Source organism: Corynebacterium sp. HMSC077D03, assembly GCF_001808545.1.
Classification (GTDB): Bacteria; Actinomycetota; Actinomycetes; order Mycobacteriales; family Mycobacteriaceae; genus Corynebacterium; species Corynebacterium simulans.
Window position 1 is genome coordinate 60,438 of record NZ_KV793692.1, and the last position, 46,291, is coordinate 106,728.

45 protein-coding genes and 2 tRNA genes (1 of these 47 running past the window's edge) are annotated in these 46,291 nt (G+C 60.4%); 21 read left to right on the plus strand and 26 right to left on the minus strand.

The genetic code is table 11. The features are described 5' to 3' along the window. Positions 1–1,211, plus strand: the 3' portion of a protein-coding gene (locus tag HMPREF2888_RS07865; RefSeq protein ID WP_070518614.1) for an AMP-binding protein. The gene continues 439 nt to the left of window position 1, outside the view; 1,211 of the gene's 1,650 nt are visible here — the last part of the coding sequence; the start codon falls outside the window, past its left edge; the stop codon is at positions 1,209–1,211. Between the two features lie 141 nt (positions 1,212–1,352). On the opposite strand, the gene nagE is transcribed toward HMPREF2888_RS07865, so the two are convergent. From nagE to HMPREF2888_RS07880, 3 genes are read right to left on the minus strand one after another with little or no spacing between them, the layout of a single operon-like run. Further along, on the minus strand, positions 1,353–3,488 hold the full coding sequence (gene nagE, locus HMPREF2888_RS07870) for an N-acetylglucosamine-specific PTS transporter subunit IIBC (protein ID WP_061920248.1): 2,136 nt from the start codon (positions 3,486–3,488) through the stop codon (positions 1,353–1,355). Positions 3,489–3,541: 53 nt separating this feature from the next. Continuing rightward, a complete protein-coding gene (gene nagB, locus HMPREF2888_RS07875) occupies positions 3,542–4,306 on the minus strand; it encodes a glucosamine-6-phosphate deaminase (protein ID WP_070518615.1) in 765 nt (254 codons plus the stop codon). 33 nt (positions 4,307–4,339) lie between these two features. Continuing rightward, positions 4,340–5,506: an N-acetylglucosamine-6-phosphate deacetylase gene (locus tag HMPREF2888_RS07880; RefSeq protein WP_070518616.1), complete on the minus strand. Its 1,167-nt coding sequence runs from the start codon at positions 5,504–5,506 to the stop codon at positions 4,340–4,342. Positions 5,507–5,702: 196 nt separating this feature from the next. On the opposite strand from HMPREF2888_RS07880, the gene HMPREF2888_RS07885 reads away from it, so the two are divergent. The 5 genes from HMPREF2888_RS07885 (at position 5,703) to HMPREF2888_RS07905 (ending at position 9,861) form a co-directional block, all read left to right on the plus strand. Further along, positions 5,703–6,602, plus strand: a complete 900-nt coding sequence (locus HMPREF2888_RS07885) for an ABC transporter ATP-binding protein (protein ID WP_070518617.1) — start codon at positions 5,703–5,705, stop codon at positions 6,600–6,602. Between the two features lie 159 nt (positions 6,603–6,761). Beyond that, positions 6,762–7,496: an ABC transporter permease gene (locus HMPREF2888_RS07890; RefSeq protein ID WP_168163258.1), complete on the plus strand. Its 735-nt coding sequence runs from the start codon at positions 6,762–6,764 to the stop codon at positions 7,494–7,496. Positions 7,497–7,577: 81 nt separating this feature from the next. After that, positions 7,578–8,699 (plus strand): sensor histidine kinase, encoded by a 1,122-nt coding sequence (locus tag HMPREF2888_RS07895; protein WP_168163259.1) that lies wholly within the window; start codon positions 7,578–7,580, stop codon positions 8,697–8,699. Beyond that, positions 8,696–9,313, plus strand: a complete 618-nt coding sequence (locus HMPREF2888_RS07900; protein WP_062042532.1) for a response regulator transcription factor — start codon at positions 8,696–8,698, stop codon at positions 9,311–9,313. The genes HMPREF2888_RS07895 and HMPREF2888_RS07900 overlap by 4 nt, the downstream gene beginning before the upstream one ends. A 92-nt stretch (positions 9,314–9,405) precedes the next feature. Next, complete coding sequence (locus HMPREF2888_RS07905) at positions 9,406–9,861, plus strand: DUF4442 domain-containing protein (protein ID WP_070518620.1); 456 nt, start codon at positions 9,406–9,408, stop codon at positions 9,859–9,861. 50 nt (positions 9,862–9,911) lie between these two features. Here the strand turns inward: HMPREF2888_RS07905 and HMPREF2888_RS12535 are convergent, their stop codons facing one another. The 3 genes from HMPREF2888_RS12535 to HMPREF2888_RS07915 all read right to left on the minus strand — a co-directional run bounded on the left by HMPREF2888_RS12535 (position 9,912) and on the right by HMPREF2888_RS07915 (position 11,637). Then, positions 9,912–10,067 (minus strand): DUF1963 domain-containing protein, encoded by a 156-nt coding sequence (locus HMPREF2888_RS12535; RefSeq protein WP_246815053.1) that lies wholly within the window; start codon positions 10,065–10,067, stop codon positions 9,912–9,914. Between the two features lie 144 nt (positions 10,068–10,211). Further along, positions 10,212–10,287 (minus strand) — tRNA-Thr (locus HMPREF2888_RS07910). A gap of 102 nt (positions 10,288–10,389) precedes the next feature. Then, positions 10,390–11,637, minus strand: a complete 1,248-nt coding sequence (locus tag HMPREF2888_RS07915; RefSeq protein ID WP_083296627.1) for a DNA polymerase III subunit delta' — start codon at positions 11,635–11,637, stop codon at positions 10,390–10,392. Between HMPREF2888_RS07915 and HMPREF2888_RS07920 the strand changes: the two genes are divergently transcribed. Both HMPREF2888_RS07920 and HMPREF2888_RS07925 read left to right on the plus strand, forming a co-directional pair. After that, on the plus strand, positions 11,636–13,168 hold the full coding sequence (locus tag HMPREF2888_RS07920) for an adenylate/guanylate cyclase domain-containing protein (protein WP_070518621.1): 1,533 nt from the start codon (positions 11,636–11,638) through the stop codon (positions 13,166–13,168). The genes HMPREF2888_RS07915 and HMPREF2888_RS07920 overlap by 2 nt on opposite strands. A 60-nt stretch (positions 13,169–13,228) precedes the next feature. After that, the gene (locus tag HMPREF2888_RS07925) at positions 13,229–14,497 is read left to right on the plus strand and encodes a DUF418 domain-containing protein (RefSeq protein ID WP_246815054.1); all 1,269 of its coding nucleotides are present in this window, start codon (positions 13,229–13,231) and stop codon (positions 14,495–14,497) included. On the opposite strand, the gene HMPREF2888_RS07930 is transcribed toward HMPREF2888_RS07925, so the two are convergent. Together HMPREF2888_RS07930 and topA are read right to left on the minus strand one after the other, a co-directional pair. Continuing rightward, on the minus strand, positions 14,445–15,104 hold the full coding sequence (locus HMPREF2888_RS07930; protein WP_070518623.1) for a hypothetical protein: 660 nt from the start codon (positions 15,102–15,104) through the stop codon (positions 14,445–14,447). The two genes, HMPREF2888_RS07925 and HMPREF2888_RS07930, sit on opposite strands and share 53 nt — an antisense overlap. Before the next feature lie 2 nt (positions 15,105–15,106). Then, the gene (topA, locus tag HMPREF2888_RS07935) at positions 15,107–18,055 is read right to left on the minus strand and encodes a type I DNA topoisomerase (RefSeq protein ID WP_070518625.1); all 2,949 of its coding nucleotides are present in this window, start codon (positions 18,053–18,055) and stop codon (positions 15,107–15,109) included. 280 nt (positions 18,056–18,335) lie between these two features. Here topA and HMPREF2888_RS07940 point away from each other — a divergent pair, with 280 nt between their 5' ends. Further along, positions 18,336–18,965 (plus strand): DedA family protein, encoded by a 630-nt coding sequence (locus HMPREF2888_RS07940; protein WP_062044397.1) that lies wholly within the window; start codon positions 18,336–18,338, stop codon positions 18,963–18,965. 49 nt (positions 18,966–19,014) lie between these two features. Here HMPREF2888_RS07940 and HMPREF2888_RS07945 read toward each other — a convergent pair whose 3' ends face one another. After that, positions 19,015–19,218, minus strand: coding sequence for a cold-shock protein (locus tag HMPREF2888_RS07945; RefSeq protein WP_061920226.1), 204 nt, complete (start codon positions 19,216–19,218; stop codon positions 19,015–19,017). Positions 19,219–19,404: 186 nt separating this feature from the next. Here HMPREF2888_RS07945 and HMPREF2888_RS07950 point away from each other — a divergent pair, with 186 nt between their 5' ends. Next, positions 19,405–21,768: a DEAD/DEAH box helicase gene (locus HMPREF2888_RS07950; protein ID WP_070456056.1), complete on the plus strand. Its 2,364-nt coding sequence runs from the start codon at positions 19,405–19,407 to the stop codon at positions 21,766–21,768. Here the strand turns inward: HMPREF2888_RS07950 and HMPREF2888_RS07955 are convergent. Genes HMPREF2888_RS07955 through ssd form a run of 7 tightly spaced genes read right to left on the minus strand, consistent with a single transcriptional unit; the run spans position 21,765 to position 26,160 of the window. Continuing rightward, positions 21,765–22,085 (minus strand): Rv3654c family TadE-like protein, encoded by a 321-nt coding sequence (locus tag HMPREF2888_RS07955; protein ID WP_062036140.1) that lies wholly within the window; start codon positions 22,083–22,085, stop codon positions 21,765–21,767. The two genes, HMPREF2888_RS07950 and HMPREF2888_RS07955, sit on opposite strands and share 4 nt — an antisense overlap. Beyond that, positions 22,085–22,429: a hypothetical protein gene (locus HMPREF2888_RS07960; RefSeq protein ID WP_061920220.1), complete on the minus strand. Its 345-nt coding sequence runs from the start codon at positions 22,427–22,429 to the stop codon at positions 22,085–22,087. Before HMPREF2888_RS07960 ends, HMPREF2888_RS07955 begins: the two co-directional genes overlap by 1 nt. Positions 22,430–22,432: 3 nt before the next feature. Continuing rightward, positions 22,433–22,624, minus strand: coding sequence for a DUF4244 domain-containing protein (locus HMPREF2888_RS07965; protein ID WP_061920217.1), 192 nt, complete (start codon positions 22,622–22,624; stop codon positions 22,433–22,435). 53 nt (positions 22,625–22,677) lie between these two features. Next, positions 22,678–23,208 carry a type II secretion system F family protein gene (locus HMPREF2888_RS07970; protein ID WP_062042560.1) on the minus strand — a complete coding sequence of 177 codons (531 nt, stop codon included), beginning with the start codon at positions 23,206–23,208 and terminating at the stop codon, positions 22,678–22,680. Further along, on the minus strand, positions 23,202–23,978 hold the full coding sequence (locus tag HMPREF2888_RS07975) for a type II secretion protein F (RefSeq protein ID WP_070518626.1): 777 nt from the start codon (positions 23,976–23,978) through the stop codon (positions 23,202–23,204). The genes HMPREF2888_RS07970 and HMPREF2888_RS07975 overlap by 7 nt, the downstream gene beginning before the upstream one ends. Further along, on the minus strand, positions 23,975–25,120 hold the full coding sequence (locus HMPREF2888_RS07980; protein WP_070497020.1) for a TadA family conjugal transfer-associated ATPase: 1,146 nt from the start codon (positions 25,118–25,120) through the stop codon (positions 23,975–23,977). The genes HMPREF2888_RS07975 and HMPREF2888_RS07980 overlap by 4 nt, the downstream gene beginning before the upstream one ends. A gap of 14 nt (positions 25,121–25,134) precedes the next feature. Continuing rightward, entirely contained in the window at positions 25,135–26,160 is a 1,026-nt protein-coding gene (ssd, locus tag HMPREF2888_RS07985; RefSeq protein WP_070518628.1) for a septum site-determining protein Ssd, read from the minus strand. Positions 26,161–26,564: 404 nt separating this feature from the next. Between ssd and HMPREF2888_RS07990 the strand changes: the two genes are divergently transcribed. After that, positions 26,565–27,431 carry an HAD family hydrolase gene (locus HMPREF2888_RS07990; protein WP_083296628.1) on the plus strand — a complete coding sequence of 289 codons (867 nt, stop codon included), beginning with the start codon at positions 26,565–26,567 and terminating at the stop codon, positions 27,429–27,431. A gap of 9 nt (positions 27,432–27,440) precedes the next feature. Here the strand turns inward: HMPREF2888_RS07990 and HMPREF2888_RS07995 are convergent, their stop codons facing one another. Further along, complete coding sequence (locus tag HMPREF2888_RS07995) at positions 27,441–28,178, minus strand: hypothetical protein (RefSeq protein WP_061920207.1); 738 nt, start codon at positions 28,176–28,178, stop codon at positions 27,441–27,443. Between the two features lie 109 nt (positions 28,179–28,287). Here HMPREF2888_RS07995 and HMPREF2888_RS08000 point away from each other — a divergent pair, with 109 nt between their 5' ends. From HMPREF2888_RS08000 to HMPREF2888_RS08025, 6 genes are all read left to right on the plus strand, one after another. Further along, positions 28,288–28,782, plus strand: coding sequence for a phage holin family protein (locus HMPREF2888_RS08000; RefSeq protein WP_061920205.1), 495 nt, complete (start codon positions 28,288–28,290; stop codon positions 28,780–28,782). A 158-nt stretch (positions 28,783–28,940) separates the two neighbouring features. Beyond that, positions 28,941–29,876 carry an alpha/beta fold hydrolase gene (locus HMPREF2888_RS08005; RefSeq protein WP_062042566.1) on the plus strand — a complete coding sequence of 312 codons (936 nt, stop codon included), beginning with the start codon at positions 28,941–28,943 and terminating at the stop codon, positions 29,874–29,876. Between the two features lie 235 nt (positions 29,877–30,111). After that, on the plus strand, positions 30,112–31,698 hold the full coding sequence (locus HMPREF2888_RS08010) for a peptide ABC transporter substrate-binding protein (RefSeq protein WP_062042569.1): 1,587 nt from the start codon (positions 30,112–30,114) through the stop codon (positions 31,696–31,698). A gap of 335 nt (positions 31,699–32,033) precedes the next feature. Continuing rightward, a complete protein-coding gene (locus HMPREF2888_RS08015; protein WP_070432341.1) occupies positions 32,034–32,960 on the plus strand; it encodes an ABC transporter permease in 927 nt (308 codons plus the stop codon). Further along, on the plus strand, positions 32,953–33,912 hold the full coding sequence (locus tag HMPREF2888_RS08020) for an ABC transporter permease (RefSeq protein ID WP_061920197.1): 960 nt from the start codon (positions 32,953–32,955) through the stop codon (positions 33,910–33,912). Before HMPREF2888_RS08015 ends, HMPREF2888_RS08020 begins: the two co-directional genes overlap by 8 nt. Beyond that, positions 33,912–35,609, plus strand: a complete 1,698-nt coding sequence (locus HMPREF2888_RS08025; protein WP_062036154.1) for a dipeptide ABC transporter ATP-binding protein — start codon at positions 33,912–33,914, stop codon at positions 35,607–35,609. Before HMPREF2888_RS08020 ends, HMPREF2888_RS08025 begins: the two co-directional genes overlap by 1 nt. On the opposite strand, the gene HMPREF2888_RS08030 is transcribed toward HMPREF2888_RS08025, so the two are convergent. From HMPREF2888_RS08030 to nth, 4 genes are read right to left on the minus strand one after another with little or no spacing between them, the layout of a single operon-like run. Next, positions 35,606–36,802, minus strand: a complete 1,197-nt coding sequence (locus HMPREF2888_RS08030) for a MarP family serine protease (RefSeq protein ID WP_201040623.1) — start codon at positions 36,800–36,802, stop codon at positions 35,606–35,608. The genes HMPREF2888_RS08025 and HMPREF2888_RS08030 overlap by 4 nt on opposite strands. A gap of 58 nt (positions 36,803–36,860) precedes the next feature. After that, positions 36,861–37,568, minus strand: a complete 708-nt coding sequence (locus HMPREF2888_RS08035) for an NUDIX hydrolase (RefSeq protein WP_061920192.1) — start codon at positions 37,566–37,568, stop codon at positions 36,861–36,863. Then, the gene (locus tag HMPREF2888_RS08040) at positions 37,565–38,191 is read right to left on the minus strand and encodes a TlpA family protein disulfide reductase (RefSeq protein WP_061920190.1); all 627 of its coding nucleotides are present in this window, start codon (positions 38,189–38,191) and stop codon (positions 37,565–37,567) included. Before HMPREF2888_RS08040 ends, HMPREF2888_RS08035 begins: the two co-directional genes overlap by 4 nt. A gap of 19 nt (positions 38,192–38,210) precedes the next feature. Beyond that, positions 38,211–38,864, minus strand: a complete 654-nt coding sequence (nth, locus tag HMPREF2888_RS08045) for an endonuclease III (protein WP_061920188.1) — start codon at positions 38,862–38,864, stop codon at positions 38,211–38,213. 339 nt (positions 38,865–39,203) lie between these two features. Here nth and glxR point away from each other — a divergent pair, with 339 nt between their 5' ends. After that, positions 39,204–39,887 carry a CRP-like cAMP-activated global transcriptional regulator GlxR gene (gene glxR, locus HMPREF2888_RS08050; protein ID WP_061920186.1) on the plus strand — a complete coding sequence of 228 codons (684 nt, stop codon included), beginning with the start codon at positions 39,204–39,206 and terminating at the stop codon, positions 39,885–39,887. Between the two features lie 101 nt (positions 39,888–39,988). Here the strand turns inward: glxR and HMPREF2888_RS08055 are convergent, their stop codons facing one another. From HMPREF2888_RS08055 to HMPREF2888_RS08065, 4 genes are read right to left on the minus strand one after another with little or no spacing between them, the layout of a single operon-like run. Next, positions 39,989–40,801, minus strand: a complete 813-nt coding sequence (locus HMPREF2888_RS08055; RefSeq protein WP_061920184.1) for an MBL fold metallo-hydrolase — start codon at positions 40,799–40,801, stop codon at positions 39,989–39,991. A 19-nt stretch (positions 40,802–40,820) separates the two neighbouring features. Beyond that, positions 40,821–41,279: a RidA family protein gene (locus tag HMPREF2888_RS08060; protein WP_070432342.1), complete on the minus strand. Its 459-nt coding sequence runs from the start codon at positions 41,277–41,279 to the stop codon at positions 40,821–40,823. Further along, positions 41,279–41,437 carry a Sp36 family protein gene (locus tag HMPREF2888_RS12760; RefSeq protein ID WP_086892235.1) on the minus strand — a complete coding sequence of 53 codons (159 nt, stop codon included), beginning with the start codon at positions 41,435–41,437 and terminating at the stop codon, positions 41,279–41,281. The genes HMPREF2888_RS08060 and HMPREF2888_RS12760 overlap by 1 nt, the downstream gene beginning before the upstream one ends. Positions 41,438–41,496: 59 nt before the next feature. Then, positions 41,497–41,820, minus strand: a complete 324-nt coding sequence (locus tag HMPREF2888_RS08065; protein ID WP_061920180.1) for a WhiB family transcriptional regulator — start codon at positions 41,818–41,820, stop codon at positions 41,497–41,499. A 223-nt stretch (positions 41,821–42,043) separates the two neighbouring features. On the opposite strand from HMPREF2888_RS08065, the gene HMPREF2888_RS08070 reads away from it, so the two are divergent. Further along, positions 42,044–44,491, plus strand: coding sequence for a transglycosylase domain-containing protein (locus tag HMPREF2888_RS08070; RefSeq protein ID WP_070432343.1), 2,448 nt, complete (start codon positions 42,044–42,046; stop codon positions 44,489–44,491). A gap of 110 nt (positions 44,492–44,601) precedes the next feature. On the opposite strand, the gene HMPREF2888_RS08075 is transcribed toward HMPREF2888_RS08070, so the two are convergent. Next, positions 44,602–45,066: a GatB/YqeY domain-containing protein gene (locus HMPREF2888_RS08075; protein ID WP_061920175.1), complete on the minus strand. Its 465-nt coding sequence runs from the start codon at positions 45,064–45,066 to the stop codon at positions 44,602–44,604. A gap of 51 nt (positions 45,067–45,117) precedes the next feature. Here HMPREF2888_RS08075 and HMPREF2888_RS08080 point away from each other — a divergent pair, with 51 nt between their 5' ends. Together HMPREF2888_RS08080 and HMPREF2888_RS08085 are read left to right on the plus strand one after the other, a co-directional pair. Continuing rightward, a complete protein-coding gene (locus HMPREF2888_RS08080) occupies positions 45,118–45,990 on the plus strand; it encodes a metallophosphoesterase (protein ID WP_275437124.1) in 873 nt (290 codons plus the stop codon). Between the two features lie 102 nt (positions 45,991–46,092). Next, positions 46,093–46,169: transfer RNA gene (locus HMPREF2888_RS08085), tRNA-Pro, on the plus strand. Positions 46,170–46,291 lie beyond the last annotated feature (122 nt).

Sequence of the window (46,291 nt, forward strand, 5' to 3'; positions counted from 1 at the left end):
ACGTGCTCATCATCGACGACGAATTCATCGACCGCCTCGATCCCGCCTATCACGAGAGGATCGCCGTTATTATCGGGCATGACTCGGGCGCGGAACATTTCGGGCTGCCGACGCTAGACGGCATCGTCAAGCACGCCGAAGCAGTGCGCGACATCCGCTTGCCAAAGTATCCGAAGCACGGGCACATCGTGCTGATGTCTTCTGGCACCACCGGCATCCCCAAGGGCATCATGCGCCCGGAGCCGACGCTGCCGGTCGTGCTGGCATCCATCGTGGAAAACATCCCCTGGCGTGCCAACCAGAAGGTGCAGATGACCGCATCCATCTTCCACACGTGGGGCTGGGCCTGCCTCAATATCGCGCTGGGACTGCGCAATACCATCGTGACCCGTCGCGTCTTCGACCCGGCGGCCGCGCTCGATGACATCCAGCGCTACCAGCTCGATGGTCTGCTTTCCTCCCCCGTCTTCTTCCGCCAGATGGTTGAGGTTGACCCGGATTCGGCGTATGACACCTCTTCGCTGAAGTTCATTGCCTCCGCCGGGCATGCGCTGACCCCGGAGATCGTGAAGGAAACCCACGAGCGCTTCGGCCCGATTCTCTGCAACGTCTATGGCTCCACGGAGCTGGCGCTGGCGTCGACGGCCAGCATGGAAGAGGTGGCTAAAGACCCGACCATCGGCGGCAAGATTGCCTCCGGCACTAAGCTGCGCATCCTCGATGAGGAGGGCAATGAGGTTCCGCGCGGCGAGGTCGGCGAGATCTACCTGACCAATTCCACCGCGCTCATTGGCTATACCAATCCGAAGATCCCACTCCACAAGGTCGATGGCCTCATTTCCATCGGAGACTTGGGCTATATCGACCCCGAGGGCTACCTGCATGTGGTGGGCCGCGCCGATGACATGATCATCGTCGGCGGCGAGAACGTGCACCCGCAGTCGGTGACGGAGGTGCTCGAGGCCATGCCGGGCATCGCGGAGGTGCATGCCGGTGGCGTGGAGGATGAAACCACCTTCCAGCGCATCGCCGTGTGGGCGGTGACCACGCGGGACGCCCTAGGCAACGCCGTGACTGCCGACGCCATCCGCGCCTGGGTCCGCGAGAATCTGGCGGACCACTCCGTGCCGCGCGATGTCCACTTCCTGGACAAACTCCCGCGCAATGCCACGGGCAAGGTGGTGCCGCGCCTGCTGCACGGCACCGACTAACCCACGCCTATTCCTCTCAAGACGTAGAACCCTCCGAGCCAAAACTGCCCGAGTTGCCAAAACCTTCGCTCCTAACCGCAGGGAACAACGTTGTTTTTGGCAACTCGGGCAGTTTTTGTGTCTGGGATTTAATCCAGCCGGCTAGCTGCTGCGCTTGACGGTTGCTGCGACTTCGCCTGGCAGGGCATGGCCCTCGCGAGCGATGTCGACTCCGGCGACCTGCTTGGCCGTCGGGCACACCACCGGGGTGATGAGGTTGACGCCGCGCTCGCGCAGCTTGCTTGCCTCCACCGCGATGATCGGCGTGCCGGCAGTGACGGTATCGCCCTTCTTAGCCAGGGCGGTGAAACCTTCGCCCTTGAGCTCCACGGTGTCGATGCCGATGTGAATGAGCAGGTCCAGCCCATCCGCGGTCTTCATGCCGAAGGCGTGGCGCGTCTTAAAGATCATGGTGATGGTGCCGTCTACCGGGGCGCAGACGTCGAAGGCATCGACGGCATCAGGCATCACCGCGAAGCCTTCGCCCACCATGCCCTGCGCAAAGGACGCATCCGGGACCTGGGAGAGCTCGACAACGTCTCCGGCGAACGGGGCGCGCACGTCGACGCCAGCGGCATCACCGCTCCCGCTCTGAGCGGCAGCGGCGCTGGCCGGCGCGCTGGCTCCAGCACCTGCCGCGCTCGCTGCACCAGTCGTGGCCAGGGCCGGGGAGCCGTGGCGCAGCTGGTGGCTGACCTCGTCATACATGAATTGCACGGCCGGGCCCACGATGACCTGGACGCTCTTCTCGGAGGGGTGGATGACGCCGGAGACGGCGGCGCGTTTGATCACGGAGTCGTCGACAAGCGCCTGCTCCTTCACGCCGACGCGCAGGCGCGTGGTGCAGTAATCCAATGAGTCAATGTTGTCCTTGCCGCCGAGACCCTCGATGATGCGGGCGGCATCACGAGCAGTCTTCTCATCGCCGGTGGCGGAATCCTCCATGGAATCTGCTACCGCATCGTCCTCGCCGCGGCCCGGGGTCTTGAGGTTGAGCCAGCCGATGAGGAAGTAGAAGATGACGAAGTACAGGGCGAAGAAGCCCACACCCATGACCAGCAGCATGTACCACTTATTAGCCAGCGGGTTCTGCGAGGAGAGCAACATGTCCACGAAACCGGCAGAGAAGCCAAAGCCGGCGGTCCAATCCATGGCGGAAGCGATGAAGACGGACAGGCCCATCAGCAGCGCGTGCACCACGTAGAGCAGCGGGGCGACGAACATGAAGGAGAACTCCAGCGGCTCAGTCACGCCGGTGAAGAAGGAGGCCAAAGCACCTGCGGCCATCAGGGAACCGACGACCTTGCGCTTGTTCTTATCCGCGCGCAGGTACATGGCGAGTGCCGCGCCCGGCAAGCCGAACATCATGACTGGGAAGAAGCCCGCCTGATAACGGCCGACGACGCCCTCGACCGTGCACTGGCCGTTGGCCCAAATGCCCGGGCAATCGGCGGCGGAGGTAGCAGTAGCGGCTGCCTCGATGGTCTTCTGACCAGCCTGGAAGTTGCCGATGTCATTGATACCGATGACATCGAACCAGAAGACGGAGTTCAGCGCGTGGTGCAGGCCGGTCGGGATGAGCAGGCGGTTAGCCACGCCATAAATACCGGCGCCCGCCGCGCCCAATCCTTGGATGGAGGTACCGAAGTTAAAGAGCGCGTTGTAGATGAACGGCCACACGAAGTAGAGGATGCCGGAAATCACTATGGCGATGACGGCGGTAAGAATCGGCACGAGGCGCCGTCCTGAGAAGAAAGCCAAAAAATCCGGCAGCTTGGTGCCGTGGAAGCGGTTATATACCCAGGCCGCCATGACGCCGGCGAGGATGCCGAAGAGGACGTTGCCGCCGCCCACGGCGTTCCAGCCTTCCGCGGCCCATTCCAGGGCCTCATCGCCGGTCAGCGCGGTGGGGTCTTCGATGCCGCGGTAGCCGGCCACGGCCTCCGGGCCCAGCAGCTTCATGAAGGTGGCGAAGGCCAGGAAACCAGAGAGCGCCGCGGCGCCGTTGGAATCCTTGGCCAGGCCGAAAGCAATGGCGATGGCGAAGATCCAGCCCAGGTTGGACAGCACCGCGTCGCCGGAGCTGATCAGCAGCTGGGCGGCGAGGTTATCCGGGCCAGCCGCGCTGGAGATCCAGTAGCCAACGCCACTGAGGATCGCCGCGACGGGCAGCACCGCCACAGCGCCCATGAGGGCTTTTCCGAGCCGCTGCAGCGGCCCCATGACATCTATTTTCATGTCTGAATCGTCCTTTCGAGTAGAAGAGAAGGATGGAATGAGGAAAAGAAGCTTTAACGCAGGCGGTTCTGGTCCGCGAAGAGGTAATACTCACGGTCTTCCAAGCGGGCAGCGGCGGCTTCATCCACAATCACCGTGGCGTGCTGGTGCAGCTGCAACACCGAGCCAGGACAGCGCGCTGAAAGCGGGCCCTCGACCATCGCGTGCACCGCGTTGGCTTTGTTGCTGCCGGTGGCGATGAGGAGCAGGTGGCGGGCCTCAGCGATCGTCCCCAAGCCCTGCGTGAGTGCGTGGCGCGGAACCTCTTCGACAGTGTCGAAGAAGCGGGAGTTATCTTGCACAGTCTGCGGGTGCAGGGCCACCACGCGAGTGCGCGACGTCAGGGAACTCGACGGTTCGTTAAAGCCGATGTGGCCGTTCGCGCCAATACCGAGCAACTGGACATCGACACCACCGGCATTTCGGATGGCCTGGTCATAGGCGGCACTGGCTGCCACGGGGTCGGCGGCGTTGCCTTCTGGACTCTTGACCAAGGCATCATCGAAATCGACGTGGCTGGTGAAGTCACGGCGGATGGTGGCGTAGTAGGACTGCTCGTGTTCGGGGTTAAGGCCAAGGTACTCGTCGAGAAGAAAAGCCCGGCTGCCGGCGAAGCTCACCTCGCCGCGCTCGTGGCGGGCGATGAGCTCCTTGTAGGTAGCCACCGGGGTGGAACCCGTGGCTAGGCCTAGGGTGGCGGATTTGTTGGCGTAGCCTGCGAGGAAATCGGCAGCCGCGGCGGCGACCTCGGCGGGGGTAGAGCGGATGAGGATGTCCATGAGGCGCCTTCCTAATGTGAGTGAGAGTCTTGTTTAAGAGTGTATAAATTCAGTGCCACCGACAATGACGCGCACCGGCTCCAGTTGAGCATTGAGGCCCACCAGGTTGGCGCGTGCACCAACCGCGATGCGGCCTAGCTCCGTCTCCCCCAGCACATCGGCGGCCGTGGTGGAGGTAAAACGAACTGCTTCCCCGAGGCCATGACGTGCGGCAAAGCTGGCGAATTGCTGGGACAAAGTAGAGGTGCCGCCCGCGATGGCACCGCTGGGCACGCGCGCAACTCCCCCGCTCACGGTGACGGGCAGCGAGCCTAGCTCATAAGCACCATCGGCCATGCCGGCGGCCGCCATGGCATCCGTCACCGCGAAGGAGCGGGGGTTGTGAGCCATGTCCACGGTACCGTCGACAAGATGCACGCCATCGGCGATGAGCTCGACGGCCGCATCACCCGCCTTCGCCGCGGTGAGTAAGGCGGCCACAGGGCCCGGCGCGCGGTGGTGGATGGAGGGCATGGCATTGAAAAGGTGCGTGCCGGTCACGGTGACGCCGAGCTCCTTAGCCTTGGCGATAACCTTCAGCGTGGTGTCGTAGTCGGCCTCGGTATGCCCCAGGCTGGCGATGATGCCCTGCTCCGCGCAGACTTCGAGCAGTTTGTCGACGTTCTCCGTTTCCGGCGCAAAGGTAATGGAGCGAAGGTGCCCGCGGGCCGCGGCGATGACCGCGCGGAAGAAGTCCGGGTCACCAGGCACGATGCGCGAAGGGTCCTGCGCGCCGCACTTAGCCGCCGCGATGAAGGGGCCTTCCATGTGGATGCCGGCGATTTCGCCCTCCTCAGCCAGCTGGGCCAAAAGCTCCGCCCGGGCGCACAGCTCTTCTTGTGTGCCGGAGACCAAGCTGGCCAGCAACGTCGTGGTGCCATGTGCGCGGTGGAAGCGGGCGGCGGCCAGGCACTGCTCGTAGTCGCCGTTGGGGAATCCCCCGCCGTTGCCGCCGTGGTTGTGCAGATCCACGAAACCGGGCACCCACAGCAACGCATCCGGGTCCCCGGCGCGCCAGGCGGCCTCGGCTGCGGGGGCATCGCCAAGCTTTATGCCTTCAATATTCTCCCCGAACGTGACGGCCCCGGCGCGCAGCTCGAAGTTTTCATCGATGTAGAGGCCCTCGACGTGGCCTTGACTCCCTGTTCCCTCTGGCTGCATAGTTCATTCGATTCTGTATGTCTGGGCAGACACGGCACCCGCCCGGTTAATAACTATGTTGCAATTTATCAGGATGAGACTCGCTTGTGAACTGTGATGCCTTTTGAGCTGTGTGTGAAGAGCGATGACTTTTGTCATGTAAATCGCTGACATACGCCTCTACCAGCGGGCGTTGCCCAACGGAAAAGTTAGAGCCATGAACACAGCAGAATCAGCCATCGAAATTCATGACCTCTACCGACAGTACGACGACTTCACCGCGGTGAACGGGATAAGCCTGTGCGTTGCACGCGGAGAAACCTTCGGACTCTTGGGCACGAACGGCGCGGGCAAGACCTCCACGCTGGAAGTTGTGGAGGGCCTTGCCGCGCCTTCCTCCGGTACCGTACGCGTACTGGGACACAACCCCGTGACCGAGCACGCCACGGTGCGGCCTCACACCGGCATCATGCTGCAGTCGGGCGGTCTGCCGCAGGCGCTCACCGTGCAGGAAACGCTCACAATGTGGGCGGGGACGTGTTCGGCACCTGTACATTGCCACGCTGTGCTTGCCGACGTCCACCTCGACCACCGCCGCGACGTCACAGTCGGGGCCTTGTCCGGTGGCGAAAAGCGGCGGCTGGATCTTGCCTGTGCACTGGTGGGTAACCCGCAGATTCTCTTCCTCGACGAGCCCACTACTGGCCTGGATCCGGAGTCTCGACGCCACGTATGGGACCTGCTGAGACGCCTCAAAGCCAGGGGCGTGACCATCGTTGTGACCACGCACTACTTGGAAGAAGCGGAAGAACTCTGCGATCGCATCGCGATTATGCACCAGGGCCGCATCAACGTGGAAGGCACACTGTCAGAGCTGGCATCGACTGCCGCCTCCGAGATTGCGTTCTCGCCGTCTCCTCCATCGGCACCGCTACCCCAGCTGCCCGGCACCACCATTCACCGCGCTGATGACACGGTCACTATTACCACCTCGCGCCTGCAGAAGGACACGCACGCGGTGCTGACGTGGGCGCACGACCACGGAGTCACGTTGAATGGCTTCACCGCGCGGCCTGCCCGCCTCGAGCAGGTATTCCACTCCATTGCCAATAGCTAACTCACACCACAAACAGAGACAGCGCTAAAGACACTGAAAAGGAAGAACTCAATGACATCCGTGACATCCTCACAGACGGCACACCCCACAGCGCACTCAGCCACTACGGCTCCTAGAGCAGCCTCGCTACGGCGACTGCGCGCCTTAAGTCGCGCCGAAATGCGTCAGTTCACCCGGAACCCACTGCTCGTCATCATGGCGTTGCTCTTCCCTGCGGCCCTACCTCTCTTCGTGTGGATCCTCGGCGATCAATCCGTAGGCTCCACTGATTCAGCATCGGAGATTTTCGTTCTTCTGGCACTGAACTTCGGCATCTTTTATCCGGCACTGTCGATGACGGTGACCCGACGCGACGAGGAGGTGCTGAAACGACTGCGCACCGGTGAAGCCCGCGACTGGGAGATTCTCACTGCCATTGCCCTTCCGCTTGCCGCGACCATGCTGCTGCTGTCCGTTCTCATGGTGACAGGGCTGTCCATCTTGTCCATGTTCCTGCCGCTCGACCCACCCGTTCCGCACGTGTGGCCGGTTAACGCCCTGCTCATGGCGCTGGCGATGGTGTTGGGCATAGTTTGTTCCCATGCGGTAGCGATGCTGACCAGCAGCTTTACGGCCAACGCCGAGAATGCTCAGATCACCTCGATGCCGGTGCTGCTGCTCTCCATGTTTTCGCAGTCGTCTCTACGTAACGCACTGCCCGACACACTTGGCCAGGTCCTCGACGCCACGCCTTTTGCCCTAGTGGTCGACATTGTGCGCGCTGGTTGGATTGGGGACGGTTCCTTCATCTCCGTCTTCGCAGACTCATCCACCGATCTGATGAAACTCGCTGCGTGGACGGTAGCCCTAGTATGGGCGGCGCATAAGTACATGCGCTGGGGCACTCACCGCTAAGAGCGCTCATTACACTTGGACACCACTATGGCACCTGCGATACCCCCTCACGACCGCACTGCCGGCCTTGGCTGGCGGAGAATGGAACCTTCCTCCAAGTTCTTGGCGGTCAACCGATGGTCACTCATCGGCTTACCCTGGCTCGCGGCGCTCGCACTCATCTCACTGTTTCTCTCCCGGGCGGGGCTCGGAGTCAGCGCGCTGTGGATAGCGGCAGCTGTCACTGTGGTCTCCTGTACGGCCGGTTCCGTTGCCCTGCACACCAACCGTCAGCTGCGCCTCACGCCGCATCCCCGCAGTTCTTGGTGGATGCGGTGGGGGCTTATCGGTCACGGTAGCGCACTGGCTGCATGTGCCCTCGTACTAGGCATCGGACCGCGGTCTTGGGAAACGGTCACACTGCTAGCTGCCGGAATACTCTATTCCACCCTGCTCACCGCCTACTTACCTTTCCTCCCCCACGGTTTCTTGCTCACGGTGGTCATCATCGTTGTCACCGCCGGGGCAGCCTCAGCCCTTCTCTCCTTCGGCACCGCTGGGTACGTGCTCACGTACGGGGTGCTGTTTTCCGGAGCGGTGTTCCTCACCACGTGGTTCTCGCGCGTCATGATTGAAACCGAGCGTTCGCGTCGCCTGGAATCACAGTTGTCTGCCGCCGAGGAACGGCTTCGGCTCTCCCAGGACCTGCACGACACCATGGGCCAGCATCTCGCTGCGCTGACCATTAAGACGCAGCTTACTCAAGCGCTCGCCGCGCGCGACGATCCCCGCGTTCATCAGGAACTCGCTGAGCTGTATCAGCTCACCCAGACCGCTGCCTCCGATATGCGTCACGTGGTCAACACCTACCGCACACCGAACCTCGGCGCCGAGCTGACTAACGCACAGACCGTGCTCACTGCCGCAGGCGCGGAAGTCACCGTCCAGGGCTCCAGCGAGGACATCCCGTCTGAGCTGCGTGACACTGCCGCGTGGTTTGTTCGCGAAGCAGCCACAAACGTTCTGCGCCACTCCCAGGCCACACGGGTCACCATCACTGCGGGCCCCATGGGGGTTACTGTGTCCAACAACCAACCACAATCCTCCGCCCGGCCGGGCACGGGCCTGGAGGGCCTGCGCCGTCGCGCAGCCGCACACGGCGCTTACCTCGTTGTGGAACAGACCTCGGAGACCTTCACGGTCTCACTTAAGGTGGATGCATGATCACGGTTGCTTTGCTGGATGACGAAACTCTCGTTGCCAATTCTCTCGCCACACTGATTGGACTCGAAGAGGACATTGATGTCGTCCACGTCGCCTACTCCGCAGCGGGCTTTCTGAGGTGGTGGAAGAATGCCGCTGCGCTTCCCGACGTCGTCGTGACCGACCTCCAGCTCAGCCACACACGCGACAACGATGATGAACTCGACGGCATTGCTGTGGCAGAGCAGATCGACGCCCGCGTCGTTGTCGTCACCAGCCACGCACGCCCCACTGTGGTCAAACGCGCCCTTGCAGCCGGGGTCTTAGGAGTTCTGCCAAAGACCGCCTCTGCTGAAGACTTCGCCGCCGCCATCCGCGCAGCCCACGCTGGAAGGCGCCACGTGGACCACGACCTGGCCGCCGCAACCATTGCCGCCGGGGACTCACCGCTCACGGAACGCGAAGCGGAGGTCCTAGCCCTGGCCGGGCGGGGCCGTTCAATCGAGGCCATCGCGAAAGCTGCACATCTCGCCCCGGGCACAACCCGCAATTACATTTCCTCCGCCATGACAAAGACTGGAGCGGAAAATCGCTTCGAGGCCTACACCATCGCCAATGAGCGCGGCTGGCTGTAGCTTCTAGGCGTACTGCGGGCACTCCTCCTCTCGTGACGGTAGAGTTGATGCCATTTGGCCCACCTGACCACCACTTACACGGAGCTATCCTCATGGCCCACTTTTCCGCACGCCAGCTCAAGCACTTCATGGGATTCTGGCCACCCTTCTTAGGCGCTGGCATCAAGATCAAGGAATTCGCTGATGATGGCACCCGCGTCGTTGTCAGCCACAGGCCCACCATGCTGACCAAGAACGCCATGGGCGTTGCCTTCGGCGGCACGCTCTCCGCCATGACAGATCCATTCTTCATGCTTGCCTCCATGCACCGCCTGGGCAAGGAGTACCGCATCTGGGATGCCGCCGGCGAGATTAAGTACCTCAAACCCGGCCGCGGCACAGTCACCGCCGTTATGCGCATCCCGGAGGAGACCTACGCGCTCATCGAAGAAAAGACGGCTAACGGCGAGAAATACCTGCATTGGTTCGACGTGGACATCCTTGATGAGGAAGGCGATGTCGTCGCCCATGTGCGCCGCCAGGTGTATTACCGGCGCAAGCAAAAGTGAATGCTACTTCAGTTCGTTGAATGCTTACTCCGGCATGCTCAACACGGGTCTTATCCGCAATCCCAGGCAAATTCGACCCGATCGAAATTGCGCGCAGCGAGGTCATCGGGATGGATGTAAAAGTTTCCAACCCCGGCGTCGCCCCATTCGCAAGGGCCATCTTGGTCTATTGTCGCGAGCGTAAATCGGGGATCAGCCGGATCCATAAGGATCGGGTTACAAAAAACTGCGCATCCCCTTCTGGCCCTTTACCCGGAAACCACTAATCCCTGCTTATACTCAAGAGGCAAAAAGAAGCGCCCTTCCTCTAACGTGAAGGCTAGAGAAAGGGCACTATGTATATCGGGGCATGGAGCCGCCTGCGAGAATCGAACTCGCGACCTTCTCATTACGAGTGAGATGCTCTACCGACTGAGCTAAGGCGGCACGGTGCAACGGGAAGATGCACCGCGTGAAAGTTTAGCCTAGGCCCGGGCTAAGAAAGAAATCGGGCCACCACCCGCACTACACGCGCAGCACACGTGCACGCTAGCGCGCACCGCAGGCCAAACGCAGGCGGCCAATCATGCCGTCGAAAGCCACCTGCGGGGTGACGTTCTGCGGCAGCTGCTCGCGGCAGGTACGGATGGCGGACTGAGCGGCAAGCAGCCCATCCTCGCTCACGCGTTGGGCAAGTTCGCCCGCCAGGCCGGCGAAGTCCGGGTGGGTCATGTCCACCTCAGCGCCAACTTTGAGCATGAGCGCATCGCGGTAGATACCGGCAAGATCCACAAGGACAATATCGAGGCCGTCGGCGATGCGGCGTTTAGCGCGCTTCTTATGGAGCTCCTCCAGTTCTTTCAGGGCACTGCGGGCGTCGCGCTGCGCCTTGCTTGCTCCCTTACCCTTGGCGCCGATGCCGAAGGACTGCTCAATTTTGGAGCGCTCCGCTTCTTCGGATTCAGCGTGAGAATCCTTGGCGTCCTTCTCAATGAACTTCAGCAGAGCGGTAACGGATTGGAAGGCCTGGGAGCCGTGGAAGACGTCTTCGGCCAGGTTGATGGCCATGGCGCGACGCTTTTGTGCGGCCGCATCCTGTACCAGGTGGCGGGCACGGCCCACGTGCTGCAGGCTCGTGACGGCGGCCAAGCGAGCATCGTGTTCGCTGGCGCCCTCGGCGACGAGCTGTTTGACCACGCCTTCCACGCTGGGCGAAGGAATATATAGGTGGCGGCACCGCGAGCGCAGGGTCTGGGAGAAATCTTGTGGGTCCGCGGAGGGAGCCACCATGACGATGACGGTGCGCTCCGGCGGCTCCTCCACTGTTTTCAGCAAAGCGTTGGCGGCCTCGTTGCGCAGGCGGTCGGCTTTGTTGAAGATAACCACGCGCCACGGCGCCACGCTGGGGAGGCTCGCCGCACGGCCGATGACGTCGCGGGCCTCGCCGACGGTGATGAATTGTTCCTTAGGGTCGACGAAAACTAGGTCGGTGTGTTTTTGTTGTTCCAATACCGCCCGGCAGGCCGCGCACTGCCCACAACCGGGGTCCCCGTTTTCATCCTTGCTCGTGCACATCAACGCCGCCGCAAAGCACAGCGCCGCCAAAGAGCGGCCCGCCCCAGGAGGACCCGTAAGCAGCCAAGAATGACTCATCGCCCGCAGATCCCCCTCGCCTCGGGCGGCGCGGGCTGCGGCCAAGATGGTCTGGGCCACTGCTGGGGTATCTGCCAATCGTTGCGCAACGCTTCCGGTATTCACTCGCCCTAGCCTACTGGGATAACTAAAGTAATAAATCATGAACAGACTACTGCGTGGCGCCCGCTGGCTCATGGGCACCCAATGGCCGATGTACGCCACGCTCGTTCTGGGATCCAACATCTTAGGCGCCGTGGCGATCATGACCTTCGTGGTCTTCTTCCTGCCGATGCCGGAGATTAAGGACTTTACTTCCGACGTCCCGCACTTGGCGTTAATCGGCGTCCTATATGTTTCCTTTGCCGTGCTCATCGGCATTTCGGTAACCCTGTTACTCTTCCGGCCGGTACTGGACTGGCAGCGCAATCCCGAAGCTCACGATCCAAACATGGTGCGCAACCTGGTGCTGCGCATCCCCAGCTACCAAGCCGCAGTGGCAGGCCTGGTGTGGATCATTGGCATCGTCTTGGCCATCATCATCGCCACCCAATCCTCCGGCAGTCTGGGCCTAGTCGTGGGAGTTTCCACGACCTTGGCCGGCCTGTTGGTGGTGTTGCTTACCTACTTGCAGGCAGAACGCCTCGTGCGCCCCGTGGCGGCGCAGGCAGTGGCCCGCCGCTTCGAGGACTCCACTCTGGAGCCGCCGATTAAGTACCGCCTCATCTATACCTGGGTGATGACCTCCGGCATTCCGCTCGTCGGAATCGCACTGGTGCTCGTGGGCCAGCGCACCGGCATGTTCACGGATAACGCCAACGACATCATGCCCGCGGTCATCGCCCTAGCGCTGACCGCCCTGGGAACGGGTTTTACCGGTACCGTCTTCGCGATGATGAGCGTGGTTGACCCCATCGTCGAGCTACAGGATGCAATCAACCGCGTGCGCCGCGGCGAAAATGATGTGCAGGTCGATATTTATGACGGTTCCGAGTTGGGCGTGTTGCAGGCAGGCTTTAATGAAATGATGCGCGGCCTGCGCGAGCGTCAACGCGTGCGCGATATCTTCGGCCGCTACGTCGGCATCGAGGTCGCCCAGCGCGCACTGGAGGAACGCCCCGAGTTGGGCGGCGAGGACCGCAAGGTAGCCGTTCTTTTCATCGACGTCATCGGCTCCACCACCTTCGCGGTCAACCACACCCCAGAGGAGGTCGTCGAAGAGCTCAACAAGTTCTTCGAGCACGTAGTCGAAGTGGTGCACCGCAACAAGGGCATCATCAACAAGTTCCAGGGCGATGCCGCGCTGGCCGTATTCGGCGCTCCGCTTAACGTCTACGACGCTAACTCCATGGCGCTGCAGGCGGCGCGCGAGCTGCGTCAGGAGCTACGTGGCTTGGAGCTGCAGGCAGGCATCGGCGTCGCGGCGGGTCACGTGGTGGCCGGCCACATCGGCGGCGCGGACCGCTTTGAGTACACCGTCATTGGTGATGCAGTAAACGAGGCGGCCCGCCTGACCGAGCTGGCCAAGGACACTCCGGGCCAGGTCCTGACCAACTCCGCCACGCTGCGCGGTGCCAACGAGGCAGAGCAAGCCCGCTGGACCATGATGAAGTCCATTGAGCTGCGCGGACGACGCCGCATGACACGCCTGGCACGCCCTATCCGCTCCACGCTTGCTGAACGCGCGGAACAATAGCGGAGCAATAGCGGCGCAGTAACCGAGAATTTATTTCATAAAATCTGTAACATGCGCCCCATGACTTCCGCAGTGTCTCAGTCTCGACCTCGCATGATCGTGCCCGACGTAGCTCGTGGTATGGCTCTTCTCGGCATCGCCCTAGCCAACGTCTGCACTGGGTGGATTACCACCTCCCATCCAGACGGCCAGTACTTCGGCGGCATCGATTCCGGCAATGTGTGGGATAAAGCAACTGTGCTCTTTACCGCGATGTTCGCGCATAACCGCGGCTTGCCGATGTTCTCCACGCTCCTGGGCTTCGGTATTGGGCTTATCACCCTGAGCCTTTGGCGCCGCGGCTTCCCGCTCGGCCAGGCGCGCATGGTCATCATCAAGCGCTACGGCTTCCTGGCCCTTTTCGGCATTATCCACCTGGTGTTTATCTTCTATGGCGACATCATGTTTTTCTACGGCTGCTGCGCTTTGGTCATCAGCATGTTTATTTCCCTGCACGATAAAACTCTCAAGAAGATCGCTTATACCCTGCTGACCATCCTTACGGTCCTTGGAATCGGTGCGTTTGTGTTGACGCTTTTGGTTCCGGAATTAGGCATGAATTACGTCAACTTTTCCGAGCTTCCCCAATCCTATGGAAAGTTGGTGCTGGATGGATTATTGATACTGTTGGGGCAGGCTGTTAGCGCTGGGCCGTTCATGCTCATGTACGGACCCATCATGTTGGTGGGCTTTACGTGGGCGCGCCAGGGCACGCTTGCCGACGTCGCGTCTCACCGCACCGAGCTGCGCATCTGGGCGGGCATTACAGCAGTGATCATCTTCGGCGTGGGCCTGCCGTGGGGCCTTGCTACTATCGGCGTGCTCCCCGCGGAAGTCGAGGGGGCCTTCTTTCAGCTCAACACCTTCGTCGGCGTGATTACCGGCCCGGGCATCCTGGCGATGCTCGCGCTGGTGCTAGAGAAGGTGCAGACACTGCCCTGGTGGCTGTGGCCATTTAGTGCGCTGGGTAAGCGCTCGATGAGCGGCTACATCATGCAGTCGATCATCTTCTTCGCGGTGATTTTCCCGTTCACCTTGAACATCGGCTCCCAGTTCTATGCCTCCGGCTTGGCCTTGTTGGCGGTGGGCAACTGGCTGCTCACTCTGCTGCTGGCCTGCCTTCTCGAATACTTTGGCAAGCCGGGCCCGTTCGAGTGGCTGCATCGCCGAATTTCTTATGGCAAGACGATGCGGCCAGAACTAAAAAGGCAACTGCCTAGCGGCATTGAATCACCCGTCAGTGGCGCTCCAGTGCATCGACCAGAAGGAAATGTCCAAGCACGCGGCTAGCGGCCTCGGCGGCGCCCAGCAGGCGGCTATCGCGCAGCGGGTTGACGGGCAGGGTGCGTGCGAGGGTAAGCCCCTCTGAAAAGAGGATGAGGTTGGCGCCGTGGCTCGCGCCCTTCGTGGCGTCTGCGCGCAAGGCTGGATCCCCTGCGAGCGCCGAAGTGGCGGCGACAGCCGCACCAGCCACTGCGGTGGCCGCTCGGTAGCGACCCTTAGAAATGGCAAGGCCGCCAGCCCAAGCGCCGATGCGCAGGCCCCAGCCCAGCTTATCGTTGCGCTGCGCACGCAAAAGATACAGATAAGCCCCGTGATGCAAGGCAATGGCGGCAATGCCTAGAGCATTCGGTTCGCCGCGCTTGCAGTACTGGCCCACCGAACCGGCAGCAAGGCCACCGCGCAGCACCGGGTTCGCCGTTTGGGTGCATAGAGTAGCTATTACCACGGCGTCGAGAAGCTGGGGCTCAAACCCGAAGATGCGCGCCCAAGCGCTGGCCTCCCCGGCGGCTAGAAACCCTAGGCGCGCGGGGTGGCCGGCGGGATCGGTGATTGCGGGATATACCGCCCGCCACAGCGCGGCGGCGCCCTGTTCAGTGCGTTGCAGGAAGTCCATCGCTACTTGCGGCTGCCTGCCTTGACCACGTTCTTAGTGCCTGGCGAAGGCTTCTTCGCCGATTTCTTGGTTGCCTTCTTTGTGGACTTCTTGGTCGATTTTTTGGTCGACTTCTTACCAGACTTCTTGGTGGTCTTCTTCTTACCACCATCCGCGGCTTCCTTGGCACGGCGCTCGGACAACAGCTCGTTGGCACGGGCGTCGGTAAGCGTTGCGGGATCGTCGCCGCGGCGCAGCGAAGCATTCGTGGTGCCATCGGTGACGTACGGGCCAAAACGGCCATCCTTGACGGACATCGGCTTGCCGGAGACGTCATTGTCACCCAGCTGCTTCAGCGGCGGCTGCGCGGCGGCGCGGCCACGGCGCTTCGGCTCCGCGTAGATGCGGCGCGCCTCGTCCAAGGTGATGGAGAAGATCTGCTCTTCGTTAGCCAGCGAGCGGGAATCGCTGCCCTTCTTCAGGTACGGGCCATAGCGGCCATTCTGTGCGGTGATGACCTCGTTATCGGAAGGATCCACGCCCACCTCACGCGGCAGGGAAAGCAGCTGCAGGGCCTGCTCCAGGGTGACCGAAGAAGGCTCCATGGAGCTAAACAGCGAAGCGGTGCCAGGCTTGAGCTTTTCGTCGATGTACTCGGCGATGCGCTTTTCCTTCTGCTTTTCCGCAGTCTTGGTCTCCCAGTTCTTGGCGCGCTTGCCTTCCTCGGCGCGCTGCTTATCCTCAGCCTCGCGCTCCTGCTTGACCACCTCGAGGGCCTCGGCCTCAGCCTTCTCGCGCTCATCCTCGCGCACCTGCTCGGTGACATACGGGCCGAAGCGGCCTTCCTTGGCCACGATCATGCGGCCATTGGCGGGGTTCTCACCCAGCTCGCGGCCACCCTGCGGGGTGGCAAAGAGCTTCTCAGCGAGCTCTTCACCCAGCTCATCCGGGGTGGTGGTCTCAGAAAGGTTGGCGCGCTGATACTCCGGTGTGCCGTCCTCGGCCGTGCCCACCACGCGCTCGATGTACGGGCCATAGCGGCCGACGCGCACGAAGACGTCGCGGCCTTCCGAGTCGGTGTAGAGCAGCAAGGAGTTGACCTTGCGAGCGTCGATGGCCTCAAGGTTGATATCGATAAGGGACTTCAAGCCGCCGTGGCGCGCGATGGAATCCGCCTTCTGCTCCTTGGCCTCAGCATTGCCAAAGTAGAAGCCCTTGAGCCATTCGGTACCGTTCTCGTTACCAGTGGCAATCGCGTCGAGCTCGTCTTCCATCGAGGAAGTAAAGTCATAGTCCACCAGCTCGGTGAAGTTGTCTTCCATCAGGCCGATGACCGCGAAGGCAACCCAAGACGGCACCAGGGCGTTGCCGCGCGAGAGCACGTAGCCACGGTCCTGGATGGTCTTGATGATGGAGGCATAGGTGGAAGGACGGCCAATGCCCAAATCTTCCATTTTCTTAACCAGGCTGGCCTCGGTATAGCGCGCCGGCGGGTTGGTGGAGTGACCGTCAGCGGAAACTTCCTGGGAGGCCAGCGCGTCGCCCTCGTCGAGGTGCGGCAGGCGGGACTCACCGTCGGAATTCTTGTTAGCCACGTCCTCGTAGGCCTTCAGGAAACCCGGGAAGGTAATGGTGCGGCCGGTGGCGGAGAACTCAACGTCCTGCGCGCCCTCGGTGGTCTTCGCATTCGCAGCCACCGTGACCTTCATGGAGGTTCCCTTGGCATCTGCCATCTGGGAGGCCACGGTGCGCTTCCAAATCAGCTCGTAGAGCTTGAACTCTTCGGCATCGAGGCGGCTCGACAGCTCGCCCGGGGTGGCAAACTTTTCGCCCGCCGGGCGGATCGCCTCGTGGGCCTCCTGGGAATTTTTCACCTTGCGGTCATAGATACGCGGGGAATCAGCGACATACTCCGCGCCAAAGATGGAGCTAGCCGCGCCACGCGCCGCGTTCAGCCCCTGCTTAGACAGCGAGGTCGAGTCGGTACGCATGTAGGTGATGTGACCGTTTTCGTAAAGACGCTGCGCAATGCGCATAGTGCGCTCGGAGGTGTAGTGCAGGCGGCGACCCGCCTCCTGCTGCAGGGTCGAGGTCATAAACGGCGCATAAGGCTTGCGGGTATATGGCTTGTGCTCGACGCTTGTGACGGAGAAAGCGGCGCCTTTCAGGGCGTCGGCAAGCGCCTGTGCGTGCGCCTGCTTGACGACGACCACCTCGTCACTCTTGAGCTTGCCCGAATCATCGAAGTCACGGCCTAGGGCAACACGCTTGCCGTCGATGGCGGTCAGGCGAGCATCGAAAGCTTCCTTCGCCTCAGCCTTCTCGCTGTGCAGGCGAGCGGTAAGATCCCAGTACTCGGCGGAGATGAACGCCATGCGCTCACGCTCACGCTCAACGATGACGCGGGTGGCAACGGACTGCACGCGGCCGGCAGAAAGGCGCGGCATGACCTTCTTCCACAGCACCGGCGAGACCTCGTAGCCGTAAAGGCGGTCCAGGATGCGGCGGGTTTCCTGCGCGTCGATCAGGTTCTCGTCGAGCTCACGGGTGTTTTCTGCCGCCTCCAAGATGGCGGACTTGGTGATCTCGTTGAAGACCATGCGGCGTACCGGCACTTTTGGCTTAAGCACCTCAAGCAGGTGCCACGCAATCGCCTCACCCTCGCGGTCGGGGTCTGTTGCGAGGTAGAGCTGATCGCACTGCTTCAGCTTGGCTTTAAGGTCAGCGACCTTCTTCTTTTTGTCCTGGCTGATGACATAGAGCGGGGTGAAGTCATCCTCGGGGTTGACGCCGAGGCGCGCCCAGGATTCTTTCTTGTGCTTCGCCGGGACGTCGGCGGCGCCGCGTGGGAGATCACGGATGTGTCCCACGGAGGCCTCAACAATGTAATTGTCGCCTAGGTAGGGCTGGATCTTCTTAGCCTTCGTCGCCGACTCGACGATGACCAGGGTTTTCCCGGCTACTTCTGACACTCGACTTCATCCCTTTCGATGATGCGATCAGTTGTCGCTCACACGTTGCTTTTACAACGCTTATACAACACCCTTTGTTGACGCTACGTTAAACGAGCACGATCAAAAGGCAATTGAGCAATAGCGTACAGAAGTTCTTTTACTCTGTACTTATTAGGGCAGCTGCGCTGCCCTACCTGCTGCCTTTCGACATGCACGGTTATACTGGACGCTTTGTCACAGTAACTGGGCACAGTAACAGGCACAGTAACACGAATCGCGTACCCGATGGGGAGGAATGATGGTTGCATCCGTCACCGCATGGATCGAAGTAGTCATGCTAACCCAATGGGTATACCCGCTGGTAGGAACATTGATTTTCCTCGATTGTTTCTTCCCAGTGCTGCCTTCAGAGATCCCGCTCAACATGGTTGGAGCATGGTCGGCCTCGCAGGGCTACCCGCACATCCCCATGATGTTCTTCGTGGCAATTCTGGCCGCCATCGTGGGCGATAACCTGTGCTTCCTGCTCGGCACCCGCCTGATGACGCTGGTCAATCGCGTCCAGAAGGGCACCAAGGCCTACGAGGGCCTGGCTTGGGTCAAGCGCAACATGCGCCGCGGCGGTGGCGCGGCGATTATCATCGCCCGCTTTATCCCTTCGGCCCGCCTTTTCATGACCATCCTGTTGGGCTCGATGCGCTATCCCTGGCCGCTGTTTTTCTTCTTCGACATCATCGGCGTCAGCATCTGGGCCGCGCAGGCGTTGGCCATTGGCTTCGTGGGCGGCAAGGCCTTCTCGGATTCTCCCGCCGTGGCGATGATTGTCAGCATCATCGCCGCCGTCATCATCGGCTTTGGCCTGCAAAAAGCCCAGAATGCGGTGCTCGAGTGGTGGGATACCCGCCGCGGATATGCAGAAACCCCTTAAGCCTTTAAAGGCTTAAAGGGGCCGTGTGTGAGCTTTTAAACGCCGCGTTTTAAAGGGCGGTGACGTTCTGGGCCTGCAGCCCCTTTTGACCTTCGGCGACCTCGAAGGAAACCTTCTGGTTTTCCTCCAGGGTGCGGAAGCCGCTGCCCTGAATCTCGGAGTAGTGAACGAAGATGTCGCCGGAGCCATCTTCCATCTCGATAAAGCCGTAGCCCTTTTCTGCGTTGAAGAACTTGACGGTGCCTTGTGCCATGGTGTTTAACCTTCTATGTAAGTGTCTACTAGTAGTGGACAAAGTGGATTGTGGAAAACAAATCTTCGCCAGCACTAACCAAAAGAAAAACACTGAGCCAAGAATTTATCGGCCTAGCACCCAGTGTGGCACGTTTGGTTAGCTGGCGATAGCTCGCCACGTAAATCTTTTTAGAAAGGGGGTAGCGTGCCCAACCCCCTCGGCCAAGAATTAGTCGAGCTGCTGCAACGCCGCTTCGATGAAACAACGTTTACTTCCGTCACCACTTTAGAGGCAAAACCTGCCCAGTTCGGGCCGTGGCCAGAGTGGGTTTTGCCGGGACTTAAAACCTATTTGCAGGGCCATGACGTGGCAAAGCTTTATTCGCACCAGGTTAAAGTGGCCGAAGAAGCATGGCGGGGCAACGACGTCGTGGTTGCCACCGGCACTTCCTCCGGCAAATCTTTGGGTTATCTCCTTCCCGTCCTGACTAGGCTGGCGGAAGAGCCCACCGCGTGCGCTTTGTATATCACCCCCACTAAGGCGTTGGGCTCGGATCAGCTGCACGCGGTTTTGCAGATATGCCGCGAAGTTGAGCAGTTGCGCGGTGTGGTCGCGGCGCCTTACGACGGCGATTCGCCCACCGAATCCAGACCCGGCATCCGGGACGATGCGCGCTTTATCTTTTCGAATCCAGACATGATCCACATGTCGATGCTGGCCTCGCATCAGCGCTGGGCGCGTTTCCTGCGGCACTTGCGCTTCATCGTCGTAGATGAGTGCCACTCCTATCGGGGAGTATTTGGCGCGAATGTGGCGTTGGTTTTGCGCCGCTTGCTGCGCTTATGCGAACACTATGGCGCGCATCCGGTGGTGATTTCTGCCTCGGCCACGATGAAGGACCCCGCACTGCATGCGCAGCGCCTTACCGGGCGTGACACGGTTGCGGTCACAGAAGACGGCGCTCCCACGGGTGCGCGGACGGTGGCACTTTGCGAGCCCGGGTTCATCGATGGTGCGGAGGGCGAAAATGGCGCTCCCGTGCGCTATGCCGCAACCACCGAGTCTGCCGGGATGATGGCGACTTTGGTGGCAGAAGGCGCCCGCACTCTTACCTTTGTGCGTTCCCGGCGCGCCGCGGAGACGGTGGCCTTGCGCACCGCGGAGGAGCTATCTGGTTCCCTCGGACGGCCCGATTTCGCCCGTCGCATCGCGGCTTATCGGGCGGGTTACTTAGCTGAGGACCGGCGCAAGTTAGAGCACGCGCTTGACGACGGCACGCTGCTCGGCGTCGCCACCACCTCCGCGCTGGAGCTAGGCATTGACGTCGGCGGCCTTGATGCCGTGGTCATTGCGGGCTTTCCAGGAACGGTGGCTAGCTTCTGGCAGCAGGCAGGCCGCGCGGGAAGACGCGGGCAAGGCTCCGTGGTGGTCTTGGTCGCGCGCGACGAGCCGATGGATACCTACTTGGTGAATCATCCGGAGGCCCTGCTGGGAAGGCCGGTGGAGGCCAGCGTGTTTAACCCGGCAAATCCCTATATCTTGTTCGGCCATGTCTATTGCGCGGCGGTGGAAAAGCCACTGCAAGATGCGGAGATCGCCCAGCTGGGTGCGCAGGAGGTTGTCCATTCCTTGGCGGAGCGCGGGCTGTTGCGACGCCGCGACCGTGGCTGGTTTGCAGCGCCCATCCCGGCGGGCGAAGAGCTCACCCCAGAGACCGCACACTCGGCGGTATCGTTGCGCGGCGGCGCAGGCGAGGAAGTGATGATCGTGGATTCTTCCGACGGCCGCCTGCTTGGCACCATCGACGCTGGACGCGCCGCCAGCCAGGTCCACCCCGGCGCGGTGTATCTGCATCAGGGCGAAAGCTTCGTGATTGAGCAGCTGCACTTCGCGGACTACCTGGCGCTGGCAATGCCGGAGACGCCGGAATATACAACGACCCCGCGCTCGACTACGGATATCCGCATCGTGCGCGAGGCCGATGAGCTCATCAACTATGCGCCGGGTCTGTGGGTGGCCAACGTAGAAGTGGAAGTAGTCGACCAAGTAACCGGCTACCAGGTGCGCCTGCCCGACGGCACGGTTGGCGATGACATTCCACTGGACATGCCGCAGCAGCGCCTGCACACCCGTGCGGTGGCCTACACCATTGATCCGCTGGCGCTTGCAGCAATGGGTGTGAGCGCCGCCGATACTCCGGGCACTCTGCACGCGGCGGAGCACGCCGCGATTGGCCTGCTACCGCTGATTGCTACCTGCGATAGGTGGGATATCGGCGGCGTGTCCACGGCGCAGCATGCGGATACTGGTCTGCCTACGGTCTTTGTTTACGATGGTCACCCGGGCGGCGCCGGCTTTGCCGATGAAGGCTTCCGCCGCTTCCCGGAGTGGATAGCCACCACGTATGAAACTGTGGTTTCTTGCCCGTGTGAGGCAGGCTGCCCCTCGTGCGTGCAGTCACCAAAGTGCGGCAACGGCAACAACCCGCTGGATAAGGCCGGTGCCATTAAGTTGCTTGGTGCACTGGTGACGATGACGCAGTCAGGGCCCATGCCCACCGAGACCTAGACCGGACCAGCCCGAGCCACCGCCTCCACGCGCCTCACGGCGACAGTGACGATGACATCGCGCTCGATCACGCGGCACTGCCTAACACTGGAGTTGTTGTGCTGCGCGGTCTCCCGCGCCGCGGCACACCCGTCTTGGCCTTTTGCGTGTTCCCACGCGGCCGCCACCGCCGACATGTCGGCGGCAACCTGCGCCTCATGGCGCGCTGCCACGCGGCTGGCCACGGTGACAACGACCAAGAGGAGGGAGACGATGGCAACGATGATCCCCGCATTAACCACGGTGGCATAGCCAGCCTCAGCGTCTTTGCGGCACATCACTGCCCGCCTCCCGCCGAACCCGCTATCTCGGCCGGAAACACTGCCTGCGCTTTCATCTCCCCCAACGGCGAGCGCACGGTGGCTTGTGCGGTGACGAGGCCACCCCTTTCAGCGATGTCGACGCTTACTTTCTCCTGGGAGTAGTCCTCGCCTATCGCATAGGCACGCGCAGCGGCACCGGCGGCGTCGACAGCCGCCAGGTGGGCCGCCATCGTCGCGACACCCGCAACGGCACCGGCTGCAACGATGACCAAAGAGCTCAAGCCGAGGGCTGCCTCAATGGTGACCGAACCGGTATCGCCGCTAAGGCGCCGAACGATGTGAAGATAACAGCGCCGCATTGTTTAACCCGGAGTGTTAGACAAAGCGTCAGTGATGATGGATTCGATAGCGTCTGGCACCTGGCCGCCGTTGATGACGGCATAGAGCACAGCCGCAAGGGCCGCAGCGGCCAGCGAACCCATGGCGTATTCGATGGTGGACATACCGTCGTCATTCTTGAAAGCGGTATTAATCTGAGCAGCAATCTTGTGCATGTTCTCTTCCTTTCCTTGTGGGTGAATTGAGGTGAAAAATGTGTGGTTTACGGTTACAACAGTTGGGAGCCGAGGCTTAAAATCACCGGCACCAATCCCAGGACTATGAAGGCTGGGAGGAAACACACTGCCAGCGGCAGCGCGATGAATACCCCGGCGCGCTCTGCCCGAGCGGTGGCATGAGCTGTGGCTTCCGCCCGCAAGGTTTCGACTAGGCGATGACAGCCCGCGGCAATCGCCGCACCCGATTCCCCGGAAAGCTCCAGTAATCCAGCGAGATCTTCGAGTTGCGGCTGTGCGCGCAGCACGTCCACGGCAGCGGCCAGCGGAGCGCCCACGCCCAGCAGCGTCGCCGCTTCCTTCCAGGCAGCGCACGCGCTTGTCGACGCCACGCCGGCCAAGGCCTCACGTACCGACAGCCCTGCCTCCACGCAGGCGGCGAAGAGCTCTAGGTCGGCGGCCACATCGAGCGGTGCCGGCTGCTTTCCGGGGCCATCCCGCGGAGTCTTGGGCCGCACGAGCCGACGCAGCGGCGCGCTCGTGGGAATGCACAGTGCAAGAGCCAGGCAAAGATAAGTCAGCATGCCGTCGCGCTCCTTAAGATGTAGCGCGACCACGCAAACCCGCCGCAGGCCAGGCCAACCCCGATGACGAGAAGAAGGCCACCAAGTCCGCCTCCTAAAAGCAGCCCCAGCGAATCCGCGCCCATCGCGCCTCCCATGGCGATGCCGGCCAGCGGCAGACATGCCAGGATAAGCGCGGTGGCCTGCGGACCTTGTAGAGAAGACTCCGTGGATTGCGCATGCCGGCGGGCCGCATCCAACTGGGATTGAGCTTGCTCCACCAGCCCCGCCAGCGCCACGCCGTGCAAAGAAGAGAGCCGAATGACTTGGCCTAGCCGCACCACCGCCGGTTCCGTGGCCGCAACGAGCGGACCGTGGATGGCCCCACCGTGGGCGGCCATGCCTGCCGCAGTGCGCAGCGGCACGAGCACGGCGGCGGGGCAATCCGCAGGTAGCGCTTGCACACCACGCTTTAGGGCACCGGCCGTCGTAGCACCGGCCCGCAGATCCGCAGAGACCGTGCCCAGGAACGTGGCGAGTTCTTTGCGGGCGCGCCGGGCCCTCCGCGCGGAGTTGATATCCCGCAGGTACCACACCGCGCAGGCAACGACGCAGAGCACTGCGAGGGCGACGCTTAAGCGGCCAAAGGCATAAAAGCACAGCCCACCACAAAAAACGATTGGCCCAATCAAAAGCGTCGGGACACGCGTGCGCCCTTCCGCTTGATGCAAGCGCCGTGCTGCGGATGGTTGCGCTAAAAGCGCAGCTAAAGCCAGAAAAATAAAAGTCATTGCGCCACTCCTAAGCGCTCAGCAAATTCGCTAAAGCCTTCCCCCGGCCCAGTGTCGGCGCTCCAGATAAGCTGCGGCCGTACCGGATTGCCTTCCAGCACCCCAATGTGTGCCAGGCGCCTTCCCTCAGGCCCTCTTTCCATCGCCAGGACCACATGCACTGCGGCGGCCAGTTGGGAGTGCAACGCCGCCCTGTCCAGCCCACCCAGTGCGGCGAGTGCCTCCATGCGAGCTGGCACCTCCCACACGGAGTTGGCATGCAACGTTCCTGCTCCGCCATCGTGGCCAGTGTTTAATGCGGCGAGCAGGTCCACGACCTCCGCGCCACGAATCTCACCGACCACGATGCGGTCGGGGCGCATACGCAAAGACTGCTGCAGCAACTTAGCCATCGTTATTTCACCGCGGCCTTCTGCATTAGCGCGCCGGGATACTAAAGTCACCACATGCGGATGCAACGGCGCCAACTCCGCGGTGTCTTCGATGACGAGGATGCGCTCGTTCTTAGGCACCGTGCCCAGCAGCGCCGACAATAAAGTGGTCTTTCCCGCACCGGTGCCGCCGATGACGAGGAAGGAAGCATGTTTTTCCACGATGGCCCGCAGCAGCGGCTCCACCTCTTTCGCGATACTCCCGCTGGCAACAAGCTGCTCCAGGCTCGTCTGCGCCTGGCGTAGCACGCGCAAGCTGATGCACGTCCCGCCAGCCGAAGGCGGTGCCAACAAAGCATGCAGGCGCAGCGCAGTGCCATCCCCACGGGCAAGCCGACCATCGGCAAAGGGCTGCGCATCATCGAGGCGCACGCCGGCTACTGCGGCCAGGCGCGTGGCCAGCTGGCGGACTTCGGCATCATCGACAAAGGAAACTGGCGTGGGTTCTAGCCCATTGCCTCGGTCGATAAAGCAACTGCGCGGGCCGTTAACCACGACGTCGCTAAGCCCGGGCTGCGCCAGGATCGGCTCGAGGACTCCCAGGCCCAGGGAATCATGCCGCAGGCGACGCAGCAGATCCAGCACGTCTGCATCGCTGATAACGCCTGCCTCCTGGCGAATCCGGCGCGCGAGCGCCGTAGTGTCAGCCACCAACTCAGGCGACGCTGCCACAATCGTGCGCAACCTATCCAAGAGATTTATCTCGCTCATCCCCGCACCGCCGCTCATGCCAGGACCTCGCCGACAACGTTTTCGGCAGCCCCCCGCAGCCCGCGTGGCAGCCGCCGTAGACCACCCGTATCGGCAGCTTTGGTAAGACCCCGGAGCGTGGGAATTTCGGCAATCGGATCGCGGTGAACAATTTTGGCGATGTCTTCCTTCGAAAGGCCTGACCACTGCCTGTAGCGCACCACTACACTGCATTTTTGTTGTTTGGCCTCCAGCTCCGCCACGAGCTTGGCGCATGCGGCAGTCGGGCGCACCTCAGCAGCCGTTAGGATTACGACATGCTCGCAGGCCTGTGGGATTTCAAGGGGCGAGCAATCGAAAACTGCCCCGGCTGGGTGCATCGCGGCAGCCTGAAAAATAGCCTCCCGGCGCGCCGGCTTAATACTCGGCTGGCCTGCATGGCCACTCCGCGCAGCAGCCAAAATTCCCAGTTCGCCTACTCGCGGCAACGCGCGATGTAGATCCACTGCGTTTACGCTTCCGCTACCTGCCGCAAGATCCGGCCAACGCGCTCCCGGCTCCTCCTCGATTCCTGCCAGTAGGTCAAGCCCACCGGAGTAAGAGGTGGCGTCGATAAGCAGTCCGGCCCCTGCCACGCTCGCCACGGCATAAGCAAAAGTCGAAGTTCCTACTCCCCCTGCCGCGCCAACTATGGCCAACGCGAAGTTATTGCCGCTTGTCTGCTGCGGCCGGACTCGATCCGCCAAAGCGCTCAAAAGCTGTTTCGATTCCGCCGGAATGATAAAAGCCTCGGCGCTGCGGCACTTCATGGCGGCCTCATAATCAATGGGTCCTGGATCTGCTGCTACGAAAAGCACTGGTGCCCTACTGTGGCTGGCGACTAATTCTGCGGTGAGCTTATCCGCAACGATGACCGTGGCTTTCGGCAGGTACCGCGCGAAGTCACGCGGGTCCTCAACCGCAGTAACCTGCGCGCTCGTCGCCGCTGCCGCGGCAATTACTTCCACCCGCAGCGCGGAATCTCCCACTGCGATAGCGATGCTGGCGTCGTATGAACTCATGCCTCCAGCATTGGTGAAGCGATATCCCCAGCACTAGAGGCAATTTTGCGGCTGTGGATAACTCGCCGGTTTTAAAGCACCTACCGCGACTCAAGGTGACGTATCAGCTAAAAACTGTGGAAATAGTGCGGTTGGTACTTTCCTGAACGCGTGGTTTCTAGGGCATCCCGCCTGTAAATAGATGATGACCCACGCCTCGGGGGGGTGTGCGCGGGTCATCGGTAACCCGGCATCGGGGGGGTGAGCCGGGGCAGGCCGCACTGTATATCGGGGCCTTGCAAGGCTCATTATGACATGTAAGAGACAGGTTGACAACAGCAGCAATCCAGCTTGTTTCCTGCATTTGTTGGATTGCACCGATCCTCTTGCCGCAGCCACGCAACACCTTTAACATTGGCCACAACATGAATGATGCATCCAGCCACCACCGCAGCGGCGAGGCTCCCGTAGACCAGGCCGCCGATTACGCACGCGTGGCTGCGTTCTTCGATCTAGACAAGACCATCATCGCCACATCTTCCGCTTTCGCCTTTGGCAAAGAGTTCATGCACAACGGGCTCATTACCCCAGCGGAGGCGCTGCAGATGTCGATTGCAAAAGCAAGCTACATGTTCGCGGGGCACTCCAGCCAGCAGATGGACGCCACTCGCGATCAACTAGCCGCAATGATCGCCGGTTGGTCCGTCGCGGAGGTACACAGCATCGCCAAAGAGACCATGCACAACGTGGTCACGCCCGCCATCTACGCAGAGGCCCGGGAACTCATCAATTTCCATCAAGCAGCCGGCCACAAGGTAATCATCATCTCGGCTTCGGCTGCCACGCTCGTGCGCCCCATCGCTGAAGAGCTAGGCATCGAACGCGTAGTCGCTACCGAGCTAGAAGAGGTGGACGGCAAGTTCACCGGAAAGATTCTGTACTACTGCAAGGGCGCAGCAAAAGCTCAGGCCATTGCGGACTTCGCTGCGGAATTAGATATCGACCTGGATGTCTCTTTTGCCTATTCTGATTCCGCCACCGATATCCCGATGCTAGCTCTGGTTGGCCACCCAGTGGCGGTCAATCCCGATCGCCACATGAAAAAGCATGCCCTGGAACATGGCTGGGATATCCGCACCTTCAAGGATCCGGTTCCGCTATTTACGATGCCGGGCGCAAAAGAAGTAGGCATTGGATCTGCCGTCGTCGCTGGCATCGCAGCGGTTGTGGCCGCAGGGCTCTGGCTCAACCAGCACCCGGATTTTCTGCGTGCCCCAAAGTCCAGCGCCTAGTGCCAGCTTCTAGGCCGAGCGCGCGATTCCATCCGCCTCCACGCCGCCGGCAGCCCAGGCTGCAAGCAAAAACTCCAATGCGGGCCCGGGATTTTCCGAATATTCTCCTATGACCTGCCAATACTGCGCGCTATGGCGGTTGTAATAGGTCTCCGGTACGGCGAAGCCACGCGGATCGAATCCGCTATGGATGGCTGCCAGGCGTGCGGCAACCATTCCAATCAAGTTACTGCGTGGGCCAAATACCTCATAAGCCGCAATTTCCGCGTGCACCACGACGGGCAGCAGGCGGTCGAAGGCAACGCCGCTTCCTCCACTTACAAGACGAGAAAGGGCTTGTACGCGTGCTGCTTGTGCGCTGTTTGGCATTCCCGTGCCGCCGGCCGCGACGTCGAGACGCGCAAGCACCTGCAACGGGGCACGGGCAAAGGTACGCACCGTGGTTGCCTGAACCTCCGGGGCCAAGAGACTATAGGCGCTAATGGAATTGGCCAGCGGCCCTTCCATTGCGTCTTCAGCAGTTAGATCGGGGGATAGATCGGGCGCAACATTGGGCGAAATTTTGAGCCCATCTACAAAGACCGCAGCACGTGCACCCCGCATCGCCGATTCCGCAGAAATGACATCAAATTTCCGTAATCCAGCAGGACGGCGGTGCGCGCGAGAAATTTTCTCGACCGCACGCGCGGCTGAATTTTCCACACCGGGTAACGCAAAGAGCGGGGCCAACGGGTCTTTTTCTGCCATATCCTCTAGGATAGACCTGTGCGGCCACTGCGATTCCTCACACACGCAGCTGTCAGGCTTCATTACTATGGCCAATACAGATTTAGACAAACGCTAGGAGTATTTAACCGTGAGCAACGACGGACTATTCACTGACGGTGCGAACCAGTTCGCCCCAAAGGTCAACGCTATCCCGCTTAGCGACGCCGATAGCTCGAAGCGCGGCGAGGCCTCCGTTGGCCAACTGGTCTCCAACGCTACCGAGCAGATGTCTCAGCTCGTCCGCTCCGAGGTCGAGCTCGCCAAGACCGAGCTGGCTCAGTCCGCTAAGAAGGGCGGCATCGGTGCTGGCATGTTCGGCGTTGCCGGAACCGTTGCGCTTTATAGCTCTTTCTTCTTTTTCCTCTTCCTCGCCGAGCTGCTTGACAAGTGGCTCGACCGTTGGGCCGCATTCCTGATCGTCTTCCTCATCATGCTGGTGATCGCAGCCGTCGTTGGCTTCATCGGCTTTAAGAACATCAAGAAGGTCAAGGCACCCGAGAAGACCATCGAGTCCACCAAGGAACTAAAGAAGCTGGTTCCAGGCAAGGCTTCCAAGTCCGTCGAGCGCGGTTTGTACACCTAAAGCTTCTACCTTGAGATTTTTCTTCGCTTAGTCCGCCCGAGCTTGCTTTTGCTCGGGCGGGTTTAGCATTTAATAGGCGAGTTTGCTTTTCGCCGCCCCCGTCTCTCCCACCCCTTCTTGCTGCAAGCTGCCTCATCTGGTGAAAGGAACCACATCTCATGGCCCAGACTCCAGCACCCTTGTCGCCCTCGGTGGTTGAGCTAGACGGACCATTCAAACACGAGTACATCCATACCCGCGGCATTCGCCTCCACGTTGCAACCGCAGGTTCTCCAAGCGATCCGCTCGTACTTTTCCTACACGGCTCTTTCGGCGGCTGGTTCGATTTCAAAGACGCCATCGCCCCTTTGGCCGCACAAGGCTTTCACGTTGCTTCCCTCGACATGCGCGGCTTTGGCCTTTCCGATAAACCGCCAGTCGAAGCAGGCCAAGATATACGCGCAGTGGTTGGCGACGTCACCGGCGTAATCCAAGCCTTGGGCCACGATGCAGCCTTCTTGGTTGGCGCAGATGCCGGTGGCGCAATTGCCTGGGCGGTAGCTAGCGAGCGCCCAGAACGCACGCTTGGCTTAGTTTCCATCTCTTCTTCCCACCCGGTCGATCTGCGCCGCGCGATGGCGGCACGTCCCTGGGACTTCGGCTGGCTCCTTTTGCGCGCCGCCCTTTGCCGCTTGGGCGGACCACTCAGCCGCCGCAACCCTCTCCTTTATGCCTCAAGCTATGAAAAAGAGCTGGCCCTCAACACCGACTCGAGCTTTTCGCACGACGCACGCAACCAGATTGCGCAGCTGCGCATTACCGCCTCACAAATCGGCAATGTACGCCGCGGCATCTTGTGGAACCACCGCATGCGCACTGCTGTTCCGCCATTAAGTTGGATCGACTCCTCGGTGGAAGCACCCATTCTTTATTTTCATCCCGCTCAGCAACTATGGCGCCCGCTTATTCGCCGCGCGAAAAACCGCTGCCTTGGTACCTTCGAAGAAAAGACCATTCCGCAGACTAAGAATCTGCCACACATCGAGGCCCCGGGCGTTTTCGTCGAGACCCTTCAGCAATGGCTTGCACCCTTAAGGGAACAAATTGCGAAATAAGTAACAATTAATACTTTCAGAGCGCCACCCCACAAAGGGGTGGCGTTTTCTTTATGTATTCGCACAAAAGTCCTGTACAGATAATACTATCTGCCGACTTATAGTTTTCATCACACGCTTATAATTTTCAAATCCTTGAATGTGCGCGCAGCCACAGTGTAACTTCAGTTCCAACCTTTCAAGGTTCATCAATGTTCACTCAAGGCTCGACCTAATTCGGAGGTCTCTCCCCGTTATGACGATCAAAAAGACGTTCGCTGTAGTTTCTGCAGCCTCCCTAACCCTGGCCCTCGCGGCATGCGGTAGCGATAACGGCTCCGCGAACGGCTCCGGCGGCAACTACATCACCGCATGGGGCAGCGAACCCCAGAACCCGCTGATCCCGGCAAACACCAACGAAACCGGCGGCGGCCGCATCGTTGACAGCATCTACTCGGGCCTCGTGTACTACGACGCGGATGGCAAGGCGCAGAACGAGATCGCAGAATCCATCGAGCCGAACAAGGACAACACCAAGTTCACCATCAAGCTCAAGAAGACCAACTTCTCCGATGGTTCCCCGGTTACCGCAAAGAACTTCGTTGACGCGTGGAACTACGCAGTGGCAAACGATCAGCTCAACGCTTCCTTCTTCAGCAACATCAAGGGCTTCAAGGAGGGCGTAAAGGAGCTCGAGGGCCTGAAGGTAGAAGACGATTACACCTTCACCGTCGAGCTCAACAACCCTGAACAAGACTTCCCAGCACAGCTGGGTTACTCCGCGTTCTACCCGCTCCACGAGTCCGCCTTCGATGACCTGGAGGCCTTTGGCCAGAACCCAATCGGCAATGGCCCGTACAAGCTCGCCGAGTGGAACCACAACCAGGACGCTACCGTCGTTCCGAACGAGGAGTACAAGGGTGGCCAGAAGGCTGCTAACGACGGCGTTAAGTTCGTCTTCTACACTTCTAACGACGCCGCCTACGCCGATCTGCTCTCCGGCAACCTGGATCTTCTCGACGCCGTCCCAGATGCCGCCTTCGACGTCTACGAGTCCGACCTGGGTGAGCGCGCATCCAACCAGCCTTACGCAGGCTTCCAGTCCTTCACCATCGGCGAGAACCTTGAGCATTTCTCCGGCGAAGAGGGCAAGTTACGCCGCCAGGCAATCTCTTACGCAATCAACCGTGACGAGATCACCGAGACCATCTTCAAGGGCACCCGCACCCCAGCCAAGGACTTCACCTCCCCTGTTCTGCCGGGCTACTCCGAGGACATCGAGGGCAATGAGGTCTTGAAGTATGACCCAGAAAAGGCCAAGGAGCTGTGGGCCAAGGCCGACAAGATGAACAAGTGGTCCTCGCCTTCCTTCGAGATCGCCTACAACTCTGACGGCGGCCACAAGAGCTGGGTTGACGCAGTCTCCAACTCCATCAAGAACACCTTGGGCATCGAGGCAGTTGGCGCGCCTTACCCGGACTTCAAGTCCCTGCGTGATGAAGTCACCAACCGCACCATCAAGACCGGCTTCCGCACCGGCTGGCAGGCAGACTACCCATCCATGGGTAACTTCTTGGCACCGCTGTACCAGACCGGTGGCTCTTCTAACGACGGCGACTACTCCAACGAAGAGTTCGACAAGCTCCTGGTAGAGGCAGCAAAGTCCAGCTCCCAAGAAGAGGCTAATGCCAAGTACAAGGAGGCCCAGGCAATCCTGTTCGAGGACCTGCCGGCCATCCCACTGTGGTACCCGAACGCCACCGGCGGCTTCTCCGAGGCCGTAAGCGACGCTAAGTTCAGCTGGAAGGGCGTACCGGTCTACTACGAAATCACCAAGGAGTAACCCTCCTTCCGCTCATGGCACCTGCTCCGCCTCGGCGCGTTCGAGGCGGAGCAATGCCATGCCCGCCCCTTTCTCGGTTTGCACATCCCACAGTTTCTGTTACGGACTAGGCCCGTTATTGACAAGGCCCCCGCGCACTACCCCTCTAATAATTCGATAACGCCTGCATATTGCACATTGAGATAGGTCACAAACTACGATTTCCTATAGCCAGACAGGCGACAGATTTTAATAAACGCGTAAGCAGCCTCTGCCACAGCGTAAATACGCACGGACCCGCCAGGTTCCACGCGGCGTCGGCAAGCGAATGTACACAACTAGTAAAGGACGACACTATGTTGCGCTATATCGGGCGACGAGTGCTCCAGATGATCCCGGTGTTCTTCGGAGCCACCCTGCTCATCTACGCACTGGTTTTCTTGATGCCCGGTGACCCGGTCGAAGCCCTCGGCGGCGACCGCGGCCTCACCGAGGCAGCTCGCGCCAGGATCGAGGCGGAATACAACCTCGACAAGCCATTCATTGTCCAGTACCTGCTCTACATCAAGGGCATCTTCATGCTGGACTTCGGCACGACCTTCTCCGGCGTCCCGGTCACTCAGGTCATGGCTAATGCCTTCCCCGTCACGGTGAAGCTGACGCTCATGGCCATCGTCTTCGAGACGGTCTTCGGCATTCTCTTCGGCGTCATCGCCGGCATGCGCCGCGGCGGTTTCTTTGATTCCACCGTCTTGGTCGTGTCCCTCTTGGTTATCGCCGTTCCTTCCTTCGTCATTGGCTTCGTCTTCCAGTACCTCATCGGTATTAAATGGCAGCTGCTGCCCGTAACCGTCGGCGCTAAGGCTTCCTTCGAAGCCCTGCTCATGCCGGCCACCGTCCTGGGTGCGCTGTCCCTGGCATACGTCATCCGCCTGACACGTCAGTCTGTGGCCGAGAACCTACGCGCTGACTACGTACGCACCGCGCGCGCAAAAGGTCTTTCCAGCGGGGCTGTTACCCGCCGACACGTGCTGCGCAACTCGCTTATCCCCGTTGCCACCTTCATCGGCGCCGACATCGGTGCGCTGATGACCGGCGCCATCGTCACCGAAGGAATCTTCGGCATCAACGGCGTCGGCGGCACCATGTACCAAGCCATCCTGCGCGGCGAGCCGACCACAATCGTCTCCTTCACCACCGTGCTGGTGATCATCTACATCATCGCCAACCTGCTGGTTGACCTCCTCTACGCAGTACTCGACCCGAGGATCCGCTATGCCTAAACTCGACAAGACCACCCAGTACCCAGGCCAGGAGCACTTCATCTCCGACGTCGACGAGACCGGCCTCGGCGCCGTCGACGCTGTCAAGGATGAATCCGCCCCTTCCTCCCAGTGGGGCGAAGCATGGCGTTACCTGCGCCGCCGCCCATTGTTCTGGGTCGCCGCCGTGATGATCACCTTGGCGATTCTCCTCGCGCTCTTCCCCGGCCTTTTCACCAATACTGACCCGCGTATGTGCGAGCTCTCCAAGTCGCTCGACCCAGCAGAGGCAGGCCACCCATTCGGCTTTAACCGCCAGGGCTGCGATATCTACGCCCGCGTTATCTACGGCGCACGCGCATCCGTGATCGTCGGTGTTTTGACCACCCTCCTCGTGGTCATCATCGGTGCCCTAGTGGGCGCCATAGCCGGCTTCTTCGGCGGTTGGATTGACGCTGTTCTCTCCCGCATCACCGATATCTTCTTCGCCATCCCGCTGGTGTTGGCGGCCATCGTTGTCATGCAGATGTTCAAGGAGCACCGCACCATCATCACTGTGGTTCTCGTACTTGGCTTGTTCGGCTGGGTATCCATCGCCCGCATCACCCGCGGTGCCGTTGTATCCATCAAGAACGAGGAATTCGTCCAATCCGCGCGTTCCATCGGTGCTTCCAACGCCCGCATCCTGTTTAGCCACGTCCTGCCGAACGCTGCGGCTCCGATCATTTCTTATGCCACCGTCGCGCTGGGCACCTACATCGTTGCCGAGGCCACGCTGTCCTTCCTCGGCATCGGCCTGCCCTCCACGTTCGTCTCGTGGGGCGGCGACATCTCTGATGCACAGGCCTCCCTGCGCATGAATCCAGCCGTTTTGTTCTACCCGGCAGGCGCTCTGGGCCTGACCGTTCTGAGCTTCATCATGATGGGCGACGTCGTCCGCGACGCCCTCGACCCGAAGGCAAGGAATCGCTAATGAATAAGCCACTTCTTGAAATGAAGGACGTCCACATCTCCTTCGAGTCCTCCACCGGCACCGTCGAGGCAGTACGTGGCGTCAACATGACCATCTACCCAGGCCAGTCCGTGGCAATCGTGGGCGAGTCCGGTTCCGGTAAGTCCACAACCGCGATGTCCATCCTGGGACTTCTGCCGGGCACCGGCAAGGTGACGAAGGGACAAATCCTCTTCGAGGGTGAGGACATCACCCACTACAACGACAAGCAGTTCGAGGCCCTGCGCGGAAACAAGATCGGCTTGGTTCCGCAGGATCCAATGTCCAACTTGAACCCGGTCTGGCGTATCGGCACCCAGGTCGAAGAGTCGCTGAAGGCTAACAACGTGCTGGAGGGCTCCGAGCGCGAAAAGTGCGTCGTGGAGATCCTGGAGGAAGCAGGGCTTCCCGACGCCGCGCGTCGCGCCAAGCAGTATCCACACGAGTTTTCTGGCGGCATGCGCCAGCGCGCACTCATCGGCATCGGCCTGGCTGCGCGCCCAAAGCTGCTGATTGCCGACGAGCCCACCTCGGCGCTGGACGTGACCGTGCAGAAGACCATCCTGGACCACCTGGGTCACCTCGCTGAAGAGCTGGGCAACGCCGTGCTATTTATTACCCACGACTTGGGCTTGGCGGCAGAACGCGCCGAGCACCTCATCGTGATGCACCGCGGCCGCATCGTGGAGTCTGGTCCTTCGCGCGAGATTCTGCGCGATCCGGAGCACCCATATACCCAGCGTCTGGTTACCGCAGCGCCTTCCTTGGCTTCCTCGCGCATCCGCGCTGCCCAAGAGGCAGGCGTGGAAAGCACAGAGCTCAAGGCCGCGGCTTCGCACAGCGCCAACATCGAAGATGAAGCCGTCATCTCCGTGCGCAACCTGAACAAGGAATTCGATATCCGCGGTCAGCGCGGCGAGAAGAAACTGCTCAAGGCAGTCGACGACGTCTCTTTTGATATCCGTCGCGGCACCACCATGGCACTCGTGGGCGAGTCTGGTTCGGGCAAGTCCACCGTGGCAAACATGGTGCTGGGCCTGCTCTCCCCGACCTCCGGCACCATCGAGTTCGAGGGCAAGGACACCTCGAAGCTGTCCAAGAAGGAGCTTTTCCAGCTGCGCCGCAAGATGCAGGTGGTCTTCCAGAACCCATATGGTTCCTTGGATCCGATGTATTCCATCTACAAGTGCATCGAGGAACCACTCGCGCTGCACAAGGTGGGTAACCGCAAAGAGCGCGAGGCCCGCGTTGCAGAGTTGCTCGACATGGTGGCAATGCCGCGTTCTGCGATGCGCCGCTACCCGAACGAGCTTTCCGGTGGTCAGCGTCAGCGTATCGCGATCGCTCGTGCCTTGGCCCTGCACCCAGAGGTCATTGTTCTCGACGAGGCGGTCTCCGCACTCGACGTGCTGGTCCAAGACCAGATCATCAAGCTCTTGGCGCAGCTGCAGTCCGAGCTCAAGCTGTCTTACCTGTTCATCACCCACGACCTAGCCGTGGTGCGTCAGACTGCCGACGACGTCGTGGTTATGCGCAAAGGCAAGGTCATGGAGGCTGGCACCTCCGAGGCCATCTTCAACAACCCGCAAGAGGAATACACCCGCAACCTCATCAACTCGGTTCCAGGCATGCACTTGGAGATTGGCACGGGCAGCAACTTGGGGCTGACCAAAAGCTAGCTAGCAACGCAGCTGCCGGTGTCTGCCGGGCTCCGCAGCTGCGTGATATCGCCGATGTGGTTTTTTACCTCGTCGGCGGTAAGAGCGTAGCCGGTCTCCGCATCATCCACGGAAGCGCCGAAGACCACGCCCAACACCTGGCCCATGTCATTGACTATCGGGCCACCTGAATTTCCCTGGCGAATGGTGCCGCGCACCGTATAAGCATCACGCTCGACGCGGCCCTTGGAATAGATATCCGGCCCAGCAATGGTGATGCGCTCGCGCACCCGCGCCATGCCGGCGTCGAACGGCCCGGAGTGCGGGAAGCCCATGACCATTACGTCATCGCCGGTATCTGCCGGTTGTTCAGCCCACTCAAGCGGAGCAATTCCCAGGTTCTTGCTGTGCAGCACAGCAATATCGACGTCCGGGTTGTAATAAACCACCTGCGCTTCGCGCAGCCCCAACACGGTATCGAGGTGCACCTTCTCAGTGCCGGCTACCACGTGGGCGTTAGTGATCACGTAATCATCGGCCGCGACGAAGCCGGAACCCATCAAGCGGCGGGAGCAAACCTCTGCGTCGCCAAGCACGTGAATAATTGATGGACGCAGCTGCTCTACCAGCGCAGGATCGTTCACGTCCTGTGGCGGCGCGGCCACCTCGACGGCTGAGTCGGAAGTCTGCCACGGCGAGACCAGCGGCGGCAGGCCGGATTCATTCAGCATCGCCGCGACACCATTCGGCAACGCAGCCAGCTGCGTAGGCGCCACCCCATTAAGCGCCGTCAGAATGCGTGATTCGCGCAAGGCCTTGCCTGGGGTACCGCCCACATTGGAGGCCAAGGGCAGCGAAACCAACCAAATCACAAAGATCGCAGCCACTGCCTGGAAGCCGGCACCGATGAAAGAATCCACGCGCTGCTTTTGCCGGGTCCGCATTCTATCGCGCAAGCGCGCACCGATGCTTGCGCCGATGAGCTGGCCGACGCCCACGAGCAGAATAAGCACGCCGATGGCCAGCAGGAAGCGCAAAGCCGCTTGGTCCGTAAGCTGCATGGCAACGGGGGCCAGCACCGTGCCCAACACAACGCCTGCCACGATGCCCACGAAGGAAAGCACGGCAGAGATAGCTCCTTGGCGCCAGCCCGCCACCAAGGCGAGCAATACGGCGACCATGATCAGGAGGTCTAGGGCGAGGGTCAGGGTCACGGGAGGAAAATCTTTCTTTTTCTATTGTCTAAGAAGAGCCGTAAGTAGCCTGCGAAAGCTAAAACATCTTCTCATTATTCCGGGAGCGGCTTAGTGCGCCGTGCAGATCATGCACGGAATTGTTATCCCATGTGCGCTCCCACCCAGCGTGCTCCAATATTGTTGCCAGAATTCCGGCAGTAAACCCCCACACGAGGTAGTCATTCGTATAAAAGGCCGGGCCATGCCACGGACCGAAGCCCACCAACAAACGATTCTTCGGCTCCGCGAGCTCACGCAATGGATACCAAAACACGTCATCGGTCTCTTCCGGGCTGGCAGCCCAGACCTCGCCCGGGGAGTGCCAGTAGGCCAAGACCGGGCTTACAGGGTTACCCGTTGCACGAATATGCAACTGCTCCCACACTTCCAGGGCAGTCACACTCGCGCGCTCCAGCCCGGTTTCTTCCCAGGCCTCGCGTAGTGCAACGTCGACAAGCGTGGCGTCTTCTGGGTCCCGCCGTCCGCCAGGGAAAGCAATTTGGCCTGAATGAGAGCGCATGGTGGGCGAACGGTGTGTGAGCAGCACTTCCCCATCCTTAAAACTAGAGCCTTTGAACAGGACCAAAACGGCAGACTCACGCCGCACCGGTGGTGTGGTTTGGGTAAAGCGATCCGCATCCCGGTTGCCGATTCGCTCCTGCACCGCCCGCGCATCCACGCCTAAGGCAGGACGCAGCCACCCCGGCGCTCGTTCTGGAAAGACCGTGCGTTCCCGCGTGCTCATCGCAGGGCCTCCTCCACGGCCTTCTCCAGCTCTTCCTCCGACTTAAAAGGCTTGACGTACTGCTTTTTCACCTCGCCCTTATAGGCCACGACGGTGACCGGGATGACGCCGGGAAGACCCAGGGTGCCGGCGAAGGAATTATCGGAGTCTTGGTAGCTTGCGAGATTCACGCCGAGGTCTTCCAAAAAGGCCGCGCCATTTGCTGCATTCTTATCCGCATGCACTCCCACGACGGACCATTCGGGATGCTCATCCGCAATCTGGCGCACATACGGCAGCTCAGCTCGGCAAGGCTCGCACCACCAGGCCCAGACGTTGATGACCTGCACATCCTTTGCCTTCCCCTTGGCCTGCGCGCCCAAGCACTCAAGTTCTACTCCGGCGACCGGCCCTTCCGGACACGCCGGGCGCTTGGCGACGTCCGCGTTCGCGCCAACACCCGCAGTAGCGCTCTGGTCCGCGCCTTGGGCCGCATTCTGGGCCGCATTCTGGGAACTGTTTGAGGCACTGTTTGCGGAATCCTGGCCTGCGCCCAAAAGGCTGCGTGCTCCAACAAAGGCCACCAAGGCAACAAGCACTGCTGCGATGAGCGAACCGATGACATAAACGTTGGGCCTGTTCATGCGCAATACCTTACTGCCCCTACCGGACATCAGGAGGTGCGGCGCCCGTAGGACACAAATGACGCACTACACAGGCACCGCATTGCGGGGAACGCGCATGGCAAACACGGCGGCCATGGAAGATGATGCGATGCGAAAACATCGTCCATTCTTCCTCCGGCAGCAGCTGGGCTATGTCCTTTTCAATCTGCAGCGGCGTCTTGGATTCGCTCAAAGCCATGCGCTGCATGAGCCTTCCGAAGTGGGTATCCACAGTAATCCCCGGCAGCCCAAAGGCATTGCCACGTACCACCAGCGCAGTCTTGCGGCCCACGCCGGGCAAAGAGGTCAGCTCCTTAATCCCGGTAGGGACTTGCCCATCGAAATCGGCCATGATTTTCTCGCCGATGCCCAGCAAGTGCCCCGCCTTCGCGCGCTGAAAGCCCAGCGGGCGCAAAACAGCCTCCAGGTCGGCCCTTCGGGCCGCGGCATAATGCGCGGCAGAGGGATACTCTTCAAAAAGCTCCGGGGTAACCTGGTTGACCCTGGCATCGGTGCATTGTGCCGAGAGCACCGTGGCTACGAGCAGCTCTAGGGGATTGCGAAAATCTAGTTCGCATTCGGCGTCGGGGTACTCCGTTGCTAGCAGGTCATTGATGCGCGATGCACGGCTAGCGGGCGATGACTCAGACATCTTTCCTACCTTAGTAGAATGGCGGGCATGGTCTCACTGGTTATCATCGTGCCCGTCGCCCTCGCACTGTTTGCAATCCTCATGGAAAAGCTTGAGGCGAAGGTCCTCGGAAACTAAGAAATTTCTTCGCATACGCCCCTGACCTCCTCTAAGCTGTGACAATTTTTCACGAGGTTAGATAAAGTGACAAATTACACTGTAGGATGAGATGAGTTACATAGGGGCGCGCGCCTGTATCGCTAGAACACATCTAGGTTTTCGTTACACACGCGTCAAATGCTTGGAAGAGTTCTGAGCATTTCAACACCACTACCCCCCATTGACTTCAAGGAGTAAATCGTGGAAGGCGTACAGGACATTCTTTCTCGCGCTGGCATTTTCCAGGGCGTTGATCCCGTCGCGGTACAGAACCTCATTGAGCAGATGGAAACCGTCCGATTCCCGCGCGGAACCACCATTTTTGATGAAGGCGAGCCCGGTGACCGTCTCTACATCATCACCTCGGGCAAGATTAAGCTGGCCCGCCACGCTCCGGATGGCCGCGAGAACCTGCTGACCGTCATGGGCCCTTCCGATATGTTCGGCGAGCTCTCCATCTTCGATCCAGGCCCACGCACCTCCTCCGCAGTCTGCGTCACCGAGGTGCAGGCAGCCACCATGAACTCCGAGATGCTCAAGCAGTGGGTCGCTGATCACCCTGCCATCGCCCAGCAGTTGCTGCGCGTTCTGGCTCGCCGCCTGCGCCGCACCAACGCGAACCTCGCGGACCTCATCTTCACCGACGTTCCGGGCCGCGTTGCTAAGACCCTGCTGCAGCTGGCTAACCGCTTCGGCGTGCAGGAAGGTGGCGCACTGCGCGTCAACCACGACCTCACCCAGGAAGAGATCGCCCAGCTGGTCGGCGCTTCCCGCGAGACCGTCAACAAGGCTCTAGCTACCTTCGCGCACCGCGGTTGGATCCGCCTCGAAGGCAAGTCCGTCCTCATCGTGGATACCGAGCACCTGGCAAAGCGCGCTCGCTAATAGCCTTAAAACTAAAAGTAATCTCCCAGCTTCCCTATTCAGGAGGCCGGGAGATTATTTTTAGTTTTAGCGGTTTTGTTCAGGCAGTTTATTTGCCCCGCCTACTTGCGCGCAGCTAAGTACTTCAAAGTAGTACGAGTGGACTGCTCAGCTGCATGCCGCAGAACTGGGTCAACGTCGTCATACATCTCATCGACCAAAGTCTTGAGATCAATGTCCTCGCCCAAGCGGCCGTGGATTTCCTTGATCTGCTCAAGACGGTGGTAGCGACGGTCAATGTACTTGCGCGCAACCTGGGAAACATCATCCAAATCTGGGCCGTGGCCAGGCAGCAGCGGGATATCCTTGCCGCGCTCTTCCAGCATGTCCAAGGTCTTCAAGTATTCGCCCAAGTCACCGTCGGTCTCAGACAGCAAGACGGTGTGGCGGCCGGCAATGGTGTCGCCGGTCATGATTCCCTCGAGCTGAGAATCCTTGGCAACTCCAGACCACACAAAGAAAGAGGTGGAATCCGCAGTGTGCCCTGGGGTGTGGACCACCTCTAGCTGCGGGGTGATTCCGTCGACGGTGATAATTTCGCCGTCGACAAGCGCCTCTGCTCCATTGCAGTAGTTCGGGTCGAAAGCGCGGATCGGCGCACCGGTGAGCTGGCGAAGACGCTGCGCACCCGATGCGTGATCATCGTGACGGTGGGTAACCAAAATCAGCGCCACCTCGCCAGCGTTAGCGCTGACAACGTTGAGGTGACCTTCATCTTCTGGGCCCGGATCAACAACGATGGCCCTGGAATCTTCGTTAGCGCGAATGATCCACGTGTTGGTTCCCTCAAGTGCCGTGTAGCTTGGGTTGTCACAAAGAACAACGCCCACGGATTGAGTCACGGGACGCAATTGGCTGTATGCAGGATGCTCCATGGTTACTAAGCCTATCCGATCACTTAGAAATTTCTATGATAACTTCAACCTCGACGGGCGAGTTTTTCGGCAAAACGGCCACGCCCACAGCCGAGCGAGCGTGAGTGCCAGCCTCTCCGAATAGCTCTCCGATGAAGTCAGAAGCACCGTTGATAACAGCAGCCTGCTCCACAAAGTCAGGTGCCGAAGCCACGAAACCTACAACCTTGACCACGCGCGAGACGTTGTCTAAGCCAACAACAGAATCGATAGCTGCGAGAGCATTCAGCGCTGCCACCCGGGCGTATTCTTGCGCATCTTCAACAGATACCTCTGCGCCGACCTTGCCGGTGGCAGGCAGATTGCCGTCAATTACAGGCAACTGACCGGAGGTCCACACCTGATCTCCTACGCGAACTGCAGGCACGTAGGAAGCAAGCGGCTTTGCCACCTCAGGCAGTGAATATCCAAGATCGGCTAGGCGCGTGAGATAGCTCATTACTGCTCCACCTCACGCTTGAAGTAAGCCACGACATTTTCCGGATTCATGCCGGGAGTGATGGTAACCAGCTCCCAACCATCTTCACCCCAGGAATCGAGGATCTGCTTGGTCGCGTGAGTCAGTACTGGCGCGGTAGCGTATTCCCATTTAGTCATAGGCCATATTCTACCGGCCTAAGGGCAAAAATGGCGCGTTAACCAACCCTGCGATTTGGTTAAATACCGATGAGTTCGCCGCCCTCAGCTAGGTAGTGTGCCCAGCTGGTGATGTGCGGGTTCTTGCGCAGCAGCGCACGGCGCTGGCGCTCAGTCAGGCCACCCCATACGCCAAATTCCACGCGGTTATCGAGGGCATCGGCACGGCATTCATTGAGCACCGGGCAGTGGCGGCAAATTACAGCAGCCTTACGCTGCTCGGCTCCACGGACAAACAATGCGTCTGGGTCACCGTTACGGCACTTTGCTTGAGTTACCCATTCACCGCGCTCGGTCGCACTTGCAGACTTAGACGCTCCCGTTACCTTCAGGCTTACGGTCATGACTGGGTAGCTCCTTCCTCTACTACCTATTCCGCGGCTTTGGGAATAATTTTTATGAAACCCCATGCAAGCAGCGCAGCCGCTTGTAAGATGTTTCAGATTGCGGAATATTATGTAACAACGGTAAGTGTATTCACACGCGTAAGCACTTGTCTAACACGTCACACTTTAGGGGGGAGTTCATTCTTCCCCGCTCACAGTTTCACCACGTAGGGTGTTTCTCGTGACTGTCATCAAATCCCTGGGAAAAATTGCCCTCTCCACGGTTCTAGTGGGGGCGCTCATCGCCGTAGTAATTGCCCCCTTTGCGGGTCTTTCTGGTGTGGCAATTGCCCGTACCAACGACACCATGCAGTCCGATCTGCAAGATCTCACTGCTGGCGACGCCCCGGGCGTATCCACGATTTTGGACGCCAAAGGCAACAGCCTGGCCTATATATATGAGCAGCGTCGCCACCCTGTTAGCGCCGAGAAGATTTCCAAGCCGATGAAGCAGGCAATCGTCGCAATCGAGGACCGCCGGTTCTACGAGCACGAGGGCGTTGACTTCCAAGGCAATTTCCGTGCCCTTTGGAGCAACTTGGCTTCCGGCGGCGTCTCCCAGGGCGCTTCAACTTTGAACCAGCAATATGTAAAGAACTACCTGCTGCTGGTCAATGCCAAAACGGAGGAAGAACGCGCCGCCGCCATCGAGCAATCGGTACCGCGCAAGCTGCGTGAGATGCGCATGGCAACGGACCTCGATAAGAAGCTGGACAAGGAAGAAATCCTCAGCAATTACCTGAACCTCGTCCCCTTCGGCAATCACGCCTACGGCGTCGAGGCCGCTGCGCGCACCTATTTTGGCACCCATGCTTCTGAACTCACTGTGCCACAGGCAGCGATGCTGGCCGGCATGGTCCAATCCTCTGAGTACCTCAACCCCTTTACCAATAAGGACGAGGTGCTCTCGCGCCGCAACCTCGTGCTGCAGTCCATGGCAGATAGCGGTTCCATCACCCAGGCAGAGGCCGATAAGTACGCCCAGCAAGATCTCGGCGTACTCGATAAGCCTTCCCTGCTTCCTAACGGTTGCATCAGCGCCAAGGATCGTGGCTTCTTCTGCGATTACGTCATCGAATACCTAGAAGAAAAGGGCATCTCCCGCGAGCAGCTCGCCCGCGGCGGCTACACCATCCGCACCACGCTGAACCCGGACGTACAAGACCAAGCACTCAATGCGGTGCGCTCTCAGACAGACCCCAATACACCCGGTGTCGCCGAGGTAATGAACGTGGTCGAGCCCAGCAAGTCCAACCGCCCAGTGCTCGCCATGGTCTCCTCCCGCACCTATGGTCTGGACCTCGACAAGAACGAAACCATGCTCCCGCAGCCGCACTCCCTAGTGGGCAACGGCGCCGGCTCGGTCTTCAAGGTCTTTACCGCCGCTGCCGCTCTGGAGTCTGGTTATGGCATCAAAAATCAGCTCGATGTCCCAACTCGCTACGAAGCAGAGGGCTTGGGCTCCGGCGGTGCCGCGGGCTGCCCACCTAACCGCTATTGCGTGGAAAACGCCGGCAACTACGCCGCGACCATGACGATGCAGGATGCCTTGGCGTTCTCGCCGAATACGACCTTCATCAAGCTCATCGAGCAGGTCGGTGTGGAGCACGTAGTAGATATGTCCGTAAAACTGGGCCTGCGTTCCTATGGCGAAAAAGGCAGCTACGACAAGGACACCTCGATCGCCCAACACATCAAGGAATCCAACCTGGGTTCTTACACGCTTGGACCGACTGCCGTAGATCCGCTGGAGCTGGCTAACGTCGGCGCCACCTTGGCCTCGGAGGGCATGTGGTGTGAGCCTAACCCGATCAGCAAGATCACGGACAAGGACGGCAACGAGGTCTACCTCAAGGTTCCGAATTGCGAGCGCGCCGTCAACAAGGACATCGCCAATACGCTGACCAACAACATGACGGCCGATACCGAAAAGGGCACTGCCTCTGCCTCCGCACAGATGATGGGCTTTAACGGCAAGGCTGCGGCAAAGACTGGTACTACAGAGTCCAATCAGTCCTCCGCATTCCTGGGCTTTAACTCCGCTATATCTGCCGCTCCTTATATCTACAACGACGGTACCAACACCTCCTCACTGTGTACCAGCCCGGTGCGCCAGTGTGGTTACGGCGATCTCTTCGGCGGCCTTGAGCCCGCGCGTTCCTTCTACTCAATGGCCTCTAGCATTCCGGCCGCAGCACAGGGCACGGTTCCGAATTACAACAAGGCTTATGACGAGGGCAAGGTCAATTCGCTCTTCGACAGCCTCCGCGGCAAGTCCGAAAGCGAGGCTCGCTCCAAGCTAGAGGCCGAGGGCTATGAGGTAAAGATCTCGCAAGTACAGGGCAACGGCGTGCCTTATGGCCGCGTGGTCCGCGCGATTACTGGGCCAAGGGGCCTCAAGAAGGGTGCGGAGGTCACTTTGCAGCTTTCCGACGGCACTTCTGCCGCACCTCCACCTTCCTCCAACGGTAGCGGCCAAGGCGCCGAAGCAGCACGGACCGGCACCGGCGGTGCCAACTCGGCCCCTTCCGGCGATCAGCAACAGCAGCAACCCGCGCCGGAGCCGCTCATCCGTCAGGAAGACATCGACGCCGTCGCTAACGACATCCGCAGCTTCTTCGGCCTCTAGCTTCTAGAGAAGCTAGAAGGGCATAAAAAATACCGCTCTATGTATTTAAGGCACTCCGATCGCGGAGATTGAACGCCTTATTTGCATAGAGCGGTACGCGTTTTTAGGGCTTAAGACAGCTTTGCCTTTACAGCCGCGGAAAGGCGCTTGCCATCAGCGCGGCCAGCGGCCTTCGCGGTGGCAACCTTCATCACATTACCCATCTGCTTGATGGTTACGGTCTCACCGGTTTCTGCTTCTACCTCAGCGATGGCCTCGCCGACGAGGGTGTCCAGCTCGGCGTCGTCAAGCTGCTCTGGCTGGTAGGCCTCGAAGTAAGGGACGTCGGCAAGCTCGGCGTCGGCCAGCTCCTGGCGGCCATTTTCTGCGTATACCTCAGCGGACTCGCGGCGCTTCTTGATTTCGCGTGCGATGACCTTGAGTACGTCTTCATCGGTTAGTTCATGGCGTGCGCCATTGGTTTCTTCTGCCTGAATTGCAGCGAGCAGGGCGCGGATAGCGCTGGTGCGTTCCTTCTCGCGGGCCTTCATTGCGGTCTTCAGATCTCCACGAATGGTTTCTTTAAGCTGGCTCATGTACTTCAATCTACGCCAGGTAGGCTTGATTAGGTGAAGATTCTCCCGATTATGGGCGGCATTGCCGCCGCTGGCCTTGGCACCCTGGCGTGGGGTTACACCGAACTGACCAAGTTTGAGCTGAAAGAGTACACGCTGCCGCTGCTGCCTGCGGGCACTTTGCGCGGTGAGGAAGAGTTCCGCATCCTCCATATCTCGGATCTGCACATGATTCCGGGGCAAGAAGCAAAAATTGAGTGGGTTGCGGCGCTGGATAAGCTGAATCCCGATTTGGTGGTCAACACCGGCGACAACCTGTCGGACCAGGGCGGCGTGCCCGATACGCTGCGCGCCCTCGGCCCGCTGCTGAACCGACCAGGCCTGTTCGTCTTCGGCACCAACGACTATTGGGCGCCGCGTCCGGTCAACCCATTCAAGTACCTGTTGGGCCGCAAGCGTGAGCCTTCCTACGTTGACCTGCCATGGAAGGGCATGCGTGCGGCATTCATTGAGCGTGGCTGGCACGACGCCAACCAGGCTCGCGTGGAATTCAAGGTGGGCGACGTCAAGCTCGCCGTCGCTGGCGTGGATGATCCGCACCACGACCTTGATGACTATTCAGAGATCGCCGGCGCCCCCAACCCGGATGCGGACCTGGCATTGGCACTGCTCCACGCCCCTGAGCCGCGCGTACTTGAGCAATTCGCTGCCGACGGCTACCAGCTTTCCCTATCCGGCCACACCCATGGCGGCCAGATCTGTCTGCCGGGCTCCCGCGCACTGGTCACTAACTGCGGAATCGACCGCGCTCGTGTCCAGGGTCTGCATGACTTCGGCCCGATGAAGATGCACGTTTCCAACGGCCTCGGCACCTCGAAGTTTGCCCCTGTGCGCATCTTCTGCCGCCCTTCCGCGACGCTGCTGCGCATCACCGAAGTTGCCTAGCGCCGCATCTGCCCTCACATGCTAGAGTCCCCGCTCAGCTGGCGTTTTGTTGTTCACCCTCAGGCTGCGTTAAAGTATTCGGGTACCGCGTAAGACGGTTTCCGGGATATGGCGCAGCTTGGTAGCGCGCTTCGTTCGGGACGAAGAGGTCGCAGGTTCAAATCCTGTTATCCCGACCAATACAATCAGCACAAGCTGACAGAAATGGTCGCTGCTTCACACAGAGCAGCGACCATTTTCTTTTTCCGCCGCCGCCCGCCGGTCGGCTTCCCGGGATATACGACAAAAAGTGTGTCTTTTT

Bases quoted from the DNA above. Each gene is read 5' to 3' on its own strand.
- HMPREF2888_RS08065 (WP_061920180.1), bottom strand. From the start codon at position 41,820: ATGACCGTAAGCCTGAAGGTAACGGGAGCGTCTAAGTCTGCAAGTGCG.
- HMPREF2888_RS08005 (WP_062042566.1), top strand. From the start codon at position 28,941: ATGGCCCAGACTCCAGCACCCTTGTCGCCCTCGGTGGTTGAGCTAGAC.
- HMPREF2888_RS08055 (WP_061920184.1), bottom strand. From the start codon at position 40,801: ATGGAGCATCCTGCATACAGCCAATTGCGTCCCGTGACTCAATCCGTG.
- HMPREF2888_RS07920 (WP_070518621.1), top strand. From the start codon at position 11,636: ATGAACAGACTACTGCGTGGCGCCCGCTGGCTCATGGGCACCCAATGG.
- HMPREF2888_RS07940 (WP_062044397.1), top strand. From the start codon at position 18,336: ATGGTTGCATCCGTCACCGCATGGATCGAAGTAGTCATGCTAACCCAA.
- HMPREF2888_RS08080 (WP_275437124.1), top strand. From the start codon at position 45,118: ATGGGCGGCATTGCCGCCGCTGGCCTTGGCACCCTGGCGTGGGGTTAC.
- HMPREF2888_RS07945 (WP_061920226.1), bottom strand. From the start codon at position 19,218: ATGGCACAAGGCACCGTCAAGTTCTTCAACGCAGAAAAGGGCTACGGC.
- HMPREF2888_RS07960 (WP_061920220.1), bottom strand. From the start codon at position 22,429: ATGCGGCGCTGTTATCTTCACATCGTTCGGCGCCTTAGCGGCGATACC.
- HMPREF2888_RS07980 (WP_070497020.1), bottom strand. From the start codon at position 25,120: ATGAGCGAGATAAATCTCTTGGATAGGTTGCGCACGATTGTGGCAGCG.
- HMPREF2888_RS08040 (WP_061920190.1), bottom strand. From the start codon at position 38,191: ATGAACAGGCCCAACGTTTATGTCATCGGTTCGCTCATCGCAGCAGTG.
- HMPREF2888_RS07880 (WP_070518616.1), bottom strand. From the start codon at position 5,506: ATGCAGCCAGAGGGAACAGGGAGTCAAGGCCACGTCGAGGGCCTCTAC.
- HMPREF2888_RS07965 (WP_061920217.1), bottom strand. From the start codon at position 22,624: ATGCACAAGATTGCTGCTCAGATTAATACCGCTTTCAAGAATGACGAC.
- HMPREF2888_RS08020 (WP_061920197.1), top strand. From the start codon at position 32,953: ATGCCTAAACTCGACAAGACCACCCAGTACCCAGGCCAGGAGCACTTC.
- HMPREF2888_RS07900 (WP_062042532.1), top strand. From the start codon at position 8,696: ATGATCACGGTTGCTTTGCTGGATGACGAAACTCTCGTTGCCAATTCT.
- HMPREF2888_RS08035 (WP_061920192.1), bottom strand. From the start codon at position 37,568: ATGAGCACGCGGGAACGCACGGTCTTTCCAGAACGAGCGCCGGGGTGG.
- HMPREF2888_RS07915 (WP_083296627.1), bottom strand. From the start codon at position 11,637: ATGATTTATTACTTTAGTTATCCCAGTAGGCTAGGGCGAGTGAATACC.
- nth (WP_061920188.1), bottom strand. From the start codon at position 38,864: ATGTCTGAGTCATCGCCCGCTAGCCGTGCATCGCGCATCAATGACCTG.
- nagB (WP_070518615.1), bottom strand. From the start codon at position 4,306: ATGGACATCCTCATCCGCTCTACCCCCGCCGAGGTCGCCGCCGCGGCT.
- HMPREF2888_RS07970 (WP_062042560.1), bottom strand. From the start codon at position 23,208: ATGCTGACTTATCTTTGCCTGGCTCTTGCACTGTGCATTCCCACGAGC.
- ssd (WP_070518628.1), bottom strand. From the start codon at position 26,160: ATGAGTTCATACGACGCCAGCATCGCTATCGCAGTGGGAGATTCCGCG.
- HMPREF2888_RS08025 (WP_062036154.1), top strand. From the start codon at position 33,912: ATGAATAAGCCACTTCTTGAAATGAAGGACGTCCACATCTCCTTCGAG.
- HMPREF2888_RS08010 (WP_062042569.1), top strand. From the start codon at position 30,112: ATGACGATCAAAAAGACGTTCGCTGTAGTTTCTGCAGCCTCCCTAACC.
- HMPREF2888_RS08075 (WP_061920175.1), bottom strand. From the start codon at position 45,066: ATGAGCCAGCTTAAAGAAACCATTCGTGGAGATCTGAAGACCGCAATG.
- HMPREF2888_RS07895 (WP_168163259.1), top strand. From the start codon at position 7,578: ATGGAACCTTCCTCCAAGTTCTTGGCGGTCAACCGATGGTCACTCATC.
- HMPREF2888_RS07925 (WP_246815054.1), top strand. From the start codon at position 13,229: ATGACTTCCGCAGTGTCTCAGTCTCGACCTCGCATGATCGTGCCCGAC.
- HMPREF2888_RS07930 (WP_070518623.1), bottom strand. From the start codon at position 15,104: ATGGACTTCCTGCAACGCACTGAACAGGGCGCCGCCGCGCTGTGGCGG.
- HMPREF2888_RS07995 (WP_061920207.1), bottom strand. From the start codon at position 28,178: ATGGCAGAAAAAGACCCGTTGGCCCCGCTCTTTGCGTTACCCGGTGTG.
- HMPREF2888_RS07955 (WP_062036140.1), bottom strand. From the start codon at position 22,085: ATGTGCCGCAAAGACGCTGAGGCTGGCTATGCCACCGTGGTTAATGCG.
- HMPREF2888_RS12760 (WP_086892235.1), bottom strand. From the start codon at position 41,437: ATGACTAAATGGGAATACGCTACCGCGCCAGTACTGACTCACGCGACC.
- HMPREF2888_RS07990 (WP_083296628.1), top strand. From the start codon at position 26,565: ATGAATGATGCATCCAGCCACCACCGCAGCGGCGAGGCTCCCGTAGAC.
- HMPREF2888_RS08015 (WP_070432341.1), top strand. From the start codon at position 32,034: ATGTTGCGCTATATCGGGCGACGAGTGCTCCAGATGATCCCGGTGTTC.
- HMPREF2888_RS12535 (WP_246815053.1), bottom strand. From the start codon at position 10,067: ATGGATCCGGCTGATCCCCGATTTACGCTCGCGACAATAGACCAAGAT.
- HMPREF2888_RS07905 (WP_070518620.1), top strand. From the start codon at position 9,406: ATGGCCCACTTTTCCGCACGCCAGCTCAAGCACTTCATGGGATTCTGG.
- HMPREF2888_RS07890 (WP_168163258.1), top strand. From the start codon at position 6,762: ATGCGTCAGTTCACCCGGAACCCACTGCTCGTCATCATGGCGTTGCTC.
- HMPREF2888_RS08060 (WP_070432342.1), bottom strand. From the start codon at position 41,279: ATGAGCTATCTCACGCGCCTAGCCGATCTTGGATATTCACTGCCTGAG.
- nagE (WP_061920248.1), bottom strand. From the start codon at position 3,488: ATGAAAATAGATGTCATGGGGCCGCTGCAGCGGCTCGGAAAAGCCCTC.
- HMPREF2888_RS07885 (WP_070518617.1), top strand. From the start codon at position 5,703: ATGAACACAGCAGAATCAGCCATCGAAATTCATGACCTCTACCGACAG.
- HMPREF2888_RS07975 (WP_070518626.1), bottom strand. From the start codon at position 23,978: ATGACTTTTATTTTTCTGGCTTTAGCTGCGCTTTTAGCGCAACCATCC.